This is a genomic window from Brumicola blandensis (assembly GCF_031846165.1).
GTDB classification, from domain to species: Bacteria; Pseudomonadota; Gammaproteobacteria; order Enterobacterales; family Alteromonadaceae; genus Glaciecola; species Glaciecola blandensis.
Window position 1 is genome coordinate 1 of sequence record NZ_JAVRIE010000009.1, and the last position, 57,671, is coordinate 57,671.

At 42.5% G+C, this 57,671-nt stretch carries 57 protein-coding genes (1 of these 57 running past the window's edge); 38 read left to right on the top strand and 19 right to left on the bottom strand.

Translation table 11 applies throughout. From position 1 onward, the window contains the following. Positions 1-286: 286 nt before the first annotated feature. Together RM544_RS16930 and RM544_RS16935 are read left to right on the top strand one after the other, a co-directional pair. The gene (locus RM544_RS16930; RefSeq protein WP_311363009.1) at positions 287-904 is read left to right on the top strand and encodes a LysE family translocator; all 618 of its coding nucleotides are present in this window, start codon (positions 287-289) and stop codon (positions 902-904) included. Positions 905-921: 17 nt separating this feature from the next. Continuing rightward, positions 922-1,458: a gamma carbonic anhydrase family protein gene (locus RM544_RS16935; RefSeq protein ID WP_311363010.1), complete on the top strand. Its 537-nt coding sequence runs from the start codon at positions 922-924 to the stop codon at positions 1,456-1,458. Between the two features lie 72 nt (positions 1,459-1,530). Here RM544_RS16935 and aroE read toward each other — a convergent pair whose 3' ends face one another. Further along, complete coding sequence (gene aroE / locus RM544_RS16940) at positions 1,531-2,382, bottom strand: shikimate dehydrogenase (RefSeq protein ID WP_311363011.1); 852 nt, start codon at positions 2,380-2,382, stop codon at positions 1,531-1,533. 233 nt (positions 2,383-2,615) lie between these two features. Here aroE and RM544_RS16945 point away from each other — a divergent pair, with 233 nt between their 5' ends. Further along, positions 2,616-3,626, top strand: coding sequence for a hypothetical protein (locus RM544_RS16945; protein ID WP_311363012.1), 1,011 nt, complete (start codon positions 2,616-2,618; stop codon positions 3,624-3,626). Between the two features lie 94 nt (positions 3,627-3,720). Here RM544_RS16945 and RM544_RS16950 read toward each other — a convergent pair whose 3' ends face one another. From RM544_RS16950 to RM544_RS16980, 7 genes are all read right to left on the bottom strand, one after another. Further along, positions 3,721-4,395, bottom strand: a complete 675-nt coding sequence (locus RM544_RS16950; RefSeq protein WP_311363060.1) for an OmpW/AlkL family protein — start codon at positions 4,393-4,395, stop codon at positions 3,721-3,723. 178 nt (positions 4,396-4,573) lie between these two features. Beyond that, entirely contained in the window at positions 4,574-5,488 is a 915-nt protein-coding gene (hemF, locus tag RM544_RS16955; RefSeq protein WP_311363013.1) for an oxygen-dependent coproporphyrinogen oxidase, read from the bottom strand. A 51-nt stretch (positions 5,489-5,539) separates the two neighbouring features. After that, entirely contained in the window at positions 5,540-6,082 is a 543-nt protein-coding gene (gene tsaC, locus RM544_RS16960; RefSeq protein WP_311363014.1) for an L-threonylcarbamoyladenylate synthase type 1 TsaC, read from the bottom strand. Positions 6,083-6,115: 33 nt separating this feature from the next. Continuing rightward, positions 6,116-6,694: a DNA topoisomerase family protein gene (locus RM544_RS16965; RefSeq protein ID WP_311363015.1), complete on the bottom strand. Its 579-nt coding sequence runs from the start codon at positions 6,692-6,694 to the stop codon at positions 6,116-6,118. Between the two features lie 40 nt (positions 6,695-6,734). Then, positions 6,735-7,211 (bottom strand): DUF494 family protein, encoded by a 477-nt coding sequence (locus tag RM544_RS16970; RefSeq protein WP_311363016.1) that lies wholly within the window; start codon positions 7,209-7,211, stop codon positions 6,735-6,737. A 2-nt stretch (positions 7,212-7,213) separates the two neighbouring features. Beyond that, entirely contained in the window at positions 7,214-8,413 is a 1,200-nt protein-coding gene (gene dprA, locus RM544_RS16975) for a DNA-processing protein DprA (protein WP_311363017.1), read from the bottom strand. Positions 8,414-8,543: 130 nt separating this feature from the next. Beyond that, the gene (locus RM544_RS16980) at positions 8,544-9,617 is read right to left on the bottom strand and encodes a LysM peptidoglycan-binding domain-containing protein (protein ID WP_311363018.1); all 1,074 of its coding nucleotides are present in this window, start codon (positions 9,615-9,617) and stop codon (positions 8,544-8,546) included. Between the two features lie 243 nt (positions 9,618-9,860). Here RM544_RS16980 and def point away from each other — a divergent pair, with 243 nt between their 5' ends. Genes def through trkA form a run of 4 tightly spaced genes read left to right on the top strand, consistent with a single transcriptional unit; the run spans position 9,861 to position 14,234 of the window. Next, positions 9,861-10,370, top strand: coding sequence for a peptide deformylase (def, locus tag RM544_RS16985; protein ID WP_311363019.1), 510 nt, complete (start codon positions 9,861-9,863; stop codon positions 10,368-10,370). A gap of 39 nt (positions 10,371-10,409) precedes the next feature. Beyond that, a complete protein-coding gene (gene fmt / locus RM544_RS16990; RefSeq protein WP_311363020.1) occupies positions 10,410-11,351 on the top strand; it encodes a methionyl-tRNA formyltransferase in 942 nt (313 codons plus the stop codon). 36 nt (positions 11,352-11,387) lie between these two features. Further along, entirely contained in the window at positions 11,388-12,797 is a 1,410-nt protein-coding gene (gene rsmB, locus RM544_RS16995; protein ID WP_311363021.1) for a 16S rRNA (cytosine(967)-C(5))-methyltransferase RsmB, read from the top strand. A gap of 57 nt (positions 12,798-12,854) precedes the next feature. Beyond that, a complete protein-coding gene (trkA, locus tag RM544_RS17000) occupies positions 12,855-14,234 on the top strand; it encodes a Trk system potassium transporter TrkA (protein ID WP_311363022.1) in 1,380 nt (459 codons plus the stop codon). A 210-nt stretch (positions 14,235-14,444) separates the two neighbouring features. Here trkA and RM544_RS17005 read toward each other — a convergent pair whose 3' ends face one another. Then, the gene (locus RM544_RS17005) at positions 14,445-14,828 is read right to left on the bottom strand and encodes a diacylglycerol kinase (protein WP_311363023.1); all 384 of its coding nucleotides are present in this window, start codon (positions 14,826-14,828) and stop codon (positions 14,445-14,447) included. Positions 14,829-14,856: 28 nt separating this feature from the next. Further along, positions 14,857-16,308, bottom strand: coding sequence for a TrkH family potassium uptake protein (locus RM544_RS17010; protein ID WP_311363024.1), 1,452 nt, complete (start codon positions 16,306-16,308; stop codon positions 14,857-14,859). A gap of 502 nt (positions 16,309-16,810) precedes the next feature. Here RM544_RS17010 and polA point away from each other — a divergent pair. Continuing rightward, on the top strand, positions 16,811-19,591 hold the full coding sequence (gene polA / locus RM544_RS17015; RefSeq protein WP_311363061.1) for a DNA polymerase I: 2,781 nt from the start codon (positions 16,811-16,813) through the stop codon (positions 19,589-19,591). Then, positions 19,578-20,282, top strand: a complete 705-nt coding sequence (locus RM544_RS17020; RefSeq protein WP_311363025.1) for a GDSL-type esterase/lipase family protein — start codon at positions 19,578-19,580, stop codon at positions 20,280-20,282. Before polA ends, RM544_RS17020 begins: the two co-directional genes overlap by 14 nt. Here RM544_RS17020 and RM544_RS17025 read toward each other — a convergent pair. Next, a complete protein-coding gene (locus RM544_RS17025; RefSeq protein WP_311363026.1) occupies positions 20,274-22,775 on the bottom strand; it encodes a DUF305 domain-containing protein in 2,502 nt (833 codons plus the stop codon). The two genes, RM544_RS17020 and RM544_RS17025, sit on opposite strands and share 9 nt — an antisense overlap. 118 nt (positions 22,776-22,893) lie before the next feature. On the opposite strand from RM544_RS17025, the gene RM544_RS17030 reads away from it, so the two are divergent. Continuing rightward, positions 22,894-23,046, top strand: coding sequence for a hypothetical protein (locus tag RM544_RS17030; protein WP_311363027.1), 153 nt, complete (start codon positions 22,894-22,896; stop codon positions 23,044-23,046). A 205-nt stretch (positions 23,047-23,251) separates the two neighbouring features. Here RM544_RS17030 and yihA read toward each other — a convergent pair whose 3' ends face one another. Both yihA and RM544_RS17685 read right to left on the bottom strand, forming a co-directional pair. Beyond that, positions 23,252-23,881: a ribosome biogenesis GTP-binding protein YihA/YsxC gene (gene yihA, locus RM544_RS17035; RefSeq protein WP_311363028.1), complete on the bottom strand. Its 630-nt coding sequence runs from the start codon at positions 23,879-23,881 to the stop codon at positions 23,252-23,254. 135 nt (positions 23,882-24,016) lie between these two features. Further along, the gene (locus RM544_RS17685; protein WP_409220105.1) at positions 24,017-24,226 is read right to left on the bottom strand and encodes a diguanylate cyclase domain-containing protein; all 210 of its coding nucleotides are present in this window, start codon (positions 24,224-24,226) and stop codon (positions 24,017-24,019) included. A gap of 286 nt (positions 24,227-24,512) precedes the next feature. Here RM544_RS17685 and RM544_RS17040 point away from each other — a divergent pair, with 286 nt between their 5' ends. The 3 genes from RM544_RS17040 (at position 24,513) to RM544_RS17050 (ending at position 26,685) form a co-directional block, all read left to right on the top strand. Beyond that, entirely contained in the window at positions 24,513-25,136 is a 624-nt protein-coding gene (locus RM544_RS17040) for a c-type cytochrome (RefSeq protein WP_311363029.1), read from the top strand. A gap of 590 nt (positions 25,137-25,726) precedes the next feature. Then, positions 25,727-26,221, top strand: a complete 495-nt coding sequence (yihI, locus tag RM544_RS17045) for a Der GTPase-activating protein YihI (protein ID WP_311363030.1) — start codon at positions 25,727-25,729, stop codon at positions 26,219-26,221. An 8-nt stretch (positions 26,222-26,229) separates the two neighbouring features. Beyond that, complete coding sequence (locus RM544_RS17050) at positions 26,230-26,685, top strand: DUF2489 domain-containing protein (protein ID WP_311363031.1); 456 nt, start codon at positions 26,230-26,232, stop codon at positions 26,683-26,685. 15 nt (positions 26,686-26,700) lie between these two features. Here the strand turns inward: RM544_RS17050 and RM544_RS17055 are convergent, their stop codons facing one another. Then, complete coding sequence (locus RM544_RS17055) at positions 26,701-27,363, bottom strand: DNA-3-methyladenine glycosylase I (protein ID WP_311363032.1); 663 nt, start codon at positions 27,361-27,363, stop codon at positions 26,701-26,703. A gap of 212 nt (positions 27,364-27,575) precedes the next feature. Here RM544_RS17055 and glyQ point away from each other — a divergent pair, with 212 nt between their 5' ends. The 3 genes from glyQ to RM544_RS17070 are packed head-to-tail and all read left to right on the top strand — an operon-like array spanning position 27,576 to position 31,065. Then, complete coding sequence (gene glyQ / locus RM544_RS17060; protein ID WP_311363033.1) at positions 27,576-28,514, top strand: glycine--tRNA ligase subunit alpha; 939 nt, start codon at positions 27,576-27,578, stop codon at positions 28,512-28,514. A 2-nt stretch (positions 28,515-28,516) separates the two neighbouring features. Continuing rightward, on the top strand, positions 28,517-30,595 hold the full coding sequence (gene glyS / locus RM544_RS17065) for a glycine--tRNA ligase subunit beta (RefSeq protein WP_311363034.1): 2,079 nt from the start codon (positions 28,517-28,519) through the stop codon (positions 30,593-30,595). 17 nt (positions 30,596-30,612) lie between these two features. After that, positions 30,613-31,065, top strand: coding sequence for an early set domain-containing protein (locus RM544_RS17070; RefSeq protein ID WP_311363035.1), 453 nt, complete (start codon positions 30,613-30,615; stop codon positions 31,063-31,065). A gap of 165 nt (positions 31,066-31,230) precedes the next feature. On the opposite strand, the gene gyrB is transcribed toward RM544_RS17070, so the two are convergent. Genes gyrB through dnaA form a run of 4 tightly spaced genes read right to left on the bottom strand, consistent with a single transcriptional unit; the run spans position 31,231 to position 37,617 of the window. Continuing rightward, positions 31,231-33,645, bottom strand: coding sequence for a DNA topoisomerase (ATP-hydrolyzing) subunit B (gene gyrB, locus RM544_RS17075; RefSeq protein ID WP_311363036.1), 2,415 nt, complete (start codon positions 33,643-33,645; stop codon positions 31,231-31,233). 3 nt (positions 33,646-33,648) lie between these two features. After that, positions 33,649-34,749, bottom strand: a complete 1,101-nt coding sequence (recF, locus tag RM544_RS17080) for a DNA replication/repair protein RecF (RefSeq protein WP_311363037.1) — start codon at positions 34,747-34,749, stop codon at positions 33,649-33,651. 33 nt (positions 34,750-34,782) lie between these two features. Next, the gene (gene dnaN, locus RM544_RS17085; RefSeq protein WP_311363038.1) at positions 34,783-35,886 is read right to left on the bottom strand and encodes a DNA polymerase III subunit beta; all 1,104 of its coding nucleotides are present in this window, start codon (positions 35,884-35,886) and stop codon (positions 34,783-34,785) included. Positions 35,887-35,907: 21 nt separating this feature from the next. Continuing rightward, a complete protein-coding gene (dnaA, locus tag RM544_RS17090) occupies positions 35,908-37,617 on the bottom strand; it encodes a chromosomal replication initiator protein DnaA (protein ID WP_311363039.1) in 1,710 nt (569 codons plus the stop codon). A gap of 466 nt (positions 37,618-38,083) precedes the next feature. On the opposite strand from dnaA, the gene rpmH reads away from it, so the two are divergent. From rpmH to RM544_RS17200, 22 genes are all read left to right on the top strand, one after another. After that, positions 38,084-38,218, top strand: coding sequence for a 50S ribosomal protein L34 (gene rpmH / locus RM544_RS17095; RefSeq protein WP_014110684.1), 135 nt, complete (start codon positions 38,084-38,086; stop codon positions 38,216-38,218). A 58-nt stretch (positions 38,219-38,276) separates the two neighbouring features. After that, positions 38,277-38,606, top strand: a complete 330-nt coding sequence (gene rnpA / locus RM544_RS17100) for a ribonuclease P protein component (protein ID WP_311363040.1) — start codon at positions 38,277-38,279, stop codon at positions 38,604-38,606. 59 nt (positions 38,607-38,665) lie between these two features. Then, positions 38,666-38,902 (top strand): membrane protein insertion efficiency factor YidD, encoded by a 237-nt coding sequence (gene yidD, locus RM544_RS17105; protein WP_311363062.1) that lies wholly within the window; start codon positions 38,666-38,668, stop codon positions 38,900-38,902. 7 nt (positions 38,903-38,909) lie between these two features. Beyond that, positions 38,910-40,616, top strand: coding sequence for a membrane protein insertase YidC (gene yidC, locus RM544_RS17110; RefSeq protein WP_311363041.1), 1,707 nt, complete (start codon positions 38,910-38,912; stop codon positions 40,614-40,616). Positions 40,617-40,820: 204 nt separating this feature from the next. Then, positions 40,821-41,303, top strand: coding sequence for a YajQ family cyclic di-GMP-binding protein (locus tag RM544_RS17115; RefSeq protein WP_311363042.1), 483 nt, complete (start codon positions 40,821-40,823; stop codon positions 41,301-41,303). Positions 41,304-41,332: 29 nt separating this feature from the next. After that, positions 41,333-42,718, top strand: coding sequence for a tRNA uridine-5-carboxymethylaminomethyl(34) synthesis GTPase MnmE (gene mnmE / locus RM544_RS17120; protein WP_311363043.1), 1,386 nt, complete (start codon positions 41,333-41,335; stop codon positions 42,716-42,718). Positions 42,719-42,727: 9 nt separating this feature from the next. Further along, positions 42,728-43,186, top strand: coding sequence for a flavodoxin domain-containing protein (locus tag RM544_RS17125; protein ID WP_311363044.1), 459 nt, complete (start codon positions 42,728-42,730; stop codon positions 43,184-43,186). Positions 43,187-43,199: 13 nt separating this feature from the next. Then, complete coding sequence (locus RM544_RS17130; protein ID WP_311363045.1) at positions 43,200-43,850, top strand: DnaT-like ssDNA-binding domain-containing protein; 651 nt, start codon at positions 43,200-43,202, stop codon at positions 43,848-43,850. Continuing rightward, positions 43,847-44,665 carry a DnaA ATPase domain-containing protein gene (locus tag RM544_RS17135; protein WP_311363046.1) on the top strand — a complete coding sequence of 273 codons (819 nt, stop codon included), beginning with the start codon at positions 43,847-43,849 and terminating at the stop codon, positions 44,663-44,665. The genes RM544_RS17130 and RM544_RS17135 overlap by 4 nt, the downstream gene beginning before the upstream one ends. Positions 44,666-45,329: 664 nt before the next feature. Beyond that, entirely contained in the window at positions 45,330-47,231 is a 1,902-nt protein-coding gene (gene mnmG / locus RM544_RS17140) for a tRNA uridine-5-carboxymethylaminomethyl(34) synthesis enzyme MnmG (protein ID WP_311363047.1), read from the top strand. Continuing rightward, entirely contained in the window at positions 47,231-47,875 is a 645-nt protein-coding gene (gene rsmG, locus RM544_RS17145; RefSeq protein WP_311363048.1) for a 16S rRNA (guanine(527)-N(7))-methyltransferase RsmG, read from the top strand. The genes mnmG and rsmG overlap by 1 nt, the downstream gene beginning before the upstream one ends. 92 nt (positions 47,876-47,967) lie before the next feature. Further along, entirely contained in the window at positions 47,968-48,735 is a 768-nt protein-coding gene (locus RM544_RS17150) for a ParA family protein (protein WP_311363049.1), read from the top strand. Positions 48,736-48,782: 47 nt separating this feature from the next. Beyond that, positions 48,783-49,694: a ParB/RepB/Spo0J family partition protein gene (locus RM544_RS17155; protein WP_311363050.1), complete on the top strand. Its 912-nt coding sequence runs from the start codon at positions 48,783-48,785 to the stop codon at positions 49,692-49,694. 164 nt (positions 49,695-49,858) lie between these two features. Further along, positions 49,859-50,242: an ATP synthase subunit I gene (locus tag RM544_RS17160; RefSeq protein ID WP_432264495.1), complete on the top strand. Its 384-nt coding sequence runs from the start codon at positions 49,859-49,861 to the stop codon at positions 50,240-50,242. 56 nt (positions 50,243-50,298) lie between these two features. Beyond that, positions 50,299-51,132, top strand: coding sequence for a F0F1 ATP synthase subunit A (atpB, locus tag RM544_RS17165; RefSeq protein ID WP_311363052.1), 834 nt, complete (start codon positions 50,299-50,301; stop codon positions 51,130-51,132). Positions 51,133-51,196: 64 nt separating this feature from the next. Further along, positions 51,197-51,421 (top strand): F0F1 ATP synthase subunit C, encoded by a 225-nt coding sequence (atpE, locus tag RM544_RS17170; RefSeq protein WP_297348786.1) that lies wholly within the window; start codon positions 51,197-51,199, stop codon positions 51,419-51,421. 46 nt (positions 51,422-51,467) lie between these two features. Further along, entirely contained in the window at positions 51,468-51,938 is a 471-nt protein-coding gene (atpF, locus tag RM544_RS17175; RefSeq protein WP_311363053.1) for a F0F1 ATP synthase subunit B, read from the top strand. A gap of 12 nt (positions 51,939-51,950) precedes the next feature. Next, positions 51,951-52,484 (top strand): F0F1 ATP synthase subunit delta, encoded by a 534-nt coding sequence (gene atpH, locus RM544_RS17180; RefSeq protein ID WP_311363054.1) that lies wholly within the window; start codon positions 51,951-51,953, stop codon positions 52,482-52,484. A 14-nt stretch (positions 52,485-52,498) separates the two neighbouring features. Then, positions 52,499-54,040 (top strand): F0F1 ATP synthase subunit alpha, encoded by a 1,542-nt coding sequence (atpA, locus tag RM544_RS17185; protein ID WP_311363055.1) that lies wholly within the window; start codon positions 52,499-52,501, stop codon positions 54,038-54,040. 60 nt (positions 54,041-54,100) lie between these two features. Further along, on the top strand, positions 54,101-54,961 hold the full coding sequence (atpG, locus tag RM544_RS17190; protein WP_311363056.1) for a F0F1 ATP synthase subunit gamma: 861 nt from the start codon (positions 54,101-54,103) through the stop codon (positions 54,959-54,961). Between the two features lie 58 nt (positions 54,962-55,019). Next, the gene (gene atpD, locus RM544_RS17195) at positions 55,020-56,402 is read left to right on the top strand and encodes a F0F1 ATP synthase subunit beta (protein ID WP_311363057.1); all 1,383 of its coding nucleotides are present in this window, start codon (positions 55,020-55,022) and stop codon (positions 56,400-56,402) included. Between the two features lie 51 nt (positions 56,403-56,453). Next, positions 56,454-56,867, top strand: coding sequence for a F0F1 ATP synthase subunit epsilon (locus RM544_RS17200; RefSeq protein WP_311363058.1), 414 nt, complete (start codon positions 56,454-56,456; stop codon positions 56,865-56,867). A gap of 93 nt (positions 56,868-56,960) precedes the next feature. Here RM544_RS17200 and RM544_RS17205 read toward each other — a convergent pair whose 3' ends face one another. After that, on the bottom strand, positions 56,961-57,671 hold the 3' portion of the coding sequence (locus RM544_RS17205) for an integron integrase (RefSeq protein ID WP_311363059.1). It continues 255 nt past the right edge of the window; 711 of the gene's 966 nt are visible here — the last part of the coding sequence; the start codon falls outside the window, past its right edge; the stop codon is at positions 56,961-56,963.

A 57,671-nucleotide genomic window follows, 5' to 3' on the forward strand; every position in this document is an offset into this window, starting at 1 on the left:
GCTTCAACATTGTCTCTAAACTTTTGTTTGGATGTCTCCGTTGAAGAGGCGCGCATTTTACAGATATAAGATTAGGGATCAAGCGTCTTTTTGAAAAAAATACAGGTTTTATTACTGACTGATGGTTTTTGCATCGAAAGGGATAAAAAAGGAGCTTTTTGTAACAAATGATCAACAGAATCTTATCTTTTACTTCATAAATTAGGTTCAATAGGCATGGACAATGCTTGGTATTTATTAATAATGGCGGCTATAGTCAAAATATATATAGATAATTTGTGACCTTATGCCTGATTTTGCCGTTTTAGCGATATTTATTCCTACTTTCCTCTTCATATCAATCACTCCAGGTATGTGTATGACCCTAGCTATGACATTGGGCATGAAAGTGGGCTTAAGAAGAACGACTTGGATGATGCTCGGCGAAGTAACCGGTGTTGCACTAGTTGCCGTTTCAGCTGTGCTTGGTATCGCCAGCATGATGCTGAACTATCCTGTTGTATTTGATTGGTTAAAATGGATAGGCGGTGCGTACCTCATTTACTTAGGCATAAAAATGGGGCTCGATCGCACTACCATAGATACTTCAATAAACCGACAGGTAGATATTTCCCGAAGCTCCCTTATTAGCCAAGGCTTTATTACCGCCATCGCAAACCCAAAAGGATGGGCTTTTATGATTTCGATACTTCCGCCCTTTATCGACGCCGAAAAAAGCATAAGCTTACAATTAACCGTTTTGGTAAGTATCATTATGTTAAGTGAACTGCTTTGTATGTTTATTTATGCAAGTGGCGGGAAGAGTTTAAAAATAGCGTTGAGCAAGGGTGATCGTATCATCTGGCTTAATAGAATAGCCGGCGGACTGTTAGCATTGGTTGGCGTCTGGCTGGCATTGTCCTAATAGAATAGGTAAACAACATGTCAATTCGTTCATACAAAAGAATTACACCTACTATAGATAGTAGCGTATATGTTGACGACAGTTCTGTGCTTGTCGGCGATATAGAAATAGGCGAACAAAGTAGCATTTGGCCTCTGGTTGCAGCAAGAGGTGACGTTAATGTCATTCGCATAGGTCAACGCACCAATGTGCAAGACGGCAGCGTTTTGCACGTCACCCGAAAATCGGCCAATCAGCCAGAAGGTTTTCCCTTAATCATTGGTGATGACGTAACAGTTGGGCATAAATGCATGCTACACGGCTGTACTTTAGGTAATCGTATACTTGTTGGTATGGGCGCAATCATAATGGATGGCGCTGTTGTGCAAGATGATGTGTTTATTGCTGCTGGCGCGCTTGTTCCACCAAACAAAGTATTAGAAAGTGGTTTTCTATATGTCGGCAACCCAGCTATTAAGAAACGACCATTGAAAGAGAGTGAGCAAGCGTTCTTAAAACAAAGTGCATTGAACTACGTAAAATTAGGTGCAGAGTATTTAGAAGAGCAAGCATAGTTTAAGCATAAATTAGAGGCACAATAAAATAACTGAATGGCTCGCTAAGGTAGTGAGCCACCAATAGACGGGTTAGCTGCCCGACAACTCTTTGCGCAACATCGCTAGCACAGGCTCAGGATTGGGTCTCAAGCCAAACCATAAATAGAAACTTTCTGCCGCCTGCCCTACTAACATACCTAAACCGTCTATTGCATTATTACAACCTAAGGATTTTGCTTTTCGTACAAAACTTGTATCTTCACTTTGATAAACCATGTCGTATACATTTGGCTGAGTGTTGAACACAGCATCTGGAATATTAGGTACATTACCCTGCAAGCTTAACGACGTTGCATTAATGATTAAGTCGAACGTTTGCTTTGCACAGTCACCTTCCGAAATTGAGCTTACTCTCTTATCATTGGCAATATCAACAAGCCGTTGCGCGTTTGCAGGACTGCGATTAGTGATGTAAATGTGTTTTGGGTTTTCATCTAGGAGTGCAGAAATAGCACCTCGCGCGGCGCCACCAGCCCCAATAAGCAATAGCGTTTTGCCATTGATGTGCATATTATTACGCAGTAGATCAGAAACTAAACCTTTCCCATCTGTCGTTTCAGCAATAATTCCGCTACTTGTCTTTATTAGTGTATTGGCTGCACTAGCCTGCTCAACAGAGATAGAACGAGTATCGGCCCATGCAGCTGCTTGCTCCTTGAACGGCATAGTCACATTGACACCCATCGCGTCTTCATGCCTAAAAAACTCCGCTAGCTGGTCAGTAAAGGAATCTACCTCGCCCTTTATTTTCTGGTAAGTGATTTGCACACCGGTCTGCTCGGCAAACATTTGATGAATTTGAGGTGATTTGCTCTGCTCAATTGGATCCCCAAAAACAGCTAAACGGAAGGTTACCGGACTATCTTCTATATGTTGTGACATGGATAACAAACTACTTGAAAGCGTGAATACCGAAAATGATACCTCAAATTTAGTGATAGGGTCGACGAGAAATAATCGAAAACGTCATTAATGCCGGTCAATTTGCTTACGTTTTTTCGCCATTTACTTTTGCGAATCCTGGTCCAGAATTAGATTCAACGGGCAGTATGATACTATCGGAAGTGGAAGCTCTACAGAGTGCTTAGGACCATGTTATGTATTAGGAGGGAAACGTGAAATTAAAGGGTTTTATTCTGTTGTTTATCGGTTTGTTATCCGTGGGGATTTTCACGTTTTATAGTTATCACGAATCAGTGCCCCTTCCTAAAGCAGAAAGTGAGCCGGATCTAGGCAGACTCGAAAGCTCAAAAAAGGATAATCTCGAACCTGAAAACTCTGTCAACGATAAAGCAAAGACTGCCCATGTGACTCATGAAGAAAAAATCCCATATGACGGTGAATGGTGCATGATATCTGCAGACTTAACAGAAAAAGATCAACAATTTGCTATGAATGAGTTGAGCGAATGGAATGTAATTCGAGGGAACTTGATTCTTTCTGGCGGCGAAGCAATGAGAGCCTACTCAGAAGCCAACGGTGCGCATTACGTTGAACCCTATCGGGAAATGAGCCTCGACAATCTTCGACATGCAGTCAAAAACGATGGCAGGTTTGCTATGATTTCAGCATTGCAAAGGTTTGACGTCAGTTTAGTTGAAAAAGATGCAATTGCGGATCGATTACTCATTATTGACAGCAACAAATTCGCCTTGCTCCATAAGGTAAACAGGGAAATAGGACGAGCAGTCAGTCTTTATGAAAAAAACGAAAGCAATAAAATCTTAATTAAAGATTCTATAAAAAATGCGCTAGTTTATTCTCAATACGGATTAGAAAGTTATGATATCAGCCCAATGCGGATGCTGCTTACAATGATTAAAGAGGAACTCCCTAGAGATTATCTACCTTCCACTATTTTATCCTCGAAAGATATAGTAGATATAAATAGACGAGTTGACGTACTGTCTGAACAACTTGACGAAGAGCGCACGAAAGAAGGCTTTCAGGTTCTTTCCAATATTGATATCCCGAAAATTGCTAAACATTGGTTCAATATGGAGCTTGGCGTCCTGTATATTGAGCATGAGCAAGAGTTGAAATATCTTAGCGCACTAGATTCTGATGGAAGAGCCAGTTTAAAACCGAATCAGTGCACGGAACAATACGTAGGGTCGTATCGATGAACTCAAGCTTTTCAAAGAGAAAAGCATTGAGTCCGCGAATGATTGAGGTTAAAGGCAGACTTTTCTGCCTTAACACACGTAAAGTGAAGGTTATTTAGAAAGTATAACCGATAGAAAGTGTGACAACGGTAGGATCAATTTGAATATCGTTTACTGCACCGTCTGCCTCGCCAACTTTGAAACTAGCTTCGGTGTCGATGTCAATCCAACGAACAGATGCGTTTACATGCCACTTGTCGTCTATGTGATAATCCGCGCCCACCTGTGCAGTCAGACCAAAAGAGTTATCTAAATCTAAATCAGTTAAACCAGCACCATCGTTTGCTGCAGTGAATTCTTCATCAAAGAAGATAGTGAAGTTTACGCCAGCACCAACATAAGGCTGGAACTTAGAAGATGCGTCTAGTAAATAGTAGTTTGCAGTAACTGAAGGCGGTAAGTGAGTCACTTCACCCAATTTGTTACCGGTACCTAATGGATCTGCAACGCTGAAATTTACGTCATGTGTAAAAGGCGTCGCTGCCAACACTTCGATATTGATGTTATCAGTGACAAAGTATGCAACGTTTAACCCCAATTGCGTATTACCATCAACTGCAACACCTACTGGTAACTCAGCACCACCAGCAATGATATTTGAAGAATCATCGTTTGGAGAAACGTTAGTGAAACCACCACGTACGACGATATCGCCTTTTTCATAAGCCATTGCGTTGCCAGAAATAGCTAAACCGGCAAGTACTGCAGTAGTTAGAAGTGTTTTAGTCATTTTGTTGATCATGTGTGTTCTCGCTTAATTAATAAATAGAAAATATTGGGCATTGGCCTCGAATGACGCTAATGCTATTACGAGAAATGAGGTAAAAACTTGATCTGGATTAAGTTTCTAAAATAATTGGAGTTTTTGAGGTGAATAGCTTGATCCACCTCAATGGAATTGGCTGTTTTTAGGCGGGTAACCAATCTCTTGGTTTGAGAAAAGCTTGAATTTTACTCTCGGGTGAGTCTGCTTGAGGTTGATAATTATATTCCCAACGCGCAAGCGGCGGCATAGACATCAATATTGATTCCGTGCGTCCACCTGTTTGTAAGCCAAACAAAGTGCCTCTGTCATAAACTAAATTGAATTCGACGTAGCGCCCTCTTCTATATAACTGAAAATCTCTCTCTCGTTGTGTGAAAGGCGTGTTTTTTCTGCTTTCAACAATGGGGACATAGGCGTCAAGAAACCCATTACCCACATCTTTCATAAAACTAAAGCTGGAATCAAAACCTGGTTCATTTAGATCATCAAAAAACAATCCACCAATACCTCTGGTTTCATCACGATGTTTTAAATAGAAATAATCGTCACACCACTTTTTGTAACGAGGGTAAACATCATCTCCATAAGGGTCACATAAATCTTTGGCTACCTGATGCCAATGCACACAGTCTTCTTTGAACGCAAAAGATGGCGTTAAGTCAAAACCACCACCAAACCACCAAATAGGCTCGGCACCTTCTTTTTCAGCAATAAAGAATCTAACGTTTGCGTGCGATGTTGGGATAAAAGGATTATGTGGATGAATCACCAAAGACACTCCCATCGCTTGAAAGCGCCTTCCCGCCAATTCTGGACGAGAAGCTGTGGCAGAAGCCGGCATCTGGTCGCCATAAACATGAGAAAAGTTCACCCCCCCTTGCTCGATAACGCCACCATTGGTGAGCACTCTAGAGCGACCACCGCCGCCTTCAGCGCGCACCCACTCATCTTGATGGAAAGTACCTTTACCATCTGCAAGTTCGAGGGTTTGACAAATATTATCTTGTAGCGCAAGTAAAAAGGTTTTTACTTCATCTATCTGTTGCTGGCTGACCATATACTTAAGTTCGCTCTATTTTTGATTGAGTAGAATGTGCTGTGGGAATCACTATGCTCGCAGAGTTTCGAGGGTGAGCCCATTGATTATTGTACTCGGAGTTTGCTGTTCACCCAAACTACCCTCGACAATGAGTAAATCGTCGCCAAAATACCGTCTCACTTCTTTGCTTGTTCTGGCGGGTTCAAGTCCTGCAGGATTAGCACTCGTTGAGACCATCGGGCTGTTTACCGCCTCACACATTTGTTTCACCAAAGAGTGGTTGCTTACCCTTACGGCAACGAGATCGGAGTCGCCACTTATCCAATCCGGTGTCTTAGTTGATTTTGGCAGTAGCCAGGTAAATGGGCCTGGCCATGACGCAAAGGCTTTTTGCTGATGGTCATCTGGCAAACTATCTATGAGAACGTAGGGGCGTAACTGTTCGAAATCTGCCGCAATTAAAATAACCCCTTTTTCAACGGGTCGTGATTTCAACGACAAGATCTCTAACATGGCAGATTCGGCGAGGGGATCGCAACCTAAGCCGAAAACAGCTTCGGTCGGGTACGCAAAACATTGTTGTTGACGAAAAGCATCAATAAAAGCCTGCATCAAAATTCCTTCAGGATAAAATAAAATCTAAGCTTATAGTGTTTGTTTGTGCTGACAGTTCACTTGCGGGCAAACGAGACCTTTTTCAGGTGCTTTTGGCTCTATATAGATGAGCACTGGCCACGCACAAACCTGACAAGCTGTATCGATGGGCGGAGAATTTAGCATATATTTGCATTTAGGATAGTTGTCACAGGCAAAAAAGTGTTTGCCGAATTTATTTTGTCTTTTGACAAATTTACCCGTCTTACATTTAGGACAAGCTATGGAAGGCTCATCGTCTTTGGTTTTTTCAGCTTGATCTTTAGTTGCGATATAATGACATTCAGGAAAGCCTGTACACCCAATAAACATGCCGTAACGGCCCTTTTTCACGGCTAATTCTTTGTTGCACTGGGGGCACTCTGATCCAGCCATAACCTTGAGAACACTGACGTCATTTTTATGTAATTGCTGTGTATGCTTACAACTTGGGTAATTTTGGCAAGCGAGAAACGAAGACTTGTTGGCGTGTTTTAACACCAGTTGCCCTTCACACTCAGGGCAAAGTCCATAAACTTCTTCTAAGGCATGTTGGTCTGCTGAGAATAATGAATGATCAATTTTCGCCATAGGGACTCAAGAAAGCAGATGCGTCATTTGCTGGAAGCACTCAATGCAAAGGACCATCATGCTCCTCGAACAATAAGTCTTCCATTTGTTCATAAGCCCACTCTTTTCCGGGCACATTGAACAAGACCATGAGGATGACCCACTTCAAGTCCTCTAAACAAAACTCATTGGATTCAATTTCCATGGTGCGGTCGATAACCATTTCACGAGTACTGATATCGAGCACTTTGACTTGCTCAAGAAAAACAATAAAACCGCGGCATTGTGTATCAAGGCGCATTTGCTCTTCGTGGGTATAGATACGTGTACTGTCAGGAACAGTCACTTTTGACAAATAAGGTTTAGCTTCTGTCTCTTGCAGCGCCGCCAATTTTTCGACCCACGCTAAGGCTTTATATATTTCGTCGTGATGAAAACCGGCTCGAATTAACTCATCGGTAAGTTCATCATGATCGACTCGAAACTCACTCTCACTGTGTACTAAGTTTTCAAACAAGTACATGAGGATATCAAACATAGCTAAGCCCTCAATTTAAGGTAGCCTTCTGAGGTAGAGGCCACTAATCCACGCAACTCATATTCTAATAATTCGGTCAGCAAAATCGAAATCGGTTTGCCGCTGCGCTTAGCAATCACATCAATGGGCGTTACATCAAAATCAATCGCCGCTAACACCTGATTATGAGTGCAAGCTTCGCTTGATATTGCCATTTCATCGCTTGATGCATTACTCGCATCGCAAGTGGATGCAGTCTTTACACTATCTAACAATGAAGGGCTTGCCAAGCATTGATTTGCATTTTTTTTAGTCCCTTGTTTTTGTTCAAGCTTTGCTGGGTAAAGATTAAGCTCATCGAAGATGTCTTGCGCGTCTTCAACTAGCTTAGCGCCTTGCTTTAACAAGTGATGACAACCTTTTGCCAAGGGATTTTCTATATTGCCAGGAATAGCAAATACCTCTCTGCCTTGCTCCATCGCGTATTTAGCGCTGACCAAAGAGCCACTTTTAATACGAGCTTCGGCGACTAATGTGCCCAGACTCAGGCCACTGATAATGCGATTACGACGAGGGAAAAGTTTAGGGTTTGGGAGAACACTGGGTGGAAACTCGCTAACCAGCAGCCCTTTTTCAATCATTTCCTTATAAAGTGAAGCATGTCGCTTGGGATAAACCACATCAATCCCGTTACCTAAGACAGCGATTGACGGTGCACCTGACGCTAGTGCTACCTTATGACTTTGAGCATCAATACCCAGGGCTAAACCGCTGGTGATCGCCAAGCTCGAACGCCTGCTCACTTGTTCTACGATCTTCTGAGTACTATTCAAGCCACTGACACTAGGATGACGACTTCCGACAACAGCAAGCTGGGGAGCTTTTAACAATGTGTAATCGCCGTGAACGTATAAGATGAGGGGTGCCTGCGAGATCGCTTTAAGCTGTTCAGGATAAGCATCGCATTCGTAGGTGATGATATATCTATTGGCTTCGGTATTGAGCCACTTTTTACAAACCTCAGTGAAAGGATGTGGTTCGCTAAGACAGGCTATTTGTTCACTTGACCAATCCAGATCAAGCAGTTGCTCTCTGTGCAGACTCGTTATAGCGCTTAACGATGTGTTAAGTAAAGAAGCGGTTTCTAGCAAACCCACAATACCTATATTCGGAATCGAGCTGAGCGCCAACCAGTGACGAATTTCTTCAGTTTTGTAAATCATTTGGCCTTCCTTGGACAAATATCATAATCAAATAAGCAAAGTGAGGTCTGCTGACCTGCTTCTTTCTACCCCAGAAACAAAACAAGTAGCCGAAGCTACTTGTTGATGTATGTTGAGATTGGCTTAGTGTTTATGGCTTACCAACAAACTCTCCACCATTCATATGTTTGCTTGATTTAGTCACCCAAGCATAACTGGTGTTTTCGAAAGTTTTAAACACAACGAGCTCACCAATCTTAAAGGCTGGCTGCTCTACTCTCTCTTCCAAATTCAATAGCTCTTTTAAGGCATTTTGAGATGCTTCATATTTTGGTTGCTCGCCATCGATGATGGTAGGACCTTGTTTATAAATGCCCATAATCATGCCTGGCACAACATCGTTCTCGCCTAAGTCAATGACAACAACATCACGCTGACCAATCAAAGAACGATTCTCGATATTCGCAATCAAAATTCCAACTTGATCAGTTGCTGCGCTAAGAATTAAATCGTCATATGCCTTTTCCACATATGGACGTAACTTGTCACCGCGACGCGCTTCTTGCGTGCTCTTGGTTAAACGAACGACTTGCTGTTGTGCACTACTTCCGTTCATTAACTCGACTTGGCCTACACTGCGAACTTGATAGCCCAACACTTCTCCGTTTGCATTTCTTAGTTCTTTCTCTTTGCGCACAATTTCATAGTCGATAGACGGGTCTGGCAGTCTATGGCTAATCACATAGTCACGTTCAACAAAAGCAGTTGCACCTTCACTGTCACCCAACAAGCGTGGCAATGCTTCGTATTCTTCAGCAGACATCACGCTATCATTTCTGATATACGGTGCTAAGACCTTCCACGGTAGAACACCAATTGGCGATGGCTTAGTCATTGTTTTTGATTCTGGCGTTAGCGAAATTGCTTTTTTATCTCTGACCAACTCCATCACAGGCTGACCATCAACGTAACGCAAACGAAGCACATCACCCGGATAGATTAAATGCGGGTTTTCAATTTGCGTATTGTTTCTCCACAATTCGGGCCATAGCCATGGTTGGTCCAAAAATAAGTTGGAAATATCCCAAAGCGTATCGCCTTTCTTCACCACGTAAGTTTGCGGGGCGTCTGTTTTTATATTGATAATATCTGCCAATGCTAGTTTCACATTCAGGAATAATGAGCTACATAAAATGATAGCCAGCATTGATAGTTTCTTAATCATAGTCATTCTCATACTACTCTTGATAATCTCGTCAGTCGCCTGTACTTCGGGCTAGAAATGCCACAGACCGTTAATATTGATGTCCATTTAGTTAGTTATCGGTTTAATTTTCAGAAAATTAACCCATATCTAGTCCACAGACTTTGCCTTATGCGTTAGAATAGAGCAAATATGCAAGCTTTAAATAACTATTCTGCATGAATAGTATATTTTTCAATACTGACTAGAAGAGTGGTTTTAGCAATGGCAGTAAGAACTGTATTAACATTTCCAGACGAGAGATTACGCACTGTAGCAAGCCCCGTTACTGAAGTTAACGATGAAATTCGCAGCTTAGTAGACGACATGTTTGATACCATGAAAGACGAGAAAGGTATCGGTTTGGCAGCCTCGCAGATTGATGTGCATCAGCGCGTCGTTGTGATGGATGTATCTGAAGAACAGAACGAACCAAGAGTATTTATCAATCCTGAGATTACTCACATGGAAGGCTCTACGGTGAGTGAAGAAGGATGTTTATCAGTACCCAATAACTACGCAAAAGTTGACCGTGCAGAAAAAGTAAAGGTCACAGCGCTTGACCGTGACGGACAACCTTTTGAGCTTGAAGCAGAGGGTTTGTTAGCGATATGCATTCAGCATGAACTTGATCATTTGAAAGGGAAGCTATTTGTTGACTATCTTTCTCCACTAAAGCGTAATCGCATTAAGAAGAAATTAGAGAAAGAAGCGAAATTGGCAGCAAGAGCTTAACAGCATACTGAGCACGTTAATTACTATTGGGATAATACTTTGGCTACTTCACTGAATATCATTTTCGCCGGCACGCCAGATTTTGCAGCCAAACATTTGGCAGCCTTGTACGCATCAGAGCACAATGTCGTTGCCGTATACTCTCAACCCGACCGCCCCGCTGGGCGGGGAAAAAAGCTGAGCCCAAGTGCGGTAAAGTCTTTGGCGCTTGAGCACGGTACGCCCGTTTTTCAGCCTGAAAGCTTAAAGCAAACCGACGCACAAGAAGAACTTGCAGCGATTCAAGCCGATATCATGATTGTGGTTGCCTATGGTTTAATTTTGCCAAAAGCAGTATTGGAAACACCTAGACTCGGTTGCTTAAATGTCCATGGCTCTCTTTTACCTAAGTGGCGAGGGGCAGCGCCAATTCAGCGCGCTATTTGGGCAGGTGATAAGTTTACCGGCATTAGCATTATGCAGATGGATGAAGGCCTCGACACCGGAGATGTGTTACTCGAAAAAAGTATGGCTATTCCTGGCCTTGCCACCAGCGCCACATTATACGAAGACTTAGCAGAGCTTGGTCCAGAAGCCTTGATCGAAGCGCTCGATAATCTTGAAAACTTAGAACCAACACCTCAAGAAGAGGACGAGGTAAGTTATGCACATAAGTTGTCGAAGGAAGAAGCACAGATAGATTGGCGCTTAAGTGCGGCGCAATTAGCAAGGAATGTTCGTGCGTTTAATCCATGGCCTGTTGTGTGGTTTCAACACAATGACCAAGCTATTAAAGTGTGGCAAGCCGAGGTGCTTGAAGCCCTCGATGAGCATGATGCAGGCACAATTATCAAGGTAGACAAAGATGGTATTGAGGTGGCGTGTGGCGAACACAACCTGCTGTTAGGTCAATTACAAATACCGGGCAAAAAGCCACAAAGCGTCGGCGATATTATTAATGGGAAGCCGGATCTTTTCATTGTTGGTCAAAAATTGGGGTAAAGCCTCACAACATTAACAAGCTAAGGCTTACCCACTATGCCATCAAAACATGCCAAGGCGTCACGAGCGCCAAATGCAAACAAACCAAGTCCTTATCAATTAAGACATCGCCCACAGCTACGAGCAGATGCAAGCTGGGTACTATTCCAAATATTGGAACATGGAAAGTCTTCAAGAGAAGTCATGCCCAAAGTATTTGCAAGACATGAGGGAAGTGATAACGCTTGGTTACAAGAAATGGTTTTTGGTTGTTTACGTGAGCTTCCTAAGCTGCAATATTGGTTACGCCAATTATTAGATAAGCCACTCAAGGGCGAACAAAAAATCGTTGAACATGTGATCATGTTGGGTTTCTACCAACTCGCGTTTAGTCGTACGTCTGAACATGCTGCAGTATCTGAAACCGTTGAGGCCTGCGCTGCGCTTAATCAACATCGTTTGAAAGGCTTAGTGAATGCAAATTTACGCAACTTCCAACGACAGGAATTGAGTACTCAAGACATCGATATTCCCCACGTAAACTTAGGTTTGCCTAAGTGGTTTTATAAACAATTACTCAAACAGTACCCAGAGCATGTTGAACGTATCGCCGCCAACATGAACGAACGACCACCTCTATGGCTGCGCGTCAATCAACTTGTTGGTTCTCGACTCAATTATTCCTCTCAACTAGATGCCGCTGGTATCGAGTTCGATTTACCAGAGATGCATAATGGCGCTAAGGCAGAATCTGCCATTAAATTGGCTAAGCGACAAGACATCACCAGTTTGCCTGGGTTTGAAACGGGCGCTTTCGCGGTGCAAGACTTAGCTGCGCAACTGGCAGCGGAGTACCTTGATGTTCAAGCGGGCGAAGATGTTCTCGATTGTTGTGCAGCCCCTGGTGGGAAAACTGCGCATATATTAGAGAGCCAAGAAGGTCTTGCTAGCTTAGATGCTATTGATAGTGACGGTGAACGACTTGGACGCATTGATGAAAACATGCAACGCTTGGGTCATACAGCTCACTTTGGCGAACGCTTAAACTTGTATGTTGTTGACGCATCTAATTCAGAGGTCATTAAAACCGTATTAGGCGACAAACAATATGACAAAATATTATTAGATGCGCCCTGCTCTGCCACCGGCGTTATTCGACGCCACCCAGATATTCGCTGGTTAAGAAAGTCAGCCGATATTGACGCAACGGTAAGTCTGCAGAAGGAAATACTCAAGCAAATTTGGCAACGTGTGAAACCGGGCGGTATGATGCTTTACGCTACTTGCTCTATATTGAAGCAAGAAAATGAAATTCAAATCGCTGAATTTTTACAAGACAATAGCGATGCGACATTGCTGCCGCTGCATGATAAAGATAATGAAACCACGCCTGGGCTACAAATATTACCGGGAGAATCACAAATGGATGGTTTCTATTATGCAAGACTGCTAAAGTCAAAGACATAGGCTTATAAAGCCATTCAACACGACCGTAAATAATAAATACAAAATGAACGTGGCTAAATGAAAATCATCATCATCGGGGCTGGACAAGTAGGCGGCACACTGGCTGAAAACTTAGTTGGCGAGAAAAACGAAATAACCATTATCGATTCCGATATGGACACCCTGCGTAATTTGCAAGACAGGCTTGATTTGCAAGTTGTGTGTGGCGTTGGCTCTCACCCTGATGTATTAAAAAAAGCCGGTGCTGAAGACGCCGATATGCTGATTGCCGTCACCAATAGCGATGAAAGCAACATGATGGCTTGCCAGGTGGCCTTTAGTTTGTACAAAACACCCACCAAAATTGCGCGGGTTCGCTCTGAACAATACATCATTTATCAAGAACACTTGTTTAAACACCAAGATATTCCAATTGACCATCTTATTGCACCTGAACAACTAGTCACCAAGGCCATCAAGCGTCTCATTGACTATCCGGGTGCACTACAAGTTGTTGAATTCGCCGATGGCAAAGCCAGCTTAGTCGCCGTAAAGGCTTATTATGGTGGTTTATTGGTAGGCCATGCCTTATCTGCGTTAAAAGAGCACATGCCAAATGTGGATACACGAGTTGCCGCAATTTATCGTCGAGGCAAACCCATTCGTCCACTCGGCTCTACCGTCATTGAAGCCGATGATGAAGTGTTCTTCATTGCCGATACCAAGCACATTCGAGCGGTCATGAGTGAGCTACAAAAATTAGAGTCGAGCTACAAGCGCATTATGATTGCAGGTGGCGGCTTGATTGGTGCAGGTTTAGCGAAACGGCTCGAGAATAAGCACAATGTAAAACTAATTGAATACAGTGCCGAGCGAGCCAAAGAACTCTCAGCAATGCTAAACAAAACAATCGTGTTCCATGGTGATGCCTCAGACTCAAGCCTGCTAAGTGAAGAGAATGTCGAGCAAGTTGATGCTTTTATCGCAGTAACGAATGACGATGAGGCAAATATCATGTCTGCGATGCTAGCCAAACGTATGGGCGCCGCAAAAGCAATGGTACTTATCCAACGCAGTGCGTATGTTGACCTCGTTCAAGGTGGCGAAATCGATATTGCTTTCTCTCCTCAACAAGCAACGATATCGGCCCTGTTAACCCATGTTCGCCGTGGCGATATCGTCAACGTTTATTCTCTCAGGAGAGGCGCAGCAGAAGCCATTGAAGCTATCGCACACGGTGATGAAAACACATCGAAGGTAGTGGGTAAGCAAATTCAAGATATTAAGCTACCGCCCGGAACCACAATCGGCGCGATTGTGCGCGAGGATGAAGTCATTATTGCGCACAGTGACACCGTAATTAAAGCCAATGACCATGTGGTATTGTTCTTGGTAGATAAGAAATTTATCGGCGATGTCGAAAAGCTATTCCAACCAAGCGCCCTGTTTTTCGGGTAGCCAAACCAAAAAAAGAGTCCTAAAAAGGGGTCAGAGTTAATTTTTTCGCGGTTTGTTCAGGTCCTTGACAATGTAAACCTTCAAACGGCATGGATGCCGTTTGGGAGCGGGCAGGATGCCGTAAAGCGTGTTTACATTGTCGAGGGCCTGTTCAAACCTGAAAGGAAAAATTAACTCTGACCCCTTTTTTTATTAACTCTGACCCCTTTTTTAGAAATATTGGTAGGCTGAAACGCCCCATATAACGAGCATAAACATGAGTGCCGTAAATACGCCTGCTGAACCCAAATCCTTGGCTCTGCCAATCAAGGTATTGTATTCAGGAATGGTGGCGTCGGCGATCGCTTCCACGGCCGAGTTGATGATTTCGGTAAATAACAAAAAGACTAAACTCCCCACCAGCGCAAACCAATGCGAGAGAGATTGCTGAAGCCAAAAACTGAATGGAAAGAGCAATGCTGATATTACAGCGTACTGCCGAAAGCCAGACTCATAACGCCAAGCAAAAACATAACCGCGCATGGAGCAGGCAATAGCGCGCGGCAGGCGCTTTAAACCCGAGTCATTTTTAGCGATATTGTGCTCTTCTTGCATACTGTCTACTGCTTTTAGTTGAATTGATTTAACTGCGCCAGAAGGTAGGCGAGAATAATACGAGTAATGAGAATATTTCCAAACGACCAAATAGCATGGCACTGACCAGCAGCCATTTACCAGGATCGGTTACATCAGCGTAAGTACCCGCAACTGAGCCCAAACCAGGCCCCAAGTTATTGAGTGTAGCCGCCGTCGCTGAGAAGGCCGTAATGTCGTCCATCCCGGTTGCAATCAATGCAACCATGATCACAACAAACACAATGGCGTACGCTGAAAAGAAGCCCCACACAGCTTCCACCACCCGCTCTGGCATGGCTCTATCGCCTAACTTAACAGCGTATACTGCTTTAGGGTGAATAAGACGGTCTACTTCACGCTTGCCTTGCAAGAACAATAAGAAGATACGAATTACTTTTAAACCACCACCCGTGGAGCCAGCACAGCCACCGATGAAGCTGGAGAATATGAGTATAATGGGCAAGAACGCAGGCCAAGAGCTAAAGTCAGTTGTTGCGAAACCCGCCGTGGTGCTGATGGATACCGCTTGGATCAATGCTTGGTCGAGTGCCATTTCAGCTGTGGAATAAACAGAGTGATAAATAAGTACCAGAAAGCACAGAGTTACTAAACTTAATTGGATTGTGAAAAAAGCCTTACATTCTGGATCTTTGAAGTAATTGCGAATGTTACGTCCCGACACTGCAGCGTAATGTAATGAAAAGTTGAGCGCAGCTATCCATAAAAAGATAACGCAAACGATATTCACCGCCACACTGTTAAAGTAGCCCAAGCTTGCATCATAAGTCGAGAAGCCACCAATCGCGATAGTCGAGAAGGCGTGACACACTGCGTCGAATAAACTCATACCCGCCACCCAGTATGCAAGCGTGCACGCGGTGGTCAGAGACAAATAGATATACCAAAGGTGCTTTGCGGTATCGGCAATACGCGGCGTCATTTTGGAGTCTTTTACTGGGCCAGGGGTTTCTGCCCGGTACAGCTGCATTCCCCCAACGCCTAATATCGGCAGAATGGCGACCGCGAGGACAATGATCCCCATGCCACCTAGCCATTGAAGCTGTTGACGATAGAACTGTACCGCTTTCGGCAAGTACTCAATGCCTTCAATAACCGTTGCGCCGGTGGTGGTTAAACCTGAAAACGATTCGAAAATAGCGTCTGTTATCGTCATTTGTGGTTGTTCTAATAGAGCAAAAGGCAGTGCACCAAACGTACCTAGTACCGTCCAAAACAAAACAACAATAAGAAAGCCCTCTTTTGCACGTAGGTCAGCGCGAGAGCGTCGATTGGGATACCAAAAAGCTAGACCGGTAAGAATAGATAGAAAAAAGGCAAGGACGAATGCCAAACCACTGCCGTCGCCATAGATAAGTGAAATCAATGCAGGAGGAATCATCGTGACACTAAAAAGTGCAACTAAGAGTCCTAAAATTCTAATAATGGCGCGGTATTGCATTTCCACTGATGCCTTTTGTTATTGTGAGCTTCTTTTATTCTGAATAGCGAGTTCGGCTCAGTCTGGCTAAATGGTAAATTGATTCACGCTGATATTCTATTCATTTCTCGAAAAACATAACTTATTGTTCCCATTACATAAATAAAATTGTTCAAAATAAAGCTTGGAAAAGCTGAATTTTGTGCTAAATTTTATGGGCTGTTTAGCACTCTTCGGTTCTTCGAAATGCCAACAGACAAGGGAAGAAAAAAGGCTTTATTGAAAGTGGTAAGTCACTCCAAAAATAAGCGTAAAAAATAAAATAGGATCCAGTATTTCCTCTACATTTTTTTAAACAAATCCCGTTCAGGCATGCTTTTCTTTATATAAAGGAAGGTACATTGATTAGTGTTTGGAACAATTTAATCACATACTTATCCACAGGTTAACGACACGCTAATTGTGGTTACAAGCCAATAAATATGGCATTCTTAGCTCATTATTGTATTTATATGAGCAAATGATGGAAAAACAATCAACAAGCCCCCTAGTCCTAGTTGACGGCTCTTCTTATTTATTCCGAGCATTTCATGGCTTACCCCCATTAACCAACTCTAAAGGTCAAGATACTGGGGCCATTTATGGCGTGGTCAACATGCTGAGAAGCTTGATGGCAACTTATGAACCTAGCCATATTGCGGTTGTTTTCGATGCGAAAGGTAAAACCTTTCGTGATGATATTTATAAAGAGTACAAAGCTAATCGTCCACCGATGCCGGATGAGTTGCGTTCGCAGATAGAACCCTTACATAAAATTATCAAAGCAATGGGGTTTCCGATGATTGTCGAAGATGGCGTCGAAGCCGATGACGTGATTGGTACCTTGGCCCGACAAGCATCAGCTCAGGGGATCCCTTGCGTCATCAGTACTGGCGATAAAGATATGGCGCAACTGGTCGACGAGCATGTCACCCTCATTAATACCATGACAAACACTACGATGGATGTTGCTGGCGTAGTTGAAAAGTTTGGTGTGCCTGCTGAGCTTATTATCGATTACTTGGCGATGAAAGGCGACAAGGTTGATAACATTCCAGGTATTCCGGGCGTAGGAGATAAAAGCGCCGTCGCCTTGTTAAATGGCATCGGCGGTGTAAAAGAAATTTATGCCAACTTAGATAAGATAGCCTCTTTAGAATTTAGAGGTGCCAAAAACTTCGCCAACAAAATTGCGCCCTTTGAAGAACAAGCATTACTGTCATATGAACTCGCCACTATTGTGTGCGACTTAAAACTAGAATACGAACCAAACACACTGAACATGGGTGACATGGACAAAGAGGCGCTACGCGAGCTCTTCGCTGAATATGAATTCAAGCGCTGGCTTGCTGAAGTGAGTGACGGCAACCCTGTTAAAGCCAATAAGCCAATAGACGGCCAGCAAGAGGACACCACAGACGAACCCACTAGCAGTTCAGCCATACAAGTCGACCGCGACAAGTATGATGTGATCCTTAGCCAAGCCGCCCTCGATACTTGGATCGAAAAACTAAAAAACGCTAAGTATTACGCAATCGACACTGAAACCACTAGCATAGATTATATGCAAGCAGAGATCGTAGGCTTGTCATTCGCCGTGGCTGAAAATGAGGCATGCTACCTGCCGCTTGCGCATGATTATCCGGGTGCACCAGAGCAACTTGATCGGGATGACGTGCTCGCGCAATTGAAGCCTTTATTAGAAGACACTAGTGCGAAGAAAATCGGCCAGCATATAAAGTACGACAAGAACGTGTTGGCAAACTACGATATCCATCTAGCAGGCATACTGTCGGACACTATGTTAGCGTCGTATGTACTCAACAGTGTCGCAACAAAGCACAATATGGATAGTCTGTCGTTAAAATACCTCGGGCACAATACGATCCATTTCGAAGACATTGCCGGGAAAGGCGCAAAGCAGTTAACTTTCAACCAAATTGCGATGGATGAGGCCGCGCCCTATGCCGCTGAAGATGCCGATATTACATTACGCTTGCATGAAGCCTTAGATGCATTAATTCGCTTTAAAGGTGAACTTCCAAAAGTACTGAACAACATTGAAGTGCCACTGTCCTCCGTCTTAGCAAAAATGGAACAAAACGGCGTATTAATTGACAGCCAGTTATTGTCTCAGCAAAGTCAAACTCTAGCGGCTCGCATTTTAGAATTAGAAAATGAAGTACATGAGTTAGCTGAAGAATCATTCAATCTTGGTTCAACCAAGCAGCTTCAGCATATCTTATTTGAAAAAATGAACTTGCCGGTGGTGAAGAAGACCCCAAAAGGCGCGCCATCTACATCAGAAGAAGTCCTACAAGAGCTAGCTTTAGAATACGAATTACCCAAGAAGATAATGGCGTTTCGAGGCTTAACAAAACTCAAGAATACGTACACAGACAAACTACCTAAGATGATCCATCATCGCACTGGCCGCGTGCACACCTCCTATCATCAGGCAGTGACTGCAACCGGTCGATTATCGTCTACCGATCCTAACCTACAAAACATCCCAATTCGCACACCAGAAGGTCGCCAAGTTCGCCAAGCGTTTGTTGCTCGGCCGGGATATAAAGTGGTTGCCGCGGATTACAGTCAAATTGAGCTACGTATTATGGCTCATTTAAGCAAAGACGAAGGACTGGTAGAAGCCTTCTCCTCAGGGAAAGATATTCACAGTGCAACGGCTGCCGAAGTATTCGACGTGAGTTTAGATGAAGTATCCGTTAATGAGAGGCGCAGCGCGAAAGCGATCAACTTTGGTTTGATTTATGGCATGTCGGCGTTTGGCTTGTCGAAACAACTGAATATTCCGCGTTACGATGCCCAGAAATATATGGATTTGTATTTTGAACGCTATCCAGGTGTGTTGACCTATATGGAGTCGACTCGCGAAGGCGCGAAACAAACGGGCTATGTCAGCACGGTATTTGGCCGACGTTTGTATTTACCGGATATTAAAGCCAGCAATGCAATGCGTCGAAAAGGCGCTGAACGTGCCGCGATTAACGCGCCGATGCAAGGCACCGCTGCCGATATTATCAAGAAGGCGATGATCGATGTCGATGCGTGGATCAACGACATTAACGACGAAGACATTTTAATGATCATGCAAGTACACGATGAATTGGTATTTGAAATTAAAGAGGAACGCCTTGACGAGTACGTAGCAAAAATCAAAGCGTTAATGGAAGATACCGTCAGCCTTAATGTGCCATTGGTCGTTGATGTCGGTATTGGCAACAACTGGGATGAAGCACACTAAATCTCTTATGCAAGCGCCTAAACAAACATCTGCATCCTTATGTTTGTCTTGTATGCCAAGTGCACGAACGGAGGCGTGGTGGCTAAGTCGCCACGCTGAAAAGCAGGCTGAAGTTGATAAGGCCACGGCAGATATTGTGTTTCTAGGCGATTCAATCACCCATGCGTGGGAGCTTGAAGGAGAGCAAGCTTGGGAACGTCACTTTGCCGCCATGAATTGCATAAATTTAGGTTACGCTGGCGATAGAACAGAACATGTTTTATGGCGAATTGAAAATGGAGAATTAGCATTCAAAAAAGTCGACTTTGTTTGCCTACTCATTGGTACCAATAATGCCGGACATCGAAGCGACCCAGCTGAAGAAATAAGTCAAGGTATAGCCAGTATTGTGGCACGAGTTCAAGGAGCCTTACCGACGGCAAAAATAATACTGAACGCTATCTTCCCAAGAAGTCGTAAACCAACTCAGCGTATGCGCCTTTTAGTCAATGAAACGAATACCCTTATACGCAGATTCTGCGACGGTGAACAGGTGTATTGGCTAGACATTAACTCACAGCTACTCACAAAAGACGGCTTCTTAGAAGCCAATGTGATGCCCGATTACTTGCACCCAAATGCTGAACAATACAAGATCTGGGCACAGGCTATTTGTGACAGAGTAGCGGCGATTAAGGAAGCCTTAGACTAAACGTGATGCGAGGCCTTGCAACAACTCTTTTAGCTTCGTTATCCGCTTTTGACTATTCAGATTGTTATTGTTGGTACGTAAAGCAGCCGCTAGTTTTTGTAAGCTAGTAGCAAGTTGTTTATCGCTCTTGTTTTCATCAAGCATGACTTGTACTTGCGACAACAATTCACGAGCAAGAGTTGAGTTGGCTTTATCCAGACCACCATCGCGGTCGAATTGATCAAGATAGGCTAAACCAATAACGGGCTCAACAGGCCAAGTCACTTCAAACTGCTGTTGTGGGTTAAACGTGTCGCCCATATCTGCGAGCTTAGCAGCGGCCAATTCATTTGCGCTTAGGTGCTCGCTTACTTGCAATTCCATCACATCAAGTCCACGCAGAATAGCGGTACCGTAAATCTTGCCGTTGTACCAATATGTAGACCAGAAACCCGCTATAACTTTGCGTTCAGCATGAATTGGGCCTCTGTCGAAGAATGCGATCTCCGTAGGATCCGCAGTCTCGGTAAAATCAATTACCGACAAACCACCTTGATACCATGCTTGTACAAAAATATCGCGACCTGGGACAGGTACCACAGAACCATTGTGAGCCACACAATTTTCAGTGTCTGATTGTGGCGCATCTATTTTATAGTAGCTTTGAAAACTCATTTTGCCTTCGATAACATCGTAAAATGCATTTGCACCCCAGGTTTTTGGATCTGAAGCTCTACAACGAGGTTGAGTACCACCACCCCATTCGTCAGTGAACAGTACTTTTGTGCCATCGTTGTTAAATGTTGCCGAATGCCAATAGGCGAAACCTGGATCGGAGACTTCATCAATTCTGACTGGATTCAGAGGCTCTGAAATATCTAGCAAGATACCGTTACCAGAACATGCTCCTGCGGCAATTTTTAAAGCAGGGAAAACGGTAATATCGTGGCATTGATCAGTCCACTCTGTATGCTGCGTTCCTTCGCCATGATCGCCACCACGCCACAGCCCTGACAAACGTCCTTCGTCGTCTGCGAATACTGCTGGACTGGAGGTAATGCGAGCATTCTGTGGCGCCTTCACAGGGATCTCAATCACGTCAATGCGAAACAGTGCGGTGCGATCGTCTCCAGGAATGTCCCCAATACAACCGGCTAGCTCTTTTTCATCACGCACACCAGCCGTTCCCGAGTTATAAACGACTATCGAATCGTCATCAGAAGATACAATGGAGTGAGTATGCGAGCCTCTGCAGGTTTGTACTTGCCCTACTTGTATTGGACTAGTGATGTCTGAAATATCAAAAATACGTAAGCCTCTGAATCGCTCACGGCTAATATCTTCACTGATCCCTTGAAGGCCACAATCAACTCGTCCTCGAGTTTGCTCTACTGACATGATCAGTAAATCTCCGACAATAGACACATCCCCTTGCCCGCCTGGACAAACAACTGAGCTTGCTAGAGACGGAAGACCTTCGTTATCCAACTTGTAAATATTAAAACCGTGGTAATTGCCCGCTATCATCAGATCCTTGGAAAAGGCCATGTCGGTATTCCAAAAGCTTAATAAAGGCCAACGCTCGCCCCACTCCGTTTTTGCATCTCCGCCAGTTTCATTTTCACGATTACTATCTGCCTCTTCAGCTTGGTCAGGCATGATGACAGGCGGCAGATTAGATGGATTTTCAGGGTCGAAGAAACCTGAAGGTCGAGGTAGAGAACGTACCAACTCTATGTTCGACATAGCGACGTCGGGATCATGAAAGCCTGCTTTCAAGCCTACACGCGGGTCGGAAGAAAGGTTTGCGAGTAATCCATTCATGCGAGTGATTTCGGCATTTTGATCGTTCACAATGTCATTTACAAAATCATAGAGAACAGGGTCATATGCGGATCCAGGTTGTGATAGCAAGTCATCAACCATACGCACAGCCCCTTCGTGATGTGGGATCATCAGTTGCAAGAATAAGCGGTCGAAGTCAACACCAGAGGATTCGGCTAAGAGCTTCATTTGCGCACCCGTCGCCATGCCCATTAAACTATGGTCCATATGCATCGAGTGGTCGATATCTGTCGCTTCGCTTCGTTGCTCTAGCCAATCGCGCATAAAAGCGATTTCATCGGCTTGAGACTTTTCAATGCGACCGGATATATCAATAATCTCTTTGTTGTTGGTTCTATCGGCCACTAGTACCGCCATGTCGACGGCTTGGCCGTGATGCGGGATCATGTTCTGCATAAACAGTACGTCGTCGATAGTGTAGCTGGTAGAAGCGATCTTGGTGGCGTCTTGAGCACTTAATGTTTTGTTCGCTTTGCCCGGCGCGCCTGGTTGCACAATCACCACTTCATTTTCTTGAGCAATCCCCGCAGGCGCTTCTTGCTGAATATTGAGTGGTGAAGCACAAGCCGAGACAGAGACTGCCAGCGCACTTAATTGGAACAAACCGAGAACAGTCATTCTTGTTGAGCAAGTTGCTCGGCATGAGATGGGTGAAGACGACTTTGACATAAGAGCTTCCTTTTTCAGATTCAACAATATTATCGATTAGGTAGTTGGTGATATATTGCAGTTTTACCTTAACAATATGCTGTAAGATCGAGTCAGTAAAGTGTTTAGTAGGATACTCATGGAAATACCGCACTCAGAAAGATTACACTATCGCCTGATGACGCTGGCAGATAAAGCCTTGATGCATGGAGTAAAAAGTGCAGTTCATCACGATCCACTAGGTGATATGTTACTTGAATATTATTCTGTGCAGATTGAAGATGAAGGTTAGGAACGATAAAAATGAAAGAAATAGAAATTAATCTGAACTAATCACACAAGAGCCAGTCTGATTTTATGATTGTGTTGTTCTCCCCAAATATTGGCCCTGTCGTTTTGACGGGGCTTTTCTTTATCTGGGCTTTTATTAGACTGCGCTTCTCTTTGTCGGTCTTTTACTTTGCGCTCTTTAGGCGTCTATGCAGAGCAAGCGTGGACTAAACGCCAGGTTCCTCTTCCGTGGCTGTAGGCTTTTCTAGTTCTAACCATTTAAACAAGACCTTTTCAAGTTCGGGAACGCCAAACCCCTTAAGTGATGAAAACGCGTGAACCGTCACGTCGCCCATGAAGGCTAAGGACGCCTCTCTGACCATGAGCGTTTGCGCTTTTCGACGACCTGATTTTAACTTGTCAGCCTTGGTTAATAAGATAAGAACAGGCAAGTTAACCTCTACCGCCCAGTGAATTAACTCTTGGTCGAGGTCTTTCAATGGGTGGCGAATATCCATCAATACGACTAAGCCTTTTAAGCATTCTCGCTTCTGAAGGTATTCCGCCAATGATTTTTGCCACTTTAACTTCATTTCTAAGGGGACTTTCGCATACCCATAACCCGGTAAATCAACTAAACGACGTTGCTCATCCAGTTCAAACATGTTGATCAGTTGTGTACGACCTGGCGTTTTACTTGTTCTGGCCAAGCTTTTTTGACGAGTGAGTCGATTCAACGCACTTGATTTACCTGCATTTGAACGTCCAGCAAAGGCCACTTCCATACCGTCAGTTGTGCTGAGGTGCTGAATACTAGGGGCACTAGTTAAAAATGAGGCTTTGGTAAAGTAAGACATGATTTCGCTTTTTGATAATGGGTAAAAGATAGAGTTAAGGTGTGCTAATAAACACACGCGCATTGTAACTAAAAACAAAGAGAAATGATGCACCTATCTTTAAATGTTTTTATAGCGTAGCGAGTAATAATACGCTTATGCCCAGGAGTTACGACCGGCTTTCTTTGCTCTAAAAAGCGCTTTGTCTGCCAAGTCGAATAGAGTTTCTGAGGTCATGTCTTGATTGGATGATAATGTGCCAATACCAAAGCTAGCAGTCAGTATCCTTTCTTTACCATCTTTTTCAAAGCTTAGTTGAAGCTGACTAATTGCCTCTTTATATCGATTATTTTCTGCTGAGCGGATTTCTTATTGCAATTTGGTAGCAACATCACGAACTCATCATCGCCAAACCTTGCAAAATAGCAATAGATACCTTATTGAAATGAAGTGACGGCCGATAAAAAGCGTAACGAATTGCCGTCGACAGCGTTAGTGTCACAAAATATTTGCGTAAAAACCTGAGCAATCATTGATTTAAATGCCTTAAAACGCTTGGAACAGTTTTTTTCAGCTAGTATTTGTGTACAATACGACGATCTCAATTATATTTGAGTTAACATTGCTAATCACACGCACAAAGAGATTATGTATGAAAAAACTAGGTTTGCTTGTTTGTTTAACTTTAGGATTATCCACCGCAGCATTCGCTCAAGGCGATGCAGAAGCGGGGAAAGCAAAATCCTTAACTTGTTCTGCCTGTCATGGTACTGACGGTAATAGCGCAATTGCTATGAATCCTAAAATTGCAGGACAGCATGAAGGTTATTTAGCAAAACAACTCACAGAATTTCGTTTAGCGTCGCGCACCGGCGGTAAAGAAGGTCGTAACAATGCTGTTATGAATGGCATGGCGGCAGGTTTATCGGATCAAGATATTGCTGACTTAGCAGCCTATTTTTCAAGCCAGGACTTAAAAGCAGGTACAACACCAGAAGACGTTATCGAAGCAGGTGAAAAACTGTATCGTGGTGGTGATGCTGAAAAAGGTTTAACAGCATGTATTGCTTGTCATGGTCCAGATGGTAAAGGAATGGGCTTAGCTGGTTTCCCAGTCATTAGTGGTCAGCATGCCGATTACACCGCGTCACAACTAAAAATGTTCAGAGACGGTAGTCGTGCTAACGATTTGAATGGAATGATGCGTGATATTGCTGCAAAATTGACCGATGAAGAGATTGATACTTTAGCTAAGTATCTGGGCGGCTTACACTAATTAAAAAAGTGGAAATAATATTTGTAAAAAAGTTGTAAATAATATTTTTTAGCGTATTATCTCCACATCTTCAATTAACAGCACAGCGCCCTAGGCACAGGCTGTTCGTTGATAAAAAGAATAAATGCTAAAAACAATAATAATAAAAGCACAATAATAATAAAGCGTCAGGAAGACCTAGAACAAAGTTCGTTACTATTTCGTGAACAACAATAAAAAGTGAAAAGTAACATTTAGAACAACAAAGCACATGATGTGCTGATACGGGAGAGGTGTCATTAGACACTCATTAAATTAAGGTGATAGCTTTGGCTATCACCTTTTTTCTTTCTAGACTCAGTATTCCCAAGGATAATAGAAATACTGAGCTTTGAAAGGACACACACTCAACTAGGATATAAAGTAAATTATCGCAACTAATCAACAATCTACACTTTAATAGACCGAGCAATTAGAAATAAATTCCCCACTTATAAAAAATTTTTCCAAATACTTTTATCAACCCACACTAGGGCTGAGTTATACTGCACCCAAATAGCGAGCAGTTTTCATGCTCAGCTGCACTAAGATAGACCAACAAAGAGAATCAAATGGCGAAGAAAAAATCCAGAAAAGTCGGACAAATTGGTATTCCAAAGTCCAGTATCCCAATCGTAAGGACGCCTTCGGATCGAGTGCGTAAGAAAAAAGGCAACAAGCCAGGGACACGCAACTCTGTGATTGAAACCAAGCAAGAAGCTGCAAGCAAAGAAAAGAAAGATAGTCGTATTGGTAGTAAAGAGCCTATTGACCTGTTACGTCATAAAAACCCGGGCATTGTTAAAACGACAGCGCCAAAAATAAAATATAAAACGCCGCAGCACGAATTAGATGCGATTGAAGCCGATGACAAACTACAAAGTCTCTTAGACAAGGCAGAAAATAAGGCCTTAACGAAGATGGAACAAAGCTACGTCGACACAAAATTAGCTCGACATAAAACACTTTGCGCGATGCTCGGCATTGATCTTGAAGACGAAAGTGAAGAAGAAACTGATCCACTTCAGGGTTTAGACGCAATTAGTATGGACGACTTCAAAGACTAAGTAGATTCATGATTGATATTATTTTAGGCGTGGTCGGCGCAGCAGTCATTGTTGTGCTTGGCCTGTATGCTGGTAAATTGCTGTTCTTATTGAAACGGCAGAATGAAAGACAAAAAGCGGCGCGTGACAAGCGCACAAAATCAATGGTGCAAAGTATTCAAACCATTGCGTTTGCGATGCAGCAACAGCAGTGTGATTATTCTGAGGGTGCAATTCGGGTTTGCCGCTTGCTAGAAAGCCTACCAATCGAAAATATTCCAGATTACTCTAAGGAATACCCAGCCATTCATAAGTTGTTTCATCAGGTGAATGTTTATCCTACGCACGAAGCAAGGAACGCTTTATCAAAACAAGAACGTCGTGCCCAAGATAAAGAGCGAGAGCAGTTTGAAAGTGAAGCCGAAAGCGGAATTCAAGAAGAGCTCGTTCGCCTCAGAGTATTTGACCCGAATAAAGCAGCCTAAAGATAGACAGGTCGCTTAATTCGCTTTTGCCTTAGCAGCTAAACAGCTAAGTTGCATCTTCACATGTTGAGAGGGGTGAGTAATTGCGGCATGGCAAGGGCATGACACTAAATGGTCATTGACCATGCCAACTGCTTGCATAAATGCGTAACAGATAGTGCTTCCTACAAAGCTAAATCCAGCGCTTTTCAGCGCCTTCGACATCGCATCTGATTGTTGACTTGTTGTGGGCACTTGCTTCCTGTCTTGCCACTTGTTCTGAACAATTTGAAACTGAGTAAATTGCCAAATGAATTGATTAAACGGCATCTCTTTCTCAATCTCTAAGAAGCCTTTGGCGTTTTTAATCACTGACTGGATTTTAAGTTTGTTACGTACAATTCCAGTGTTAAGCATTAAGCTATCAACATCATCCTGCGTAAAACGGCTTACAGTCTGCGGATTAAAATTTGCATAGGCCTGTTCATATGTGCGCTGCTTTTTCAGAATAGTTAACCAACTTAAGCCAGCCTGCTGACCGTCTAAACATAATTTAGCAAACAACTCTTGGCTATCTAGTACAGGCCTGCCCCAAGCATTATTATGGTATTCAACGTAAAGCGGATCTTCTGTTGTCCAAGCACAATTCACGCTGCTAGTGGAGACAGTATTGTTTAACGCATCCAATAATTTAGACATTTGACTTCCTTTTTACGCTTTTTTTAATGCTTATCGCCCATTTATCAAGGTACAGGGTTACCAATTACCTATGCTAGACGGTATACTATCGCACCTTTTTGGAAAGTTTTAATTATTTCAAAATTAGGCACTCGAGAGCAGGCAGCGCGCATTCACTTTTGGCGAAGCTCACTTACGAACTAACATACTGGGTAAAGAAGAACGTAGCAATTATGCAGAAATATGACAGCAAGACTTTTCAAGGTCTTATCCTTGCATTGCAAGATTACTGGGCATCACAAGGATGCGTTATTATTCAACCATTGGACATGGAAGTAGGCGCAGGCACATTCCACCCAATGACATTTCTTCGTTCATTAGGCCCAGAGCCAATTAGCAGTGCTTACGTTCAGCCTTGCCGACGTCCAACTGATGGTCGCTATGGTGAGAACCCAAATAGACTGCAACATTATTATCAGTTTCAGGTAATGCTAAAGCCCTCCCCTGACAACATTCAAGAGTTGTACTTAGGCTCTTTAGAAATGCTTGGCTTTGATCCGCTTGTGCATGATATCCGCTTTGTTGAAGATAACTGGGAATCACCCACATTAGGTGCATGGGGCTTAGGTTGGGAAGTGTGGCTAAACGGAATGGAAGTCACCCAGTTTACGTATTTCCAGCAAGTAGGTGGTTTAGAGTGCAAACCGGTTACCGGCGAAATCACTTACGGCCTAGAAAGGCTCGCGATGTATATCCAAGGCGTCGATAGCATTTATGACCTAGTGTGGACCGACGGACCGATGGGTAAAGTCACCTATGGTGATGTTTTCCTACAAAATGAAAAAGAACAATCAGCTTATAACTTTGAACATGCCGACGTAGACTTTTTATTTCAAACGTTCGATGAGTGCGAAAAAGCCAGTAACAAACTGATTGAAGCAGAACTACCATTGCCAGCTTATGAGCAAGTAATGAAGGCCTCACATGCCTTTAATTTGCTAGACGCACGACATGCTATTTCGGTTACCGAGCGTCAAAGATACATTCTTCGAGTCAGAACACTCGCAAAAGCCTGTGCGGAAATGTATTACGCTTCACGTGAAGCACTAGGTTTCCCCTTATGTCAAAATACCAAAGACAATAATACCAGCGCACAGAGCAAGGAGGCTTAATCATGACAACAAAACAAAACCTATTGATTGAATTAGGCACTGAAGAATTGCCACCGAAAGCGTTGAAGAACTTATCCGCTAGTTTTACACAAAATATCCAAGAAGAATTGAGCAAAGCGGGTTTTGAATTCGACAGCATTGAAGCTTTTGCCGCACCGCGCAGGCTGGCAGTCATTGTTAAGCAATGTGAAGGTCAGCAAGCTGATTCAGAAGTTGAAAAGCGTGGACCTGCTGTTTCTGCTGCATTTGATGCTGATGGTAATCCGACGAGAGCAGCACAAGGTTGGGCAAAAGGTAATGGTATTGACGTTGCTGATGCATCGCGCCTAAAAACAGACAAAGGCGAATGGCTACTGCATGTTGCTCAAGTTAAGGGCAAAGCGCTCGAAGCTGTATTACAAGATTTGCTGCAAAGTGTATTGAAGAAACTACCTATACCAAAGCCTATGCGTTGGGGCGATTCAAGCGCGGAGTTTATCCGCCCTGTTCACACCTTATGTGTCATGTTTGGCGACACCGTATTGCCGGTTCGTTTATTCGGTTTAGATGCAGCTAATGTACTTTCTGGTCACCGCTTCCACGGTGAACGTCGTTTTACTTTAGATCATGCTGATAACTATGCATCGGCTTTAAAGAAACAGTATGTCGTTGCTAATTATGACGAGCGTGTCAGCACTATCGAAAAAGGCTTATTAGCGAGAGCGAAAGAGTTAGGCCTAAGTCCAGACTACGATCAAAGTTTATTAGAAGAGATATCATCGCTAGTAGAATGGCCGGTGATCTTAGATGCGAAGTTTGGAGAAGAATTCTTAGACGTACCAAAAGAAGCACTTATATATACGATGAAGGATGATCAAAAGTATGTGCCTTTGCTTGATCACGACGGCCAGCTCTCATCAACCTTCTTATTTGTGTCGAATATCGAAAGCAAAGACCCTATTCAAGTTATCGAAGGAAACCAAAAGGTTATTCGTCCCCGTTTAGCCGATGCCAAGTTCTTCTTTGAAACAGACAAGAAAACCACACTCGCTAAAAAGGCAGAACGACTCTCTACCGTATTATTCCAAAAAGACTTAGGAACAGTTGCAGATAAAACAAATCGTCTAATCGCAATTAGCCAATCTATCGCCGCTAGTTTAGGTGTGAGCGATACTCATGTTTCTCGCGCAGCAGAGTTATCAAAAGCGGACTTGTTGTGTGAGATGGTCATGGAGTTTCCAAGTGTTCAAGGCATTATGGGTCACCACTACGCTATACATGATGGTGAGAGTGCTGAAACAGCCCTAGCAATTGAAGAGCAATACTTACCTCGCTTTGCTGGTGACAAGTTGCCAAGCTCAGAAGCAGGTTACATATTATCGCTAGCAGAGAAGCTTGATACCCTAGTGGGTATTTTTGGTATTGGAAAATTACCGAAAGGTGACAAAGACCCCTTTGCACTAAGACGCTCAGCTATTGGGATTTTGCGTATATTAGTAGAATACAAGTTGAGTCTGAACCTAGTAGACCTAGTGAATGCGGTGGTCGTGATTTATGGCAACAAGTTGTCTAATAGAGACACAGCAGAACAAGTAAATACCTTCTTGCTTGATCGTTTTAAACCTTTTTATCAAGACCAAGGCATATCGGGTGATGTTGTGTCTGCGGTAATGACGCAGAAACCTGCTACCGCCGTTGATTTCAACTCTAGAGTGCACGCAGTGAATCAATTTAAAGCATTAGAAAGTGCATCAGATTTGGTTGCCGCGAATAAACGTGTGGGTAACATACTTAATAAAAATAATGTAGATATTAGCGCCCTTCCTGATATCAAGACGAATTTATTTGAAGAGACAGCTGAAACAGCATTGTTCGAAGCATTAAAAGCCGCACAGAGCGATTCTGAGCGCTTAATTGCAAATCTTGATTACACTGAACTGCTTAGCGCGTTAAGTGTATTAAAAACACCATTAAACGCTTTTTTCGATGATGTCATGATTATGGCAGAAGACGAAAAAGTAAAAGCGAACAGAGTCGCATTAGTCGGTAAGGCTCGTCAGTTGTTTTTATCAGTTGCTGATGTGTCTTTGCTGTCAGTATAAGAAGAGGTAGGAGTTAAATGAAATTTCAAGCAAAAGCGCTGTTAGTATTGACATGCATAGCGGCACTTAGTGCATGCTCATCGCGCTCGGCAAGAGACTTGATCAGCTTCACGCCAGACAAGAATTATCAAGATATGTATCTGCGCGGTATCTTTAGCTGGTGGGAAGCTACAGAACAGTTTAAGTTGCAGCGCATTGACGATTACACCTACTCACTGACCATTGAACTGATCGCTGATGGTCAGCCCTACGACTTTAAAGTCGCTGATGGTAGTTGGACACCAGAATTCAATTGTGGCTTTGAATATGAACCAGAGCAAATTGAATTAAATGATGACGTAGAGCTAGTATGCGAAGAAACCAGTCAAAACATTCAGTTTGTGCCATCCGAGACCGGCTTTTTTGAATTTACGTTCGATATTTCCGATAACGATGGGCCAGAGTTGAGTGTTAGGCGCGTTGAGGTTTAGTCCGATTTCGTAAGTCTGAAAAGTGTTTAGCACTAGTACAAAAATTTGGATATAAAAAAGGCGCTAATTAGCGCCTTTTTTATTACTTATCAATAGCTTAGATTTTTGTGCAAAAACCAAATAGCAGTACGTTACCTGGTTTTTGCTCATTTGCCATTTTATGTTCTATACATCTAAGTTTTCAACATTCAATGCATTAGATTCGATAAAGTCACGACGGGGTTCAACATGGTCACCCATTAATGTCGTAAACAATTGATCTGCACTAATCGCATCTTCAATTTTCACTTGTAGCATACGTCTTGAGTCAGGATCCATTGTGGTCTCCCAAAGTTGCTCTGGGTTCATTTCGCCCAGACCTTTATAACGCTGTTTGTATTGGCCACGTTCAGCTTCTTTAACTAACCAAGCAAGTGCTTCTTCAAAGGTTTCAACCGCAAGTTCTTTCTCACCACGTTTGATATATGAACCCTCCTCCATCAAGCCATTGATTGTTTCATTCAATGTACGAATTTTTTGATACTCAGCACTTTCAACAAAGCTTTCACCTATTGTATAAGTGTAATCGATACCATGCATCTTCATTACAATTTCAAGCTCATTCAAGCCATTTTCAGTCGCGTTGATGTTGAAAGTAAAGCTTTGACCATCATCTTCTGAAGTAGCCAATCGAGCAATTAAAGCATCACCAACGGCGGACAATTTGGTTTTGTCAGCCAAGGTTTCCTTTGTCATTACATCAAGATAAATGAAGGTTTTTAAAATAGAAACCGGCATTCTGCGGTGCATTCTACTGATCATGACTTGGGTAGATTGATACAGCTTCACCATATTTTCTAAAGCAAGTTCTTTGATTGGTGGCGCTTCTGCGTTGATATGCAAACTCGCGCCATCAATTGCAATTGAAGTAATGAGATTGTTATATGCCTCATCATCTTTTAAGTATTGCTCTTGTTTACCCTTCTTGATTTTATAGAGCGGTGGCTGTGCAATATAAATGTGACCACGTTCGATCATCTCAGGCATTTGACGGAAGAAGAACGTTAATAGCAAGGTTCTGATGTGTGAACCATCGACGTCCGCATCGGTCATTATAATGATGCTGTGGTAACGAAGTTTTTCTGGGTCGTATTCATCTCGGCCGATACCGCAGCCTAAGGCGGTGATCAGTGTTGCCACTTCTTGAGATGAAAGCATTTTATCAAATCGCGCTTTCTCTACGTTTAGAATCTTACCTTTCAAAGGAAGAATAGCTTGGTTCTTACGGTTTCTGCCTTGCTTAGCAGAACCGCCCGCAGAATCACCCTCCACTATATAGAGTTCAGATAACGCGGGATCTTTCTCTTGGCAATCAGCAAGCTTACCTGGAAGCCCAGCTAAATCTAAAGCCCCTTTACGACGTGTCATTTCACGTGCTTTTCGCGCAGCTTCACGTGCTCGGGCAGCATCAATGATTTTATTTACGATTATTTTAGCTTCATTTGGGTTTTCAGCTAAGTAGTCTGTCAGGTGTTCACCCATAGCACTTTCTACTGCAGACTTCACTTCACTTGAAACTAACTTATCTTTTGTTTGTGATGAAAACTTAGGGTCAGGTACTTTAACTGAAATAACCGCAGTTAAACCTTCACGTGCATCATCACCACTTGCGTTGGTTTTGTGCTTTTTAGCAAGGCCCTCTTTTTCCATGTAGTTATTCAAGGTTCTTGTTAATGCACCGCGGAAACCAGCTAAGTGCGTTCCGCCATCTCTTTGAGGAATGTTGTTGGTAAAACAAAAAATATTTTCTTGGAATCCATCGTTCCATTGCATTGCCACTTCGACTGAGATTCCATCTTCACGCTCCAGGTCAAAATAGAATGCCTTCTGGTGTACAACGCTTTTATTCGTGTTGAGGTATTCTACGAATGCTCTAATGCCACCTTCATAATGGAAGTGGTCTCTTCTGCCGTCACGCTCATCTTCCAGTATGATAGAAACACCTGAGTTCAAGAAAGATAGTTCACGAACACGCTTTGCCAATATGTCATAGTGGAATTCAACGTCACTGAACGTTTCCTCGCTTGGCCAGAAGCGAATAGTTGTTCCTGTTTGAGTCGTATCGCCAGTTTCAGACAGCGGTGCAACGGGAACACCCATGTCGTATTCCTGTTCGTGAACACGACCTTGTCTTCTGATATTGATAGTTAACTTTTTAGATAATGCGTTTACAACCGAAACACCAACGCCGTGTAAGCCACCTGACACTTTATAAGAATTGTCATCGAACTTACCGCCAGCATGAAGCACTGTCATAATAACTTCAGCAGCTGATACACCCTCTTCTTCGTGAATTTCAGTAGGAATACCACGGCCATCATCACTTACGGATACAGAGCCATCAGAATGAATTTTGATTACGATGTCTTTACAGTGTCCAGCCAATGCCTCATCAATTGAATTATCAACAACCTCAAACACCATGTGATGCAAACCAGTACCGTCATCGGTATCACCGATGTACATACCTGGACGTTTTCGAACGGCATCGAGTCCTTTTAGGACTTTAATACTGGAAGAATCGTAATTCTGTTCTGACATTTGTTACTCCTCGTTCACTTGGTCATGTTCCACGTGAAACACTTTTTTATCATTATATTTATTTGTGAATTTGAATTGCGAAGACTCAATAGCTGTTACAAAAACTTGCGTGTTTGTTTCAAGAATCAAATCTAAAAAATAGGCTCTCGTTTTTTCATCTAACTCAGCTGCAATATCATCCACTAAATAGATAGTGGATTTATTTACCAACGACGAGAACAACTTCATTTGTGCAATTTGCAATATCGACACTAATATTCTTAGCTGGCCTCTACTTAAGTTTTCAGCTGCACTATATCCATTTACTGAAAATTTGATATCGCCTTTGTGAGGTCCAACTGTTGTGTATCCATATTGCAAATCACGAGAGTATTTTTGCCTGAGAGAATCAGCAAGAGAACTCCCTTTTTCCCAACCGCTATTATACCTTACTTCTATCTTGAACTCAGGCATAAATTGACTATAAAGTGCAACTACTTCTGCATTTATAGCCTCCAAATAGCTTTCTCTTGCGATTGTAAGTCTATTTCCGTAGTTACACAGTGCTTCTGTCCAATAATCCATCTGCTGGGCATCTATGGCGATCCCATTGTTAGCATGCTTTCTTAGCATTGCGTTTCGATGAGAGAGCGTTTTTGTATATGCTGAACTTAAGTCGGAGAAACCATGTTCCACGTGAAACAGTGCCCAATCAACAAATCTGCGTCTTAACAAAGGTGAGCCAATTATCAGATCGCTACTTTGAGGCGTAAATATTTGCATTGGAATCTTTCGAACGATATCAGAAAGTTTCTTTGTTCTTTGTCCATTGAGACTAAACTCAAAGCCGTCGCTTTTGTGTCTAGTACAACCGATTTTGTTTTCTATACCTTCGTCGTCAACCAACCGACTAAATACAGTGGCACCACTCATACCTTGTTTAACAACTGAATTTTGTCGACTAGTTCTAAATGAACGTCCAAACCCTAGGAGGTGAATTGCTTCTAATAGAGAAGATTTGCCGGCACCATTAGCACCATGAATGATATTGAGAGATTGACAGGGAGTGAATGCAACTTGACCGAAATTTCTAAATTGATCAAGTTGCAAAAAGGATAGATGCATAAAAGGTCGATTGCGGCCTTAGTATCTTTTTAACTACAGACGCATTGGCATGATAACGTACAAAGCTGACTCATCGCCCTCGGCATGAATTAATGCACTGGCATTTGAATCAGACAAATTAAAGATTACATTTTCTGAATTCAACACATTCATTACGTCAATTAGATAAGCAACGTTGAAGCCGATTTCCAACTCCTCACCTTCGTAATTGACATCGACCACTTCTTCAGCCTGTTCTTGCTCAGGGTTGTTCGCCGTAATTTTTAGCTCACTTGACGCTAGATTTAAACGAACACCTTTGAACTTCTCGTTTGACAAGATCATTGCGCGAGAGAAAGCTGCTTTTAATAAATCTCTAGAAGACCAAACGGCTTTATCAGAATCTTTTGGTAAGACTCTTCTGTAGTCTGGGAAACGACCATCAACCAATTTACTCGTAAAGATAAACGCGCTTGAGAAAATACGAATATGGTTACTACCAATTTGCACTTTTACTAAGGTATCGTTGTCTTCAATCAAGCGAATGATTTCTAGTACGCCCTTGCGAGGAATGATGACTTGGCGAGCTGGCAACGATGCTGCTTCATAAGTTAATGTCGACAGAGCTAGACGATGTCCGTCTGTTGCCACCGTTCTCACTAAGTGCTCTTCAGTTTCTAAACTCATACCGTTCAGATAATAACGTACATCTTGCTGCGCCATCGAGAAATGCACACGTTCAATCAAGTTTTTCAGATCAGACTGCTGAACTTCAAATTCAACTTCACCTTCCCAGTCTTCCAGGTTTGGATAATCGCTAGCAGACAAGGTTGATAATGTGTATTTACCACGACCTGATTTTATAATCGCTTTATTTTCTTCCACTTCGAAAATGATATTACTTTCGTCGTTCAAGCCGCGAATAATATCAACCAATTTTTTAGCCGGAACTGTAATTTCACCGTCAGTAAAAGAACCCGATAATTTCACACTAGAAATTAGCTCGACCTCTAAATCCGTACCCGTCAGCCAAAGTGTCCCCTCACTTACTTTTATGAGGACGTTAGATAGAATTGGCAAAGTATGACGACGTTCTACTGCGCCAGAAACTAATTGAAGTGGCTGTAAAAAGCCTTCCCGGCTAATGGTAAATTTCATTTTGTCTTCTCGTTAATATTATTATGAAGAAAGTGTACGAATTAAGTTTTTATAGTCTTCTTTTATATCATGACTTTCATTACGCAACTGATCAACTTTTCTTACAGCATGGATCACGGTTGTGTGGTCTCGCCCGCCAAACGCGTTTCCGATTTCAGGTAAGCTGTGGTTAGTTAACTCTTTTGCTAACGCCATTGCAACCTGCCTCGGTCTTGCCACACTTCTGCTACGTCTTTTAGATAATATATCAGCTACTTTTATTTTGTAATAATCAGCGACTGTTTTTTGTATGTTCTCAATAGTAACTAACTTGTCCTGTAAGGCAAGTAAATCACGCAAAGCATCTCGAACAAAATCGATAGTAATTGGTCTGCCAGAAAAATTCGCGTTGGCAATCACCCTATTTAACGCTCCTTCCAATTCACGAACGTTAGACCGCAGTCTTTTAGCCATGAAGAATGCAACTTCGTTTGGCAGGTGAATATTAAACTCTAGCGCTTTTCGCATTAATATTGCCACACGTGTTTCTAGCTCGGGCGGTTCGATAACCACTGTCAGCCCCCAACCGAATCTAGACTTCAGCCTGTCTTCAACACCATCTATCTCTTTTGGATAGCGATCTGATGTTAGGATAATCTGTTGATTACCTTCTAACAGCGCATTAAATGTATGGAAAAATTCTTCTTGAGAACGGTCTTTGTTAGCAAAAAACTGAATATCATCTATTAGCAACGCATCGACTGACCGATAAAAGCGTTTAAATTCTTCTATCGCATTGTTTTGTAACGCTTTTACCATATCTTGAACAAACCGTTCTGAATGCATGTATACAATCTTTGCATCTGGTTTATTGGCTAAAATGCCATTACCCACAGCTTGAGTTAAATGAGTTTTACCAAGACCCGTTCCACCGTAAAGAAAGAGCGGGTTATAAGACTTTCCAGGATTATTTGCTACTTGAATTGCTGCAGCCCGAGCGTACTGATTCGATTTACCCTCAACAAAGTTGTCGAATGTATAGTCTGGATTTACATTACTTTTATGATCACTCTGCAATGGAATGGGCGCCTTCCCTGATTCTATTCCATTGGAATAATTTGACCCACCCTGATATTGCTCTTGTTGCAAATTGTGATTCACACCAGTGTGTATTTGACCCTGGGGATAATTCTGTTGTGGCTCGTTTTGTTGCACACTTCGCTGTTGGCCATTGGCCTGCTGTGAGCCGGATTGCTGAGCCGTAGATTGTCCACTATTACTAGCGCCTTGACTAACATTCTGATTCTGCTGGTTATTGTGTTTCGCTAAAAATGGATTTGGCGTTGAAGCTGATGAACTACCATTCTGCTGGTTTGGCTCTGACTGGTTATTCACATTAGCTTGTGAATTTTGCACGCTATTATTTGTTTGATTCGGTGCGCTATTTCCAGTTCTGTTATTCATCGAGCCGTTCTGCCCTGAATGAGCGCCAAACCCACCGCTTACTTGCCCAGGTGCTTTTACTGTAATTACAAGGTTTGGGGCATCTTGACCATAAAGCGTTCGGAGGCTTTCAGTAATCATGCCGTGATACTTGTCACGGACCCAATCTAGAACGAAATGGTTTGTTGCATATAAATGAAGGGATTCACCGGTAAACTCTGAAGCTAGTGGTTTCAACCACATATTGAACTGCTCTGATGGAAGTTCTTCCTTTAGCAGCTCCAAACAATGTTCCCAGTTAATACTCAACTTTCATTTCCTCGATGTGCAATGTCTGAATTCAACCCTTTCAAAAAAGGGCCGTAAGAATATGGGATTTCGAGGTATTTATCCACAGATAATTGCGATTTCTTCTAGTCTATTTCAATATAACCACACTAATATTATTAAATCATTGTTATATATAGTTTTTAACTGGGGATAAACTCCTGTATTTACTCATTTTATCGCCTATTAACTTAGATAAAACGCATATTTCATGCCAAAACCTGAAGCAAAATGCAATATTTTAATGAAGAAATGTGGATAAATATGGTGAATGATGTAATTTTATACACATCTGGTATGAACACTAAATAAAATAACGTTTTTAACGCGATAAACGTTGACAATACAGATAATGATCTCTATTATTCCGCGTCCATTTCAGAGCAAGGTTTCAGTAAAGTTGAAACTCATGCTTCAACGTTAATTTGAAACAAGTAGAGATTAGGTCATGAAAAGAACTTTTCAACCAAGTAATTTAAAGCGTAAACGCTCTCACGGATTTCGTGCTCGCATGGCCACTAAAAACGGTCGTAAAGTACTAGCTAACCGCAGAGCAAAAGGAAGAGCTAAGCTTTCTGCTTAATGTGTGAGCAATCAACATTAAACAGCTAAACTATGCTTTCCCCCGGGAGTCACGTCTGTTGACTCCCAAAAATTTTTCCTTCGTTTTCGAAGACGCTATTCCCGCAGTTTCTCAACACATCACTATTCTAGCTAGACACAATGAACTCGACACTGCTCGACTTGGTATTACTGTGCCTAAAAAGAAAGTCAAGAATGCTAGTGATCGCAATCAAATTAAAAGAATTGTGCGAGAAAGCTTCCGTTTACAAAGACATCAGCTACCAAATGTTGATATTATCGTCATTGCTAAACACGGCATTGGCAAAATGGATAATAAAGCCTTAGCGGAACAACTAGAAAAATTATGGCGAAAGATAAGCAAACGATGCGAACAACCAACAACATAAGCACTAAGCATGACAACTCGTCGACTGCTAATGCATATGCGACGGCGCCGTTTCGTTACTTGATAAAAGGTTATCAAGTCCTCATATCTCCAATGTTAGGGCAAAACTGTCGTTTTCACCCTACTTGTTCTTGTTATGCCCAACAGGCACTTGAGCAACATGGATTAGTAAAAGGGACTTGGCTTTCTATGAAGCGCATCTCTAAATGTCATCCTTTACACCCTGGCGGTTTTGACTACGTTCCCGAGCCGAATAAAAACAAACATGCAACACCTAAACACCAAACTTTAAAATGAGAAGAATATGGAATCCCAACGAAGTCTCTTAGTTATTGGCTTTCTTTTAGTTAGCTATTTATTGTGGGTTGAGTACCAAGATACTTATGGTCCAAAACCAGCAACTATGCCAGCAGCGCAAACTGTTGCTGACCAAGGTATCCCAAGCGTACCTTCTGCCAATACTGGAAGTGTCAATAGTTCCGTGCCTACTGGAAGTAACACAGCAAGTGCAACTGATATTCCGAGTTCGCCAAGCGTTGTACCACAAGTTACTGAAATGCAAACCACCAACACTGAGCGTTTCGTCACTGTAAATACTGATACTCTCAGTCTTACCATTGACCTCACTGGCGGTGACGTTGTGCGTGCCGACCTTGTTAAATATCCAGTCACACAAGACTCAGACGATTCATACGAATTACTTAAACCTGATCTGGCTCGTTTGCACATTGCGCAAAGTGGTTTGGTTGGTGCACAAGGTCCAGATGCAAGTCCCTTAGGCCGTCCTTCTTATACAACAAGTAGCAGCAGCTTTGAAATGACAGGCGATACACTAAACGTGCCGCTGACTTGGACGTCTGCTGATGGCCTGACCATCACAAAAACCTTCGTTTTTACACGTGATGCCCATGTTATTGATGTTAATTATGACATTATCAACAATACGGGTGCGCCAGCAACTATGTCGCAATTCGCTCAATTGAAACAAACTACCCTCGACCAAGAAGGCGGTAGTATGTTCATGCCGATCTATCGTGGCGGTACATATTCTACTGCTGATGATATTTACGAAAAGATTAACTTCGGCGATTTCCAAGACGAAAAAATTGCCATCACCACACAAGGTGGTTGGGTTGGCATGATCGAGCATTACTTTGTGAGTGCTTGGGTTCCACCTCAAGAAGAAAATAATACCTTAAGTACGCGTATCGTTGATAATAATTTCGGTATCATTGGCTTTACAGGCGAACCTATCACGGTTCAAGCGAACAGCGAAGGTCAATTATCTGCCCGATTATATGTTGGTCCAAAGACACAAAGTAAACTCGCTGAGATTGCACGTGGTTTAGACTACACCGTCGACTACGGTATTCTTTGGTGGTTATCGCAACCTCTTTTCGCATTACTTACTTGGATACAAGGCATTGTAATCAACTGGGGCTTAGCGATTATCTGTGTGACTATTGTTGTAAAAGGCGCCATGTATTGGTTGACCAAGAAGCAATATGAATCAATGGCTAAAATGCGTAATCTGCAACCAAAAATGGCTCAGTTAAAAGAACGTTTTGGTGATGACCGTCAGAAAATGTCACAAGCAATGATGGAAATGTATAAGAAAGAGAAAGTAAACCCAATGGGTGGTTGTTTCCCTCTTCTTCTACAAATGCCAATCTTCCTCGCTTTGTATTGGGTACTCCTTGAAAGTGTTGAATTGCGTCATGCAGATTTCATTTTCTGGATCACCGATTTGTCTGTTGCTGACCCTTACTATGTATTGCCAATTCTCACTGGCGCCAGCATGTTCTTATTACAACGTTTGCAGCCAATGACTATCACTGATCCTTTGCAACAGAAGATCATGACTTATATGCCAGTTGCTATGAGTATATTCTTCTTCTTCTTCCCAGCTGGTTTGGTATTGTACTGGTTGATCAGTAACTTAATCACCTTGGTTCAAGCGAAGTTGATATACGCTTCAATGGAGAAACGCGGGATTAGCGCCAAAGGCTAATGTCCTTTTGTTATTCTCAATGAACTTCAAAGCCCGCAATTGCGGGTTTTGTTTTTCTTAATACATTACAATATCGTACAATAAGCAGATGCAATATACGCTAAGCACGTTATTGCCTCTATTTAGCAGTGAGTGTTGATTTGATCATTCACTGCAAGAAAGCAAAACATTGCTTTGTTAACAGACTATAAAAAGGAAAGATACATGCCTTCATTTGATATCGTTTCAGAACTAAACGAAGAAGAAGTACGCAATGCTACCGAAAACGCGACTCGCGAACTGAGTACTCGTTTTGATTTTCGAAATGTAGAAGCGTCGTTTGAATTTAAAGACAGTACCGTTGTTATGACTGCGGAGGGTGATTTTCAACTCAAACAAATGATGGATATTCTACGCAACTGCTTAGTAAAAAGAGGCGTTGATACCTCGGCTATGGATCGTAATGACAGTGACATTACTGGCAGAACACATCGCCAGACCGTTGGTTTCAAACAAGGAATCGATCAAGCCACAGCTAAGAAAATAGTCAAGCTGATCAAAGATAAGAAATTGAAGGTACAAGCGGCTATCCAAGGTGAGCAGCTTCGCGTTACTGGTAAGAAGAGAGATGATCTTCAAGCGGTTATGGCGATGCTGAAACAAGAAGATCTTGGCCAGCCACTACAATTTAATAACTTCCGCGACTAACTAGCACAGCTGCTAAGGGCCAAATTGATATGCACGTAGACAACTCACACTCTCTTGGCAAAGAAACCATTGCAGCCCAAGCAACTGCGCCTGGACGCGGTGGTGTTGGGATTGTGCGAGTATCCGGTCCGAAAGCGGCTATGATTGCTGAAAAATTACTAGGTCATTGTCCTCAGGTTCGCCAAGCTGCCTATTTACCTTTTAAAGATGGCAACAGCAATGTCATCGACCAAGGGATAGCCTTGTTTTTCAAAGCACCTAACTCCTTCACCGGGGAAGACGTACTAGAACTACAAGGCCATGGCGGACAAGTTGTCATGGAACTCCTACTCGACGCTTGTGTTGCTACTGGCGATGTGCGCTTAGCTCGTCCTGGTGAATTTTCAGAACAGGCATTCTTGAACGATAAATTGGATCTGACTCAAGCTGAAGCTATTGCCGATCTCATTAACGCAACATCGAAGCAAGCAGCGAAAAGTGCACTGAAATCTTTGCAAGGTGAATTTTCAGATCAAATCAATTTGCTCGTTGACCAACTCATTCACCTGCGTATGTACGTTGAAGCTGCCATTGATTTTCCAGAAGAAGAAATCGACTTTCTAAGTGATGGTAAGGTACAGGGCGACTTGCAGTTAATTTGTGACCAACTCGATAAAATTAAGCACCAAGCTAAACAAGGTAGTTTACTTCGTGATGGCATGTCAGTGGTGATTGTCGGTAGACCCAATGCCGGTAAATCTAGCCTGCTCAATGCTTTATCAGGTAAAGACTCTGCTATTGTGACGGATATTGCCGGAACCACTCGCGATGTGCTTAAAGAACATATTCATATAGACGGCATGCCCTTGCACATTATTGATACCGCTGGATTACGCGATAGCGTTGATGAAGTCGAAAAAATCGGTATCGAACGCGCCTGGCAAGAAATTGAGAAAGCAGACCGTATATTATTTATGGTTGATAGCAAAGATGAAAAAGCCGACCAACCCAGTGATATCTGGCCCGAGTTCTATGCACGATTGCCTGCTGACGCGAACATCAGCGTGATCAGAAATAAGTGCGATGAAAGCGGTGAACAGATCGGCATTGAATCTTCATCGACCTACCCCGTGCTGCGCTTATCTGCTAAGCAGCAGCAAGGCATCGACATTCTTCGTGACCATCTCAAAGAATGTATGGGCTTTGAGCAAGCAGGTGAAGACCAGGTTATCGCCCGTCAACGCCATATACTGGCATTGCAGTTGGCTGACGAACACATTCAACTGGGTAAATCACAACTTGAAGATAATATGGCAGGCGAACTACTGGCGGAAGAGTTGCGTATTGCTCAACAACACTTAAGTGAAATAACCGGAGAGTTCAGCTCGGATGATTTACTCGGTAAGATATTTTCTTCCTTTTGTATTGGTAAATAAGGATTAGCTATGCATTTTGATATTATGGTTGGCTCGGTGTTAGGTGCGGCAGAATACGTAGCGGAAGCTTTGCAAGCCAGTATAGAAGAAGCAGGTCATACTGCCACGTGTTTTTTTGAACCTTCAATAGACGATCTAAACACGGATAATATTTTGTTTATTTGCACTTCTACTCATGGCGCAGGTGATCTGCCCGAGAATATAGAGAAGTTTGCGGCTGCACTAAAAACGAGTGATCTGAGCCGTGTTAAATCATTGATTGTCGGTTTGGGTGACAGTTCTTATGATACCTATTGTGGTGCTGCAATGACCATGGAAGAAATCCTGACTCAACAACAAGCCACCTTACTCGCGCCTGCACTTCATATTGACGTATTACATCATCCTATACCGGAAGACACCGCTGTAGAGTGGTTTACTGAACTTGTACCTTCATTGAGTGACAATACTGATAGTGCAAATCCATGAATGGACTTAAGCAATGAATAGCTTGGAACTAGATGCCCTACAACTGCCATTGAGTAACAATGCTCGCGCGTTGTATTGTGTTTGTCTTGCGCCTAAAAGTGACGCCAAAACTGGCAGCGTAACTATTTCTTATAAAGACATGATGCATTTACTCAACAACAAAGAAGAGGTTGTGCAGCTTGGACGCCAGTTTAATTCTCTATTAAAAGAATTATCCCATGTAGGCCTAGTTTCAATAACAGATGAGCAATCGTTTAAACTTAGTCTAAACCAACAAGAAATTACCCTTCCTTTAAAGATAAGCAAAGAATTGAGACCGCCTAGTAATGAGCATCATCAAGGCTTTGGTAAAATGAGTATAGAATGGCGACCAGACCCGGACTTATTCAATCAGATATGCCAGCTTGTTGGTGTTATTGATAAAGGGTATTCTGCAGATGAAATAGGGGAATACATTGCTTACTGGTTAGGCTATCCTGAAAAACAATTTACACAATATCAATGGACACAAAAATTTGTGCTCAATTTGAAATTGCGCCGTCAGCGACAGCCAGTGAGCAAAGAACAAACCAAAGTTGGTCATCAGTGGATAACACCACAAGCAGCCTTAGAGACTGATGATAACGTTAAAAAACTTGTCGAAAAATATAGTGGAAAACAATGAAAAGCTTGAATGATAGGATAAATGAACTTGCCAGATCCTTGGGCAAAGACCCTGAGAAAGAAGCAATGTTCGATTATCAACAACGGCGTGAAGAGTTCGATCGTCTCGCCAATCAAGATATTCAAAAGTTACAGATTGAGACACGCCAACAGCGCGTGCAACACATCCATGGTAAATCTGAGCTTAACCCTAAATGGACATTTCACAACCTGGTTGAGGATGCACCGGATGTGGTTGAAGCAATTAACATAGCGAAATCATTTATTGCCGCTCACGCCGATCCGAGTTGGCGGAACAGCAGCGCACATATGATGATTTTCTATGGCGACTATGGGCGCGGAAAATCGCATATTGCGGGCGCCATTGCGCACCAGTTGATAGAACAGTATGAAACCACGGTTTTGTACCGTCAGCTACAAACACTGCTTGAAATGCGTTTCTCGTCCTATGATTATCAATCAAGTGATAATGCTCCAGAAAAATTCAGAGAAATAAATCGCCAACTTCAAGAGGTTGATTTACTGATTCTTGATGAAGTGTGTGTGAACCAAAGCATGCTTAAAAAGAATACGCAGAGCTGGTTAGGTAATCTTTTGCGTCAACGCTTAGTGAACAATAAGAACTGTATTATGATCACTAATCACAACTTAAAAGAACTTGAGAGTGCACTAGGCCCTTACTGTTTTGAATCAATCAAAGAATACGATACCTATAAGGTAAGATTCCAAGGCCCCAGTCGTCGTAAACAAGTCGTGCCTGACCAAGCAGAGCCAAGCAGCAGCACAAGTCAGTACCAACCCAATCAAATCCGCTAGCGCTTTTTAAAAGAAAACCAAAAAGGGGTCAGAGTTACTTTTTAATTAACTCTGACCCCTTTTTTTTGTTATTTTTTGCTTATATAAACAAGTTATACACATATTGCACACCTGTTCCTAAGTATTGTGAATAAGATCGATCAAAACCTGTCCAAAAGATCTGTTTTCACACTGAACAGTTTTTTGACATTTTTCGCCTGTGGATAAAAGCACTGGTTATACCAATCATATACCGATCTTACACCTGCTTATTCACATACTTTTAAGTCACGTAAGTATCTAAAAATTATATATAAAAATGGCTTATCAACAGAAAATGGCTTGCTTAATAATAGTAATAATAATCTATATATCTAAGATCTCTTTAATTAATAGCAATTCACATTTAGACAAATTTAGATTTTTTAAACCTTTTTTTAAAAAGCATTTTAAAAGATAAAAAGAGCAAATTAATAACAAAGCTCTCTTTCTCTGATTAATTAATAAACATTTCAAATTGGCACAAACTCGTATAATATATGCGCCCCCTTTTTTAAAGGGCGTAAATACAGATTTAACAGTAATGCTTGAACATAAAATCATTCGGTTTTATCAAACAAAAAGCCTTACTCAGATGTTAGAACCTAATTTTGTTACAAGCTAAACTCAATTGAGGCAGTCACACATGTTTTATCAGCAAGATTTTGATGTCATTGTTGTTGGTGGTGGTCATGCAGGAACCGAAGCGGCAACTGCAGCTGCCCGAATGGGTGCGAAAACATTATTGCTAACCCATAGCATCGAAACGCTAGGACAAATGTCATGTAATCCCGCTATTGGAGGGATAGGCAAAGGCCATCTTGTAAAAGAGATAGACGCGCTTGGTGGCGTAATGGCCAAAGCCACTGATAAAGCTGGTATACAATTTAGAACCTTGAACTCAAGCAAAGGTCCTGCCGTTCGTGCAACTAGAGCACAAGCAGATAGAAGTTTGTATCGAATGGCAGTGCGTGAACTGCTAGAAAACCAAGAAAACCTAACCCTTTTCCAACAGTCTTGTGACGATCTCATTGTTGAAAATGATCGCGTTCTTGGTGTTGTTACCCAAATGGGGTTGAAGTTTAGGGCCAAAACAGTCGTTATCACTGTAGGGACTTTCCTGGGTGGGACGATTCATATAGGCATGGAAAATTACAAGGGTGGTCGTGCTGGTGATCCACCTTCTATCGCATTAGCAGACCGTTTGCGTGCACTTCCCTTTAGAGTGGATAGATTAAAAACCGGTACGCCTGCTCGTTTAGACACGCGTACACTGGATTATTCAAAAATGCAGGCGCAACCAGGCGATACCCCATTACCAGTATTTTCATTCATGGGGAAAGTGGAAGACCATCCTCGACAAATACCGTGCTACATCACACATACCAACGATAAAACGCACGATATTATTCGTTCAGGTTTAGATCGTTCACCAATGTACACCGGTGTGATTGAAGGTGTTGGTCCACGGTATTGCCCGTCTATTGAAGATAAAATTATGCGTTTTGCGGATAAAAATTCGCACCAGATATTTGTTGAACCAGAGGGTTTGAACAGCGTTGAAGTATATCCAAATGGTATTTCGACAAGTTTGCCATTTGATATTCAAATGGCGCTAGTTCGTTCAATCAATGGTTTTGAAAACGCGCATATTATTCGTCCAGGTTACGCTATTGAATATGATTTCTTTGATCCACGCGATTTGAAACAAACACTTGAAACTAAATTCATCGATGGTTTGTTCTTTGCTGGTCAAATCAACGGCACAACCGGCTACGAAGAAGCGGGTGCTCAAGGCTTGATTGCCGGCGCAAACGCAGCTTTGCAATGTCAGGAAAAAGACGGTTTTGAACTACGCCGTGACGAAGCCTACATTGGTGTATTGATTGATGATTTAGCGACCATGGGTACCAAAGAACCGTATCGCATGTTTACGAGTCGTGCGGAATACCGCCTCTTGTTACGTGAAGACAACGCAGATGTTCGTTTAACCGAGAAAGGTAGAAAGATTGGTTTAGTTGACGATGAACGTTGGGCGTATTTTGAGCAAAAAATGAATAGTATTGAGCTAGAAAAACAACGTTTGAGATCTCAATGGGTACATTTGAAACATGATTCTTTGGATGAACTCAATGCAATGTTGAAAACCCCTATTAGTCGCGAGCACTCCTTGGAAGAATTGATTCGTCGTCCGGAAATGACTTACGACAAACTGGTAGGTATTGAAAACTTTGGACCCGCCTTGAGCGACCCGAAAGCAGCTGAACAAGTTGAGATCCAAATTAAGTACGCCGGTTACATTGAGCGTCAGAAAGAAGAAATTGCAAAAACACTACGGCATGAGAATACGGTATTACCTGTTGATTTCGACTTTTCACAAATTTCAGGTTTATCAAATGAAGTTGTGGCGAAGCTTAAAGATGCACGTCCCGAAACAATCGGTAAAGCATCAAGGATTTCAGGTATTACACCAGCCGCCATTTCTTTGCTATTGGTCTATTTGAAAAAGCATAATATGTTGTTTAAATCAGAGCAAAAGACAGCCTAATGGATCCTTTGTTTTCTGAATTAGAAGTGTCGTTTAAGCGCATCGCATCCTCATTGAATTTTGATGTTTCTGAGCGGCAACGCGAGCAATTAATCCAATACGTGCTGCTTATCAACAAGTGGAACAAGGCTTATAACTTAACTTCTGTCCGCGATCCTCAAGAAATGTTGGTCAAACATATTTTCGATTCTATTGTGGTGTCGCCTTATCTTGAAGGTAGTGATTTTGCTGATGTTGGAACAGGTCCGGGTTTACCGGGGATCCCATTGGCCATCATGAATCCTGAGAAAACATTTTTGCTGATCGACAGTTTGGGTAAACGTGTGCGTTTTATTAAACAAAGCGTGTATGAACTAAAAATAGACAATGTGACTGCATTGCAAACGCGAGTTGAAGATGTCGAACTGGATAAACCACTTGATGGTGTATTGAGCAGAGCCTTCGCATCCCTCTCGGATATGCTGAATTGGTGTCAAAATTTGACTGATGATAAGGGCCAGTTCTTAGCATTAAAAGGGCAAGTCGATAAACTTGAACTTGACGAAATTCCTACAGGCTTTACAGTGGTAGATTGTATCAACCTTAACGTTCCAACTTTAGAAGGTGAGCGTCACCTTGTGAAAGTGAAGAAAGTGCCTTCTTAGGGCACGAAAAGTAAGGTACCAGAAACAAAGCACAGTAATGTGAAATAGAATAATTCACAGTAGTATTGAATCAATAACAAACGGAATTTATCGTGGCGAAAGTCATCTCAATTGCAAATCAGAAAGGCGGTGTTGGTAAAACAACCACTGCGGTAAACGTAGCTGCATCAATGGCGGCAACGAAAAGACGTGTTTTACTGATTGATCTTGATCCTCAAGGCAATGCTACGATGGGTAGTGGTGTTGATAAATACGATGTGGAAAATACCTGCTACGAGTTATTAATCGATGATGTTCCCGTTGAAGACGTGATCATTACCGAAACTACGGGTAAATATCACCTTATTGCAGGTAACGCAGATGTTACTGCGGCTGAAATTAAATTGATGGAAGTGTTTGCCCGTGAACTTCGCTTGCGCAAAGCACTTGAATCTATCCAAGACAAATATGATTATATTTTTATAGATTGTCCACCTTCCCTAAACCAACTTACCGTGAATGCTTTGGCTGCTTCTGATTCAGTATTAGTGCCAATGCAATGTGAATATTACGCGCTTGAAGGTGTAACAGCGTTGATGGATACCATTGAAAAACTTGCGTCTGTGGTCAATCCAAATCTTAAAATAGAGGGCGTACTTCGTACCATGTATGACCCACGTAACCGTCTGGCAAATGATGTATCTGAACAACTTAAACGCCACTTTGGCGACCAAGTTTACCGAACGGTTATTCCAAGAAACGTGCGTTTAGCTGAAGCACCGAGCCATGGCGTACCATCCATGTATTATGATAAATCTTCGACGGGCGCCAAAGCTTATTTAGCGCTAGCCGGAGAAATCTTGCGTAGACGAAACAAATAGAAATTATTAAATGACTCAGGTCATTGAGAAAAAAGGTTGAATTGAGGATGTCTCCAAAAAATAAAGGGCTAGGTCGTGGACTCGATGCCTTACTAGCCACAAGTCGTAGCCACGCTGACAAAGAGAAGCAAGGATCTGCTGACGACGCGCCAGAACAAAATGAATTAAAAACCTTACCAATAGAGTTTATGCAACCGGGTAAGTATCAACCTCGAAAAGACATGTCACCGGAAGCCTTGGAAGAATTGGCAGCGTCAATTCGTTCACAAGGGATCATCCAGCCGATTGTTGTGCGCCAAATAGCGAATGAAAAATACGAAATCATTGCAGGTGAGCGACGTTGGCGAGCAGCCCAGCTGGCGAAATTAGATGAAATCCCTTGTTTGGTAAAATCTGTTCCAGATGAAGCCGCCGTTGCCATTGCCTTAATTGAAAATATTCAACGTGAAGACTTGAATGCGATGGAAGAGGCACAAGCGCTAGACCGATTGATGATTGAGTTCAACCTAACTCATCAACAAGTGGCCGATGCTGTTGGTAAATCTCGTACTACCGTGACAAATTTACTACGACTAAATTCTTTGCAGGAAGATGTGAAGCGACTATTAGAGTATGGCGATATAGATATGGGTCATGCTCGGGCACTTTTGGCACTCGATGGTGATGTTCAATCTGATACCGCCAAGTTAGTCGCCGACAAAGCACTCACTGTTCGTGAAACTGAGAATTTGGTGAAGAAAACGCAACACGAACTGAATAATCCAGCTGATGCTAATCAGAAACCTGAAGCGAAAATCGATCCTGATGTAAAACGATTGGAAACGACCTTGTCGGAAAACTTTGGTACGCATGTTCAAATTGCGCATAACCAAAAAGGTAAAGGAAAGGTAGTTATCAATTTTGGTGATTTAGAGCAGCTAGATGGTATTCTCGAAAAAATGCGTTTAAACGAAAGTTAAAACTGATGTTAGCGTCGGCTTTATTTTCATTCGTTTAGTTAAAGACATAAATTGGTGCGCTTGGTGCACCAACACAGGGAAAAAAGCGCGAAAGAGTTGAATTATTCTGTCATAGCAGTATACTTCGTGCGCCTTTGATTAGGTATGAATTGTAGGATGAAATAATGCCCGTGAATTTGGCAAATAACGGAAAAAAATTAGCCAAAAAAGGGATTGTTGCGCAATGTATATCATCACTAGTGTTAATATTGATCGTTTTAATCATAAAACCAGAATATACAGTTGCAGTAGTTTTAGGCGCCCTCTCCTTCATCATACCGCATAGTATTTTTGCGTATTGGTCATTCCGATACGCTGGGGCAACCAAAAGTAAGTTGGTTGTTCAGAGTTTTAGCAAGGGATTGAAATTAAAACTTGCTTTAACCGCCATATTTTTTGCTACTGCATTTTCTCAGCTAAATGCAGCGCCCGTCCCACTATTAGGCGCATATGTAGTAGCAATGGTTAGCCAATGGCTAGCTATGTATCGACTACGCCAAATGTCGTAGTGACTTGTAAACGATGCAATGTAACAATTTTTAAATTACACAATTTGGGTTAAACAATGGCTTCTGAATATACTACTACGGAATATATCCAACACCATTTAACGAATGCGACGATGTGTAATACCGAATCTGGTATTGCCTTCAACAAAGCATGCGCCGACGCTGGCTTCTGGGCCATTCACGTCGACACCATGGCTTGGTCGATTGGTTTGGGTTTGTTATTTCTTTTCATCTTCCGCCGCACTGCAAAAAAAGCAACAACAGGTGTTCCTTCGAAAGGACAAGCCTTTGTTGAGTTGATTGTTGATTTTGTTAATGACAACGTCACTAGCACATTCCACGGCAAAAGCGCATTAATCGCTCCATTGGCGTTAACGATATTCGTTTGGGTATTGTTGATGAACTTGATGGATTTAGTCCCTGTTGATGTTTTACCAACCATTGCTGGTTGGATTGGTCAGTATGGTTTTGGCATGGACCCGCATGATGTTTACATGAAGGCTGTTCCTACCACCGACTTGAACTTAACGCTAGCGTTGGCACTTGGTGTGTTCGCACTGATTATTTTCTATTCTATCAAAATGAAAGGCATTGGCGGTTTCGCGAAAGAGCTAAGCCTTAACCCTTTCAACCATTGGGCATTTATCCCAGTAAACCTGATACTTGAATTAGTTACCTTGTTTGCTCGTCCACTTTCACTTGCACTTCGTTTATTCGGTAACTTGTACGCCAGTGAATTGATATTTATTTTGATCGCTACAATTGGATTCTTCCAGTTGCCATTGCACTTTGCATGGGCGGTTTTCCATATTCTAGTACTTCCGTTACAAGCCTTTATCTTCATGATGTTAACTATCGTGTATTTAAGTTTGGCTAGTGAAGACCACTAGGAACAGAGTTTCACAACATTTTATTTTTTAACTTTAAACTTTAACTAAAAATCGGAGATATGTAATGATCGCTATCGCAGTTGCTCTACTAATCGGTATGGGTGCCCTAGGTACTGCTATTGGTTTCGGTATTCTTGGTGGTAAATTTCTAGAATCTGCTGCTCGTCAGCCAGAACTAGCACCACAACTACAGGTGAAAATGTTCATCGTAGCTGGTCTTATCGATGCTATCGCAATGATCGGTGTTGGTATCGCTCTATATCTATTGTTCGCTGTTGGCCTAGGCTAATAAATACTACAGTCAGTTAGTGAACTTTATATAGGAGGAGTAGCCCATGAATATGAACGCCACTCTAATAGGTCAATTAATCGCATTTGCTGTGTTTGTGTGGTTCTGCATGAAGTATGTATGGCCGCCACTAATGAAAGCAATTGAAGATCGCCAAAAAACTATCGCTGATGGTTTGGCTGCTTCAGAGCGTGCTACTAAAGACCTAGAACTTGCTCAAGCGAAAGCGACAGAGCAGTTAAAAGAAGCGAAAAGTCAAGCTGCCGAAATCGTAGAACAAGCAAAGAAACGTGCTAATCAACTTGTTGATGAAGAGACACAACGTGGACATGCTGAGCGTGAGAAAATTATCGCTCAAGGTTATGCTGAAATCGAAGCTGAACGTAATCGCGTTAAAGAAGATTTACGCAAACAGGTTGCTGTACTAGCAATATCTGGTGCTGAAAAAATTCTAGCACGTGAAATCGATGCACAGGCACAGAACGACATTGTTGAAAAACTTGTCGCTGAGCTATAAGGGAGATGAGCCATGTCTGAATTGACAACCGTAGCTCGCCCTTATGCCAAAGCCGCTATTGATTTCGCGGTTGAGACCTCAGACATCGCGAATTGGCAAGAAATGCTAGTTTTTGCTGGTGAAGTCGCAAAGAACGACGACATCCGAAACTTGCTAACAGGTGCTTATGCGTCTGACAAACTTGCTGAAATATTCGTTGGCGTTTGTGGTGAACAACTCAACACTCAGGGTCAGAACTTCGTAAAAGTTTTGGCTGAAAATAATCGTTTATCTGCATTGCCTGATATATCGACACAGTTTAACGCCTTCAAGGCGGATTATGACAAAGAAATAGACGTAGATGTTACGTCAGCAATAGAATTGTCAGCTAAACAGTTAGATAGTATGAGTGCGGCGCTAGAGAAAAGATTAGCACGTAAAGTGAAGCTTATTTGTAACGTGGATCCTGCATTGGTCGCTGGCGTAATTATTAAAGCCGGTGACACAGTGATAGATGGTTCCGTAAATTCTAAATTGAACCGTCTTTCAGACGCGTTGCAAGCATAACGGGGATAAAGAGCATGCAACTTAATTCCACTGAAATTGCAGAACTTATCAAGAAACGAATTGAAAAGTTTGATGTAGTAAGTGAAGCTCGAAATGAAGGAACTATCGTTGGTGTTACCGACGGTATTATTCGCATACACGGCCTAGCCGATGTCATGCAAGGCGAAATGATCGAGCTTCCAGGAAGCCGTTACGCTATCGCATTGAACCTCGAACGAGATTCAGTTGGTGCGGTTGTAATGGGTCCATATGCCGACTTACAAGAAGGCATGAAAGTACAATCAACTGGTCGTATCCTAGAAGTACCAGTAGGCCCAGGTCTATTAGGTCGTGTTGTAAACACACTAGGTGAACCTATCGATGGTAAAGGCGCAGTAGAAGCTGCTGGTTTTGAACCAGTAGAAAAAATTGCACCAGGCGTAATCGAGCGTCAGTCGGTAGACCAACCAGTACAAACGGGTTATAAGTCAGTTGACTCTATGATCCCAATCGGTCGAGGCCAGCGTGAGTTGGTAATCGGTGACCGTCAAACAGGTAAAACAGCCCTTGCGATTGATGCCATCATCAACCAAAAAGGTACAGGCATTAAATGTGTATACGTAGCAATCGGTCAGAAAGCATCGACTATCGCTAACGTGGTTCGCAAGCTAGAAGAGCACGGCGCTATGGGTCACACCATCATCGTTGCTGCATCTGCTTCTGAATCAGCTGCACTTCAATACTTGGCACCTTACTCTGGTTGTACAATGGGTGAATATTTCCGCGACCGCGGTGAAGATGCACTTATCGTATATGATGACTTGTCTAAGCAAGCTGTAGCATACCGTCAGGTATCACTACTATTGAAACGTCCTCCAGGTCGTGAAGCATACCCTGGTGACGTATTCTATTTGCACTCAAGATTGCTAGAACGTGCTGCACGTGTAAACAACATTTATGTTGAAAAATATACGAATGGCGAAGTGAAAGGTAAAACAGGTTCATTAACTGCCTTACCAATCATTGAAACCCAAGCGGGTGACGTTTCTGCATTCGTACCAACAAACGTAATCTCAATTACCGATGGCCAAATCTTCCTAGAGAGTGATTTGTTTAACGCGGGTATTCGCCCAGCGGTTAACGCCGGTATTTCAGTATCTCGTGTTGGTGGTGCTGCACAAACCAAGATTGTTAAAAAGTTAGGCGGTGGTATTCGTCTAGCACTTGCACAATATCGTGAATTAGCGGCGTTCTCTCAGTTTGCATCTGACCTTGATGATGCAACGCGTGAACAGCTAGAACACGGTGAGCGTGTAATGGAGCTTATGAAACAGAATCAGTACGCACCGTTATCGGTTGCAGAAACAGCTGTTTCTTTGTTCTCGGCTGAAAAAGGCTATTTGAAAGATATCGAACTTAACAAAGTTCTTGATTTCGAATCAGCACTTCATTCGTATATGAACACTGAAAAAACCGAGCTCATGAACACAATCAATGAAACTGGTAACTATAACGATGATATTGAATCACAGTTGAAAGAAGCGTTCGAAACGTTTAAATCAACACAAACGTGGTAATTCAATAGGCCTCAAGGGTAAACATTTGGGGCTTGTCGTTTAGTAATTGGAGAAAGTGTCATGGCTAGCGGAAAAGAGATAAAAGGTAAAATTGGGAGTATCAAGAATACTCAAAAGATTACCAGTGCTATGGAAATGGTTGCCGCTTCGAAAATGAAGAAGGCGCAAGACCGAATGGCTTCTGGCCGCCCATATGCGCAAAATATGCTAAAAGTGATTGGTCACATTGCTAACGGTAGCTTGGAATATCGCCATCCTTATTTGGAAGAACGTGAAGTCAAGAATGTAGGGTACATTGTTATTTCTACAGACCGTGGTTTATGTGGTGGTTTAAATACTAACGAATTTAAGATGGTCGCTAAAGACGCGAAAAAGTGGAAAGAACAAGATGTTGATATTCACTTTGCCGCGCTAGGGTCAAAAGCCTGTGCCTTCTTCGGTCGTTTTGGCGGTAACGTCATGGCTGCAGAATCAGGACTAGGTGATAAACCAAGCGTTCAAGATGTTGTTGGTATTGTTCGTGTCATGCTTAATGCATATGACGAAGGGAAGTTAGACCGAGTATTCCTCGTGTATAACGACTTTGTTAACACGATGACCCAAGAACCCGTGGTCAATCAATTGTTGCCTTTGCCTAAATCAGAAGATAAAGCATTAAAACATCGTTGGGACTACATCTACGAACCAGATCCAAAAGAGATTTTGGAACAATTAATGGTTCGTTACATTGAGTCTCAGGTTTATCAAGGTGTTGTTGAAAACGTTGCTTCAGAGCAAGCAGCCAGAATGGTAGCCATGAAAGCGGCAACCGACAATGCTGGTAACCTGATTGATGATTTGCAATTGGTATACAACAAGGCTCGTCAAGCCGCAATCACACAAGAGATTAGTGAGATTGTTGGTGGTGCCGCTGCTGTTTAGTAGCGCGACGTGCTTATTTAGGTAAAGAACAAATTTTTAGGAATTAAGAGGACAAATTATGAGTCAAGGTAAGGTCGTCCAAATCATTGGTGCTGTTGTGGATATTGAATTTCCACAAGACTCAGTACCAAGAGTGTATGACGCACTAAAAGTGACCGAAGGTGACTTAGCAGGCTTAACTCTAGAAGTACAACAACAATTGGGTGGCGGCGTAGTACGTTCAATTGCATTGGGTACTACAGATGGCTTACGTCGTAATCTTGCGGTAGAAAATACCGGTGAAGCAATCCAAGTACCTGTAGGTACAGCTACATTGGGTCGTATCATGGATGTATTGGGTAATCCAATCGACGAAGCGGGCCCTATCGGTGAAGAAGAGAGAATGTCTATTCACCGTGAAGCGCCAAGCTACGAAGACCAATCAAGTTCTGTTGAACTACTTGAAACTGGTATCAAAGTAATCGACTTAGTTTGCCCATTTGCGAAAGGTGGTAAAGTTGGTCTATTCGGTGGTGCTGGTGTAGGTAAAACAGTAAACATGATGGAGCTTATCCGTAACATCGCAATCGAACACAGTGGTTATTCAGTATTTGCTGGTGTTGGTGAGCGTACTCGTGAGGGTAACGATTTCTATCATGAAATGAACGAATCAAACGTACTAGATAAAGTATCTCTAGTTTACGGTCAGATGAATGAGCCTCCTGGTAACCGCTTGCGTGTTGCTTTGACAGGCTTGACTATGGCTGAGAAGTTCCGTGACGAAGGTCGTGACGTACTTTTCTTCGTAGATAACATCTACCGTTATACACTAGCTGGTACTGAAGTATCTGCACTACTTGGTCGTATGCCATCAGCGGTAGGTTATCAGCCTACGCTTGCTGAAGAAATGGGTGTACTTCAAGAACGTATTACATCAACTAAGACTGGTTCAATCACGTCTATCCAAGCGGTATATGTACCTGCGGATGACTTGACGGATCCATCACCAGCAACAACTTTTGCTCACTTGGATGCAACAGTTGTATTGTCACGTGATATTGCGTCTTTGGGTATTTACCCAGCGGTTGATCCACTAGATTCTACATCTCGTCAACTTGACCCATTAGTCATTGGTCAAGAACACTATGATGTTGCTCGTGGCGTTCAGTCTGTATTGCAGCGTTATAAAGAACTAAAAGACATCATTGCTATCCTAGGTATGGATGAGCTTTCTGAAGAAGATAGACAAGTAGTATCACGCGCTCGTAAGATTCAGCGTTTCTTGTCACAACCTTTCTTCGTAGCAGAAGTCTTTACTGGTTCTCCTGGTAAGTATGTTTCATTGAAAGACACCATTAGCGGCTTTAAAGGTATCTTGGACGGCGAGTACGACAGCCTTCCAGAGCAAGCTTTCTACATGGTTGGTTCTATCGACGAAGCACTTGAAAAATCTAAGAAGTAATTCGCGGATTAATACTTATAGTGCAGCGAAAGCTGCCTAATAGGAGGCCCCATGGCAATGACAGTACATTTGGACGTAGTAAGCGCAGAAACAGAGATATTCTCTGGTCTCGTTGAAACGGTCCAAGTCACAGGTAGCGAAGGTGAGCTGGGTATACACCCTGGTCATGCTCCTTTGATTACTGGCTTACAACCTGGCATGGTTCGAGTAGTTAAACAGTTTGGTGAAGAAGAATTGATTTATGTTGCTGGCGGTATCTTAGAGATACAACCAGGAAGCATTACCGTTCTTGCTGACACCGCTGTTCGTGCAGAAGATTTGGACGAAGCAGCTGCTCAAGAAGCGAAAAAACATGCTGAAGAAACCATCGCTAAAGGCGGTGCAGACTTCGATTATGCTGAAGCAGCGATTGAGCTAGCTGAAGCTATTGCTCAGTTGAGATTGATTCAAAAACTGCGTAAGTAAGTTAGTAGCTACAAAAAATTTAAAAACCCAGCAATCGAGAGAATGCTGGGTTTTTTGTTTCATGTGAAACAAATTTGCGCTATAGATTCAACGTTAAAATACATTCTTCAAAGGGCTAACAACTGCGTTCCCTCCTCGTTGTAGAATGTGCGTATAGATTTGTGTTGTTCGTATATCAGCATGTCCTAGTTGATCTTGCACTGTTCTAATATCAGCACCGTTTTGTAATAAATGAGTCGCAAAAGAATGCCTAAGGGTATGCGGACCTACTTTCTTTTCGATTCTTGCTGCCATTTGAGCCGCTGCAATCGCCTTACGCAAGCTTGACTCATCAATATGGTGCCTACGCTTTAATTTTGATTCTGGGTCGATTGAGAGCGTTTTTGACGGAAATAAATACTGCCAACCAATCGTAAAAGGACTATTTGGAGATTTGTTTCGTAAGCCTTTTGGCATGTACACGCCTGCAAAACTGTTATTCCCACGATCGAGCACCAAAAAATGGTTTACTAATTGGATTTGAGAGCGAAGTGGTGAAAGTAACTCATCGGCAAGAGTTACAACACGGTGCTTCCCGCCTTTGCCATCCCATACTCGAATGTTTTTAAAATCAAAGTCGATATCTTGAGTACGCAAACGTAAGCATTCCATTAACCTCAACCCACTCCCATACAGTAGGGCTGCCGGTAATTTATAATGTGTGTTGATATGTAGAAACAGCTGTTCTATTTCTTGAACTGTTAACACGGTTGGTAGTTTTTGCTGTCGATTACTTCTAGCAAACTTTAGATCTGGCGAAAGTGG

Excerpts from the sequence above, each read along its gene's own strand:
- RM544_RS16930 (WP_311363009.1), top strand. The coding sequence starts at position 287 with ATGCCTGATTTTGCCGTTTTAGCGATATTTATTCCTACTTTCCTCTTC.
- RM544_RS16935 (WP_311363010.1), top strand. The coding sequence starts at position 922 with ATGTCAATTCGTTCATACAAAAGAATTACACCTACTATAGATAGTAGC.
- aroE (WP_311363011.1), bottom strand. The coding sequence starts at position 2,382 with ATGTCACAACATATAGAAGATAGTCCGGTAACCTTCCGTTTAGCTGTT.
- RM544_RS16950 (WP_311363060.1), bottom strand. The coding sequence starts at position 4,395 with ATGACTAAAACACTTCTAACTACTGCAGTACTTGCCGGTTTAGCTATT.
- hemF (WP_311363013.1), bottom strand. The coding sequence starts at position 5,488 with ATGGTCAGCCAGCAACAGATAGATGAAGTAAAAACCTTTTTACTTGCG.
- tsaC (WP_311363014.1), bottom strand. The coding sequence starts at position 6,082 with ATGCAGGCTTTTATTGATGCTTTTCGTCAACAACAATGTTTTGCGTAC.
- RM544_RS16965 (WP_311363015.1), bottom strand. The coding sequence starts at position 6,694 with ATGGCGAAAATTGATCATTCATTATTCTCAGCAGACCAACATGCCTTA.
- RM544_RS16970 (WP_311363016.1), bottom strand. The coding sequence starts at position 7,211 with ATGTTTGATATCCTCATGTACTTGTTTGAAAACTTAGTACACAGTGAG.
- dprA (WP_311363017.1), bottom strand. The coding sequence starts at position 8,413 with ATGATTTACAAAACTGAAGAAATTCGTCACTGGTTGGCGCTCAGCTCG.
- RM544_RS16980 (WP_311363018.1), bottom strand. The coding sequence starts at position 9,617 with ATGATTAAGAAACTATCAATGCTGGCTATCATTTTATGTAGCTCATTA.
- def (WP_311363019.1), top strand. The coding sequence starts at position 9,861 with ATGGCAGTAAGAACTGTATTAACATTTCCAGACGAGAGATTACGCACT.
- rsmB (WP_311363021.1), top strand. The coding sequence starts at position 11,388 with ATGCCATCAAAACATGCCAAGGCGTCACGAGCGCCAAATGCAAACAAA.
- trkA (WP_311363022.1), top strand. The coding sequence starts at position 12,855 with ATGAAAATCATCATCATCGGGGCTGGACAAGTAGGCGGCACACTGGCT.
- RM544_RS17005 (WP_311363023.1), bottom strand. The coding sequence starts at position 14,828 with ATGCAAGAAGAGCACAATATCGCTAAAAATGACTCGGGTTTAAAGCGC.
- RM544_RS17010 (WP_311363024.1), bottom strand. The coding sequence starts at position 16,308 with ATGCAATACCGCGCCATTATTAGAATTTTAGGACTCTTAGTTGCACTT.
- polA (WP_311363061.1), top strand. The coding sequence starts at position 16,811 with ATGGAAAAACAATCAACAAGCCCCCTAGTCCTAGTTGACGGCTCTTCT.
- RM544_RS17020 (WP_311363025.1), top strand. The coding sequence starts at position 19,578 with ATGAAGCACACTAAATCTCTTATGCAAGCGCCTAAACAAACATCTGCA.
- RM544_RS17025 (WP_311363026.1), bottom strand. The coding sequence starts at position 22,775 with ATGTCAAAGTCGTCTTCACCCATCTCATGCCGAGCAACTTGCTCAACA.
- RM544_RS17030 (WP_311363027.1), top strand. The coding sequence starts at position 22,894 with ATGGAAATACCGCACTCAGAAAGATTACACTATCGCCTGATGACGCTG.
- yihA (WP_311363028.1), bottom strand. The coding sequence starts at position 23,881 with ATGTCTTACTTTACCAAAGCCTCATTTTTAACTAGTGCCCCTAGTATT.
- RM544_RS17040 (WP_311363029.1), top strand. The coding sequence starts at position 24,513 with ATGAAAAAACTAGGTTTGCTTGTTTGTTTAACTTTAGGATTATCCACC.
- yihI (WP_311363030.1), top strand. The coding sequence starts at position 25,727 with ATGGCGAAGAAAAAATCCAGAAAAGTCGGACAAATTGGTATTCCAAAG.
- RM544_RS17050 (WP_311363031.1), top strand. The coding sequence starts at position 26,230 with ATGATTGATATTATTTTAGGCGTGGTCGGCGCAGCAGTCATTGTTGTG.
- RM544_RS17055 (WP_311363032.1), bottom strand. The coding sequence starts at position 27,363 with ATGTCTAAATTATTGGATGCGTTAAACAATACTGTCTCCACTAGCAGC.
- glyQ (WP_311363033.1), top strand. The coding sequence starts at position 27,576 with ATGCAGAAATATGACAGCAAGACTTTTCAAGGTCTTATCCTTGCATTG.
- glyS (WP_311363034.1), top strand. The coding sequence starts at position 28,517 with ATGACAACAAAACAAAACCTATTGATTGAATTAGGCACTGAAGAATTG.
- RM544_RS17070 (WP_311363035.1), top strand. The coding sequence starts at position 30,613 with ATGAAATTTCAAGCAAAAGCGCTGTTAGTATTGACATGCATAGCGGCA.
- gyrB (WP_311363036.1), bottom strand. The coding sequence starts at position 33,645 with ATGTCAGAACAGAATTACGATTCTTCCAGTATTAAAGTCCTAAAAGGA.
- recF (WP_311363037.1), bottom strand. The coding sequence starts at position 34,749 with ATGCATCTATCCTTTTTGCAACTTGATCAATTTAGAAATTTCGGTCAA.
- dnaN (WP_311363038.1), bottom strand. The coding sequence starts at position 35,886 with ATGAAATTTACCATTAGCCGGGAAGGCTTTTTACAGCCACTTCAATTA.
- rpmH (WP_014110684.1), top strand. The coding sequence starts at position 38,084 with ATGAAAAGAACTTTTCAACCAAGTAATTTAAAGCGTAAACGCTCTCAC.
- yidC (WP_311363041.1), top strand. The coding sequence starts at position 38,910 with ATGGAATCCCAACGAAGTCTCTTAGTTATTGGCTTTCTTTTAGTTAGC.
- RM544_RS17115 (WP_311363042.1), top strand. The coding sequence starts at position 40,821 with ATGCCTTCATTTGATATCGTTTCAGAACTAAACGAAGAAGAAGTACGC.
- mnmE (WP_311363043.1), top strand. The coding sequence starts at position 41,333 with ATGCACGTAGACAACTCACACTCTCTTGGCAAAGAAACCATTGCAGCC.
- RM544_RS17125 (WP_311363044.1), top strand. The coding sequence starts at position 42,728 with ATGCATTTTGATATTATGGTTGGCTCGGTGTTAGGTGCGGCAGAATAC.
- RM544_RS17130 (WP_311363045.1), top strand. The coding sequence starts at position 43,200 with ATGAATAGCTTGGAACTAGATGCCCTACAACTGCCATTGAGTAACAAT.
- RM544_RS17135 (WP_311363046.1), top strand. The coding sequence starts at position 43,847 with ATGAAAAGCTTGAATGATAGGATAAATGAACTTGCCAGATCCTTGGGC.
- mnmG (WP_311363047.1), top strand. The coding sequence starts at position 45,330 with ATGTTTTATCAGCAAGATTTTGATGTCATTGTTGTTGGTGGTGGTCAT.
- rsmG (WP_311363048.1), top strand. The coding sequence starts at position 47,231 with ATGGATCCTTTGTTTTCTGAATTAGAAGTGTCGTTTAAGCGCATCGCA.
- RM544_RS17155 (WP_311363050.1), top strand. The coding sequence starts at position 48,783 with ATGTCTCCAAAAAATAAAGGGCTAGGTCGTGGACTCGATGCCTTACTA.
- RM544_RS17160 (WP_432264495.1), top strand. The coding sequence starts at position 49,859 with ATGCCCGTGAATTTGGCAAATAACGGAAAAAAATTAGCCAAAAAAGGG.
- atpB (WP_311363052.1), top strand. The coding sequence starts at position 50,299 with ATGGCTTCTGAATATACTACTACGGAATATATCCAACACCATTTAACG.
- atpE (WP_297348786.1), top strand. The coding sequence starts at position 51,197 with ATGATCGCTATCGCAGTTGCTCTACTAATCGGTATGGGTGCCCTAGGT.
- atpF (WP_311363053.1), top strand. The coding sequence starts at position 51,468 with ATGAATATGAACGCCACTCTAATAGGTCAATTAATCGCATTTGCTGTG.
- atpH (WP_311363054.1), top strand. The coding sequence starts at position 51,951 with ATGTCTGAATTGACAACCGTAGCTCGCCCTTATGCCAAAGCCGCTATT.
- atpA (WP_311363055.1), top strand. The coding sequence starts at position 52,499 with ATGCAACTTAATTCCACTGAAATTGCAGAACTTATCAAGAAACGAATT.
- atpG (WP_311363056.1), top strand. The coding sequence starts at position 54,101 with ATGGCTAGCGGAAAAGAGATAAAAGGTAAAATTGGGAGTATCAAGAAT.
- atpD (WP_311363057.1), top strand. The coding sequence starts at position 55,020 with ATGAGTCAAGGTAAGGTCGTCCAAATCATTGGTGCTGTTGTGGATATT.
- RM544_RS17200 (WP_311363058.1), top strand. The coding sequence starts at position 56,454 with ATGGCAATGACAGTACATTTGGACGTAGTAAGCGCAGAAACAGAGATA.